We start from the raw sequence: 54,272 nt of genomic DNA on the forward strand, positions 1-54,272 counted from the left end.
GCACGTCATCTCCGTCCTCGTGCAGGATCACCCCCGGGTCTTGAACCGCATCACGAGCCTCTTCGCAAGGCGGGGCTTCAACCTGGAAAGCCTCGCCGTGGGCACCACCCACCAGCCGGGCCTTTCCCGCATCAGCCTGGTGGTCTCGGGGGACGACCGCACCCTGGAGCAGGTGGAGAAGCAGCTCAACCGGCTCATTGAGGTGCTGAAGGTCACGGACCACACCGAGCCCCACGTGGAAAGGGAGCTTGCCCTGGTCAAGGTCCACGTGGCCGGGGTGGAGGAGCGCCTGGCGGTGAAGGACATCCAGGAGGCCTTCCGGGCGAGGGTGGTGGACGTGGCCCAGAAGAGCCTGATCCTGGAGCTCACCGGGGACTCCAGGAAGGTAGACTCCTTCATTGAGGCCTTAAGGCCTTACGGGATCCTCGAGGTCATGCGCACCGGGGCGGTGGCCATGAGCCGGGGGGACCGGGTCTTGAAGGTGCGGGAGAAAAAGGAGGCGGTATGAAGATCTACTACGAGCACGACGCGGACCTTGGCTTCATCCTAGGCAAGAAGGTGGCGGTCTTGGGCTTCGGCTCCCAGGGGCACGCCCACGCCCTGAACCTCAAGGACTCGGGGGTGGACGTGCGGGTGGGCCTGCGAAAGGGCTCTAGGAGCTGGGAGAAGGCGGAGGCCGCCGGGCTTAGGGTCCTCCCCGTGGCCGAGGCGGTGCGGGAGGCGGACATCGTCATGGTCCTCCTCCCCGACGAGAAGCAGGCCCAGGTCTACCGGGAGGAGGTGGAGCCCAACCTGAAGGAGGGCGGGGCCTTGGCCTTCGCCCACGGCTTCAACATCCACTTCGGCCAGATCAAGCCCCGCAAGGACCTGGACGTCTGGATGGTGGCCCCCAAGGGCCCGGGCCACCTGGTGCGCTCGGAGTACGGGAAGGGAAGCGGGGTTCCCGCCCTGGTGGCGGTCCACCAGGACGCTTCGGGTGCCGCCTTCCCCACCGCCCTCGCCTACGCCAAGGCCATCGGGGCGGCCAGGGCCGGGGTCATCCCCACCACCTTCAAGGACGAGACGGAGACGGACCTCTTCGGGGAGCAGGCGGTCTTGTGCGGGGGCCTCACCCGGCTCATCCAGGCGGGGTTTGAGACCCTGGTGGAGGCGGGCTACCCTCCGGAGATGGCCTACTTTGAGACCGTCCACGAGGTGAAGCTCATCGTGGACCTCATCTACGAGGCGGGGCTTAGGGGCATGCGCTACTCCATCTCCAACACCGCGGAGTACGGGGACTACACCCGGGGCGAGCTTGCCGTGCCCCTGGAGGAGACCAAGCGCCGCATGCGGGAGATCCTGCGCCAGATCCAGACCGGGGAGTTCGCCCGGGAGTGGATGCTGGAGAACCAGGCGGGAACCCCCGTCCTGGAGGCCAACCGCAAGCGCTGGGCGGCCCACCCCATTGAGGAGGTGGGCTCGAGGCTTCGCGCCATGATGCCCTTCCTCAAGGCCAGGGTACTGGAGGAGGTAGGCTAAGGGACCTTGCGGGGCCCCTTCGGGGGCCCCGTGCGTTTTCGGGAGGTAAAAAATGGAAAAGGAACGGCACATCCGGATCTTTGACACCACCCTCAGGGACGGGGAGCAAAGCCCCGGGGTGGCCCTCTCCTTGGACCAGAAGCTGGAGATCGCCCAGGCCCTCGCCCGGCTCAACGTGGACATCATTGAGGCGGGCTTCCCCGTATCGGGGCCCATGGAGTTTGAGGCGGTGAGGCGCATCGCCGCCGAGGTCAAGGGCCCCGTCATCGCCGCCCTCGCCCGCACCCACACCCTGGACATAGACCAGGCGGCCAAGGCCTTGGAGCGGGCGGAGAGGCCCAGGATCCACGTCTTCACCTCCGCCTCCAAGATCCACCTCCAGTACATGCTCAAGAAGACGGAGGAGGAGGTTTTGGAGATGGCGGACGAGATGGTCCGCTACGCCCGGCGCTACGTGGACGACGTGGAGTTCTCCGCCCAGGACGTGATGCGGGCGGACTGGGACTTCGTGAAGCGCCTCTACGAGGTGGCCATTGAGGCCGGGGCCACCACCATCAACATCCCCGACACCACGGGCTACGGCACCCCGGAGGAGTACGGGGCCCTGATCCGCAGGATCCGCGACGAGGTGGTGCGGGGGCGGGACGTGGTCATCTCCACCCACACCCACGACGACCTGGGCCTGGCCACGGCCAACGCCCTGGCGGGGGTGCTGAACGGGGCGGGGCAGGTGGAGTGCACCATCAACGGCATCGGGGAGCGGGCGGGGAACACCGCCCTCGAGGAGGTGGTCATGGCCCTCTACGTCCGCCGGGACTTCTACAAGGCCTACACCCAGGTGAACACCCGGGAGATCTACCGGGTGAGCCGCCTGGTGGAGCGCTACACCGGGATGCCCGTCCCCCCCAACAAGGCCATCGTGGGGGACAACGCCTTCGCGCATGAATCCGGCATCCACCAGGACGGGGTCCTCAAGCACCGCTCCACCTACGAGATCATGGACGCCGAGCTCATCGGGAGGCGGCCCGCTGTGCTCGTCCTCGGCAAGCACTCGGGCCGGGCGGCTTTTAAGAAGGCCCTGGAGGACCTGGGCTACAAGGACCTCTCCGAGGAGGAGCTGAAGAAGCTCTTTGCCCGCTTCAAGGAGATCGCCGAGAAGAAAGGCCCCCTCTCCGCCGAGGAGCTCCAGGCCCTGGTGGAAAGCGAGCGGGAGCCCGCCTCCCACTTCTTCCAGCTGGAGCACGTCCAGTTCTTCTCGGGCTCCGGGCTTTTGCCCACGGCCACGGTCAAGGTGAGGACCCCCGAAGGGGAGAGGGTGGCCACCCACACCGGGGACGGCCCCGTGGACGCGGTGTACAAGGCCCTGGAGGAGGCCATCGGCCTGAGGCCGGAGCTTGAGCTCTACCGGGTGGAGGCCATCACCGGGAGCACCGAGGCCCTGGGCCAGGTGACGGTGCGCCTCCGGCTCGGGGAGCTCCAGGCCGTGGGGGTGGGGGTCTCCCCGGACATCATTGAGGCGAGCGCCTTGGCCTTTTTGGACGCCGCGGGGAAGCTCGCCTCGGGCCGGGCTACCCGCCACCCGCCCTCCATTGAGGAGGTCCACCGCGGGGTCTAGGGGTGGGGGCTTTTAGGAGGCGTCCGTGGTGCGGATCCGCAGGGCCGGGCTAGGGGACCTCCCTGGGGTGGCTCAGGTCCTGGTGGATACTTGGCGGGCCACCTACCGGGGCGTGGTGCCGGAGGCTTTCCTGGAGGAGCTTTCTTACGAAGGGCAAGCAGACCGGTGGGCCCGGGGGCTGAGAGACCCCACCTGGCCCGGCCGGCTTTTCGTGGCTGAGGCCGGGGAGGTGGTGGGTTTCGCTGCCTTTGGGCCGGATAGGGCTTCCGGCTTTCCCGGCTACACCGCGGAGCTTTGGGCCATCTACGTTCTTCCCACCTGGCAGCGTAAGGGCCTGGGGCGGGCCTTGTTCCACGAGGGAGCCCGGCTGCTTCAGGCAGAGGGCTATGGGCGGATGCTGGTCTGGGTCCTCAAGGAGAACTCCCAGGGACGGGGCTTCTACGAGCACCTGGGCGGGGTGCTCCTGGGGGAGCGGGAGATTGAGCTGGGTGGGGCTAAGCTCTGGGAAGTGGCCTATGGGTTTGACCTAGGGGAGCAGAAGTGGTAGAAATTCTGGACACCACCTTAAGGGACGGCACCCAAGGGGAGGGGGTAAGCCTCTCCGTGGACGACAAGGTGGCCATCGCGAGGCGCCTCGCCGCCTTCGGGGTCCACCTCATTGAGGGGGGCTGGCCCGGCTCCAACCCCAAGGACGCCGAGTTCTTCCAGCGCATGAAGGGGGTGGACCTGGGGGCGGCCAAGCTTGCGGCCTTCGGGGCTACCCGGAGAAAGGGGCTTTCCCCGGAGGAGGACCCCTCGGTCTTGGCCCTCCTCGAGGCCGAGACCCCCGTGGTGGTCCTCTTCGGCAAGAGCTGGACCTTCCACGTCCTCGAGGCCCTGGAGACCTCCTTGGAGGAGAACCTCCGCATGATTGAGGAGACGGTGGCCTTCTTCGCCCGGAAGGGCAGGCGGGTGGTCTACGACGCCGAGCACTTCTTTGACGGCTACAAGGAAGACCCCGCCTACGCCCTCGCCACCCTGGAGGCCGCCCTAAGGGGCGGGGCCGACACCCTGGTCCTTTGCGACACCAACGGGGGGAGCCTCCCCGAGGAGGTCTACGCCATCACCAAGGCGGTGGTGGAGCGGTTTCCTGGGGTGAGGATCGGCATCCACCCCCACAACGACGCCGAGCTCGCCGTGGCCAACGCCCTCGCGGCGGTGCGGGCCGGGGCCACCCATGTGCAGGGCACCATCAACGGCTATGGGGAGCGGTGCGGCAACCTCAACCTCACGAGCTTCCTCCCCACCCTGGTCTTTAAGTACGGGATCCCCGCCATCCCCCCGGAGAGGCTAAAGGCTTTGAGGGAGCTTTCCCACTTCGTGGACGAGCGGGCCAACCTCACCCCCAACCGCCGCGCCCCCTACGTGGGGGAGGCGGCCTTCGCCCACAAGGCCGGGGTGCACGTCTCCGCCGTCCTCAAGAACCCCCGCACCTACGAGCACATCCCCCCGGAGTGGGTGGGGAACCAAAGGCGCTTTCTGGTCTCGGACGTCTCGGGCCGCTCCAACCTCCTCGCCAAGCTCCAGGAGCTCGGGGTGGACCTCTCCAAGGAGGAGGCGAGGCGCCTTCTGGAGGAGGTCAAGGCCCTGGAGTACGAGGGCTACGCCTTTGAGGGGGCGGAGGCGAGCTTCTACCTCCTCGCCCACCGCCTGAAGGGGGGGGCCCTCCCCTTCAGCGTGGAGGGCTTCTCCGTCTTCGTCCACGGAAGGGGCCTGGATACCGCCTGGGCCGAGGCCACGGTGCGGGTGAGGGTGGGGGAGAGCCTCCAGCACACCGCCGCGGAAAGCCCCTTCGGGCCCGTCTCCGCCCTGGACCGGGCCTTCCGCAAGGCCGTGTTGCAGTTCTACCCGGAGCTTTCCGAGGTGGAGCTCACGGACTACAAGGTGCGGATCCTCTCCGGTCAGGAGGCGGGGACGAACTCGGGGGTGCGGGTCATGGTGGAGATGCGCCGGGGAGAGGAGCGCTTCGCCACCGTGGGGGCGAGCGAGAACATCCTCGAGGCCTCCCTCAAGGCCCTCACCGACGGGTACGCCTACGCCCTCCTCTACCCGGTGCCTACGCCCAGGGGAGCCTGACCCCGGGGAAGGCGGAAGGGCTCACCTCCTCCTCGGGGGAGAAGAGGCGGATCTCCCGGTACCGCCCGCCCCGGGGCCTTTGGTGGACCTCCAGGAGGTTCTCCTTTAGGTTCACGAGCCAGACCTCGGGGATGCCAACTTCGGCGTAGAGGGGAAGCTTCACTTCCCGGTCAAACTCCAAGGAGGTGTCGGCCACCTCCACGAGGAGGAGGACGTCCTCCGGGGTGGGGAGGCGGTCGGCGTAGCGCTCCAGGGGGGGCTTAAGCACCAGGAGGTCCGGCTCGGGCTCGGAGTCCTCGGAGAGGCGCAAGGGGGACTGGACCGCCACCACGGCCTTTGTGCCCAAAGCCTCCCTAAGCCTGTGGTCCAGGCGCATTACCGCGTAAAAGTGCTTGGGTCCGATGGGGCTCATCCGGTAGACCTCCCCCCTTAGGAGCTCCACGTGGGGCACCCCCTGGAAGGCCCGCTCAAACTCCTCTACCCGGAAGCGGTAGCGGGTGACCATGCCTCCATTATGCCCCCTGGCCCGAGTAGCGCCTGAGGCCGAGCCGCCAGAGGAGGCGGGAGAGGAGGAGAAAGCCCACGCCCCAGAGGAGCATGACCCAGAGCCCGGGGAAGAGGGCCACTTTCTGCCCGGCGAGGAGGGCCGCGGGGAGGTAGACGAGGTAGGGGAAGGGGGTGAGGAGGGCGAGGCCCCTTAGGGGTTCGGGGAAGACCTCGAGGGGGGCGATGGTCCCCGAGAGGAAGAGGTAGAGGAGGAAGAAGACCTCCTCCACGCTGGTGGCCCTTTCCGTCCAGAAGGTGAGCATGGCGGTGGCGTACTGCATGGTGTAGCGGAGGAGGAAGGCGAGGAGGGTGAGGCCTAGGCCCAAGAGGAAGGCCCCGGGCTCCGGCAGAAAGCGGGCCTCGGGGAAAAGGGCGAAGAAGAGGAGGGTGAGGAGGACGACGAAGGGAAGCCGGGCGAGCCTTTCCGCGATGTGGGCCGCCAGGTGATCAAAGAAAGGGTCCAGAGGCCTGAGGAGCCTAAAGGAGAGCCTCCCCTCCACCACGTCCCGCTCAAACTCCCACACCACCCAGACCACCGTGGCCTGGCGCACCAGGAAGACCATGAGGAAGTAGCGGGCGAACTCCCCCGGGCTTAAGGGGAACTCCCCGCCCCTTGCGGCCTCGGTCCAGACCCCCATGAGGATCAGGGGAAGCGCCCCCGCCAGGGCCCAAAGGAAAAGCTCCGCCCGGTACTCCAGCATGTAGGCCAGGTAGACGGAGAGGAGGGTCCGCGCCTTTCTCATGCCTCCTCCACCGGAAGGGGGCTTTGGAAGACCTTGGCGATGACCTCCTCTAGGGGAGGCTCCCGGACCTCGAGGTCCTCCACGGGAAGCCTCTTTAGGATCTCCGCCACCCTCTCCGTGAGCCTCTCCCGGGGCACGAGAAGCCGCGCCTCCCGCCCCTCCAAGGCCCGCACCTCGCCGAAGGGAAGGAGGGCCTCTTGGGGAAGGGGGCTTCCCAGGGTGAGGCGCACCTCCCGGTAGGGGGCGAACCGGGCCAAAAGCCCCTCGAGGGCCCCGTCGTAGAGGAGCCTCCCCTGGTGGATGACCAGGACGCGTTCAGAGAGGGCGGCGATGTCCGCCATGTAGTGGCTCGTGAGGAGGACCGTGGCCCCATAGCGGCGGTTGTACTCCCGGATGAACTCCCGGACCGCCACCTGGGCGTTCACGTCCAGGCCCAGGGTGGGCTCGTCCAGGAAGAGGACCTCCGGGCGGTGGAGGAGGGCGGCCAAGAGCTCGGCCTTCATCCTCTCCCCTAAGGAGAGCTTGCGCACGGGCTGGTGAAGCTTCTTTTCCAGGGAGAGCATCTCCGCAAGCTCCCCCACCCGCTTCCGGAACTCCCCTTCAGGGATCTCGTAGATGGCGGCGTTCAGGCGGAAGGAGTCCATGGCCGGGAGGTCCCAGATGAGCTGCTGCTTGTTCCCCATGACCAGGGTGATCTTCCTGAGGAAGGCCTTTTCCCTCCTCCAGGGCACGTGCCCCGCCACCAGGGCCTTGCCCCTCGTGGGGTGGACGAGGCCCGTGAGCATCTTGAGGGTGGTGGTCTTCCCGGCCCCGTTCGGGCCCAAAAACCCCACCACCTCCCCGGGAAGGATCCGGAAGGAAACCCCTTCCACGGCCCGGATGGTCTGGTAGCGTCGGCGGAGGAAGTGGCGGAGCGTCCCCAGGAGGGAGTCTTCCTTCAGGGCCACCCGGTAGTGCCGGGTGAGGTCTTCCGCCACCACGATGGGGCTTGCGCCCGCCATGCCTCCAAGTCTACCTTGGGAGGGTGCGCTACCTCCGGGTTTTGCGCCTCTTCCTCCTCACCTCCTTGGCGGCGGAGATGGAGTACCGGGCGAACTTCTACCTGGGCCTCCTCTCCTCCTTCCTCACCCTCCTCGGCGCCCTCTTCGGCCTCCTCCTCCTCTACCAGGGGGGGTACAGGCCCGGGGGGTGGCGGCTGGAGGAGGCCCTTTTGGTCCTTTCCGCCTTCACCCTGCTTCAGGGCCTCGCGAGCACCCTCCTCGCCCCCAACCTCAACAAGATCGTGGAGCACGTGCAGCAGGGGACCTTGGACTTCGTCCTCCTCAAGCCCATAGACCCCCAGTTCTGGCTCTCCTTCCGCGCCTTCTCTCCCTGGGGCCTGGGGGACTTCCTCCTGGGGATGGGGCTTCTCCTTTACGCGGGGGAGCGGCTTGGCCTTGGGCTTGGAGGCTACCTTCTCTTCCTCTTCTACCTGGCCTTGGGAAGCGTCATGCTCTACAGCCTCTGGTTCCTCCTCGCCACCACCAGCATCTGGTTCGTGAAGATCTACAACGTCACCGAGGTGTTGAGAGGGCTTTTGGAAGCCGGGCGCTTTCCCATCTCCAGCTACCCGGCCCTCTACCGGGTCTTCTTCACCTTCGTGGTGCCCGTGGCCTTCCTCACCACGGTGCCCGCGGAGGCGGCCTTGGGAAGGGGAGAGGCCACTTTCCTTGCCCTCCTCCTCGCCCTCTTCCTCCTAGCCCTGGCCCGGGGCTTCTTCCGCCTGGCCCTTAGGAGCTACACCTCGGCGAGCAGCTGAGCGCCTACGCGTTGATTTCGCTGCAGGTGACCCCTAAGCGGCTGCACGTTGATTTCGCAACACGGGTTGCCCGAAATAAGGCTTGGGAAGGTCCTTTTGGGGCCCCCACCGCGGCGAAAGCCGCGGTGGGGTACTTAGTTTGAGCCCAGGAGCACGTCTTTTGAGGGTCCCGCCGCGGTGAAAGCAGGAGGGTTTTAGTAAACTTGCTCCCTCTGGCCATAGCTGAAGACGCTCACGCTGGTCACCTGGTCCCTACCGGTGGTAGGGAAGAAGGGGGGAGCGAGCCCTTGGAGGAAGCGGCGGTCATAGGTGAAGGCCCGGCCATAGCCCGTTGAGTTTTGCCCGGTTTGGCTGTTGAAGGTTCCGAAGGCTCCGTAGTAGTACTCAATGATCCCCCCGATGAGGTGAACGGAGCCCTTGTTAGGGATGCTGTCGTAGTTCTCCACCCCAACGACTCCCCTGGCGCTCATGAGGGTAGCGTGCACGTGGAGATCCCTGGGAGCGTTGCGGCCGATCCACACATTCCCCCCCTGGCTGTAGACCCCGAGGACGTTCCGGGCAGCGAGGTTGTCGCAGGTGGGCGGGGCGACTGTACCGTCGGGCCTGCGGGTAGGCACGCCGGAGCAGGGCGGGGACTCGTACTTGAGGTCGTTGCCGATCTTGATATCCCCTGAGGCCGCCACGGTGATCTGGGCGAACTCTGCCAGGGCCGGGGAGGCGGTGGCGGGGTCATTGGGGTTGGCGCGGTCGGGTCCCAGCAGGTTCTGGACCTTTCCGCCCGTGAAGATGACGCCGTTGAAGCGCACGGGATTGCCGTTCCTCAAAACTTGTTGCCAAGAAGGACGGGGATTCGTTTGGTATTGGTAGAGGATCCCATTTTCACCGTAGCGGTAGGTCTCGGAGGCCGTTTGACTGCATTGGGGGTTTTGGCAGTAGGTCACCTCTATGTACTGGTACTTGGTGACTCCAACAGGCAGGGGAAGGGCGCAGGGCACCTCTTGACCAGTAGTGTTGTTAACGCACTTGCGGGAAAGCCGAAGGGTTTGGATGTCGTTCTGGTAGTAAAGGCCGCCTGCCCGTGCAGCCGCCTCTTGGTCCTGGCTGTTTTGGGGGAGGGGGATGAAGCTGGCGTTCCAGTCTACCCCCGCGGTGAACTCGGGGGCGTGGGTGCCGTACACGTTGGTATAGGAGGGCTGGCTGGCGTTGGGCTGCATGTTCCCGGCGAGCACAAAGCCTTGGCCATAGAAGTAGGCCCCCGGCCGGGTCTGGCCCTGGCAAGAGGCTGTGCCGGGGTTGGTGCACCCTGCGCTGGTCACCTCTCCTCCGAACCAAGGCTTGCGGTAGAAGCGGAAGTGCCCGTTGGTGTGGACGGGGCCGTCAAAGAGGGTGCGATCGGTAAACCAGACCTCGGTGCCGTCTCGCAGGGTATGGACGTTGGTGAAGAGGGCGTACCGGGCGAAGCTGGAGCGGCCCACGGTGAAACGGTACTCCCCTTGAAGGACGATGTTACGCCGGTACTGGCCTATGGAGGCTTCCGCCACCATGACGAAGGGCAGGGCGTAGGTTTGGCTGGTGGCGGTCCCCGCCCCTGTTCTAGGGCTTCCCTCCACGAAGCGGCCCGGGGGCAGGCGGAGGTTCTCGGGCAGGGGGGTACCGCAGGCCTGAGGGGTGAAGTAGACCCTAAGCCTCACCGAAGCGGCGGAGTTTCCGGGAGCCAGATTGACCCCGCACAGAAGTGGGTCCAGCTGCCCCTGGAGTTGCTGGGCGAGCCCCGAAAGGGCTTGGGCCACCCCTACAGGGTCAGGCGTGGGGCCCTGGGTGTTGCCCCCGTAGGCCCAGGCGTCGGTGCTGCTTGCGGTCTGGCGCACCAGGGCGTCCAGCTTCTGCCTCCCCGTGGTGCTGAGGAAGTTCCCGCCCACGTTGGCGGCGCCTCTGGCCAGCATAAGCGTCTGGACAATGGCCTGGTCCTGGCCGCTGTGGCGGATCTCCCCCAGGGTGCGCAGGAAGATCAGGGTTCCGATGCCCGAGATCACCACGAGGGTAGCCAAGGCGAGAACGATGGCGATGCCCTTGCTTTTCATGATCCCCTCCTCCTGATCCTTAGCGGCATGCCAGGATGCGCTTTGCTTGGTTTGAGCTTAGCTCCACCTGGCTCGTGTAGGTGCGGGAGAACCTCCGGCCGCGGGAGAGGAAGCTCGCTTCCAGGGTGACGGAAAGCCTCCTCAAGCTGTAAACCTTCCCCGTGGTGCCCTGGGTCACCTGGTAGGGAGGAGCGCTGGTGGGGTTGGTGAAGTCGTAGCTCGGGGTGTAATTGTCGCCAGAAGGGTCCGTTACCGTGTCGCCGAAGGCCGCTTCGTAGACGTAGTGGAGTTCAAAGCGGTCAAGGTCAAAGGCCACGGGCACCTCGTCAACCTCATCACCCCTCCCCTCCCGGTAGACCAGCTGTCGGCCTATAGGATCGTAGCGGAAGCCCAGGGTGCGTACCCGGAAGAGCAGGGTGTTCGGGGTGTAGTCAATGGTGTTGCCGCACCCGGCATGGACCACATGCCAGCGGTTGGGCTCGCCCCCCACACGGTTGACCTGGGTCACCGGGAGGATTACCCCGTCCCCGGCGTTATTAACCATGAGAACGAAGTCCCCCGGGGTGATGCCGATTTGATCGGGGTCAGAGGCTAAAACCACGATCTTGGCCTCAGCGGCCTGCTTGAAGCTGCTGTTGCTCCCGCTATCGTGGGGCAGCACCGGGTAGCCCGCCCCGCCCTCGAGGAGGGCGAAGGAAATGCTTCCCCTTCCGCTCGGATAGGGAGTGGCGGCAATGCCCCCGAGGACGGCGCTCCGGAGGTCCTGGCTGAAGACCTCCACGATGCGCCTGAGCTTCGCCTGGGCGCTCACGGTGGCGTCTAGGTCCGAACGGCTTTGCATAAACTGCACCACAGCCCCGTAGGCCAAGGCCAAAACCGTGCCTAGGATGGCCAGGGCTAGCAGGAGTTCCAGAAGCGTTAGACCCTTGCGCATGCCTAGCCTCCTTTTAGTTGATTCCGGGAAGAAGAGGGGCGCTAGGGGTCCCCGAAAGTGGTGGGGAAGCGTAGGTCCGGGCCTCCGCGCAGTGTTCCCCGCCTGTCTGGCGCCAGCAGACCTGGATTCGGTACTCGTTCACCGCAACCCCCAGGTTCCCTGTCCAAGGCGGAGACCCCAGGTTTTCAATCCTTACCCGGTAGAGGTCTGGGTTGGCGAAGCGGACTTCCCTGGGAAGGTCTGGAAAGGCCTGCCTCAGGTTCCCATAGTCATAGGTGAGGCTGTTGGCGGGGAGAAGGCTTGTTTCTCCGCCCACCATCCTGCGCCCGATATAGTTGAGGATCTGCACGGCTTGAGTGCGGGCTCCGGTGATGGAGGTCTGGCGAAGGCTGGTGACCAGCGTGGCGTTGAGGGCCGCAAGCACTATGCCCAAGATGGCCAGGGCCAACAGAACCTCTACGAGGGAGAAGCCTTTGGATGAGAAGGAAAGGCCTTTCATGGCTCCACCTTTGCTTCCCCGATGAGGGAAACCACGTAGGTGTAGGTTTTTGAACCCAGGCTCACCCGGAAGCTGAGGGGCCGGGTGAGGCTGTTACCGCTGGCGTCCTCCACCTTGCCCGGGGGGGTAAGCCGCGCGACCACGCCCCTGGGAAGGGTCAGGGACACGCCTTGAGGCACTTCTAAGGTGCGCAAGACCTGGGTTCCATTCCTGATCTCCAGCCGATTTCCTGTGAAAACCACATCCAGAAGGGCTCCTCGGCTCGCGGCCTCGGTGGCCCCCTGCCAAAAAAAGCTCTGCAAGGAACGGAGGAAAGCCGCCTGTTCCTGGCCTTTTAGGGTCCTTTGGCCGTTGAAAGCCGCTATGGCCAGGATAACCATAAGGACCCCGATCACAACCAGAAGTTCTATCAGGGTCATTCCCTTGCGCATACCACCTCCCCTGTGGGGAGAATACCCCGGACAAGCACCCCTGACATCCCCCAAATGGGGGGGATAGAATGGCCTGGCATGTGGGCGGTGCTTTGGGTGCTCCTCCTCGCCTACCTCTTCGGCTCCATCCCCGCCGGGGTGCTGGTGGCCCGCACCTACGGGGTAGACCTCCGCAAGGTGGGCTCGGGGAACATCGGGGCCACCAACGTCCTGCGTGCCCTCGGGTGGGGGCCGGCTTTGGTGGTGGCCTTCTTTGACGTCTTCAAGGGCGGGATCGCCGTCCTCGTGGCCCGGGCCTTTGGCCTTTCCGACTGGATGCTGGGCGGGGTGGCCTTGATGGCGGTTTTGGGCCACAACTACTCGGTCTTCCTCCGCTTCCGCGGGGGAAAGGGGGTGGCCACGAGCTTCGGCACCCTCCTCTTCCTGGACCCCGTCTTGGCCCTTTGGACCTTCCCCATCGGGGTGAGCGTGATGCTCCTCACCCGCTACGTCTCCGCGGGGAGCATGACCGGGGCGGTGGCGGCCTTCGTCCTCTCCCTGGCCTTGGGCAGGCCCCTTTGGGAGGTGGCCACGGTCTTCCTCATGGCCCTCCTCATCTTCTGGACCCACCGGGAAAACCTCAAGCGCCTCCGGGAGGGAACGGAGAGGCGGCTTGGAGAGCGGGTGGAGGCGCGCTAAACTGGAGGTGTGCAGAAGGAGGAGGTCCTGGCCCTGCTCCGGTCCCGTTGGCCTGAGCTATGCGCCCTGGGGGTAGCGGAGCTCTACCTCTTCGGCTCCTTGGCCCGGGGCGAGGCCCGGCCCGGGAGCGACGTGGACCTGCTGGTGGCTTTTGCCACTCCCCCGGGCTTTGAGGGCTACTGGCGGGTGAAAGAGTTTTTGGAGAGCCTCCTGGGGCAGCCCGTGGACTTGGTGATGAAGGGGGCCTTGAAGCCCTGGGCGGTATCCGAGGTGTTGGGCGAGGCCGTCCGTGTCGCGTAGTTATCGGCTTTTCCTTCGGGACATGCTGGAGGCTTGTGAAAAGGTCATGCGCTATACCGAGGGCCTTGATTTTCACGTCTTCGTCCGAAACGAGCTGGTTTACGATGCCGTGCTTCGCAACCTGGAGGTCCTCGGTGAGGCGGCGAAGAAGGTGCCCGACTCCGTGCGGGCCCGCTACCCCTCGGTGGAGTGGCGGGCGATCGCCGGTTTGAGGGACGTTTTGGCCCACGCCTACTTCGCCTTGGACGAGGCTACCCTTTGGGATATCGTGGCCCAGAAGGTGCCCGCGCTTGCCGGAGCGCTTTGGCAGATCTTGGAGAAAGAGGATGCTTGACCTCCTGGTCATCGCCCCCCACCCCGACGACGGGGAGCTGGGCTGCGGGGGAACCCTGGCCCGGGCCAAGGCGGAGGGGCTTGCCACGGGGATTCTGGACCTCACCCGGGGGGAGATGGGCTCCAAGGGCACCCCGGAGGAGCGGGAGAAGGAGGTGGCCGAGGCGAGCCGGATCCTGGGGCTGGACTTTAGGGGAAACCTGGGGCTTCCCGACGGGGGGCTCGCCGACGTCTTGGAGCAGCGGCTAAGGCTTGCCCAGGCCCTGAGGCGGCTTCGGCCCAGGGTGGTCCTCGCCCCCCTCGAGGCCGACCGCCACCCCGACCACACCGCGGCAAGCCGTTTGGCGGTGGCCGCGGTCCACCTGGCGGGGCTCAAGAAGGCCCCCCTGGAGGGGGAGCCTTTCCGGGTGGAGAGGCTTTTCTTCTATCCGGGGAACCACCCCTTCACCCCGAGCTTTCTGGTGAAGATCTCCGCCTTCATAGACCAGTGGGAGGCCGCGGTCCTGGCCTACCGGAGCCAGTTCACGGGGGAGGCGGCAAGCGAAACGGTGGGGCCCAAGGGGGTGGAGGCCCGCAAGGCCATGCGCCGCTACTTCGGCAACTACCTGGGGGTGGACTACGCCGAGCCCTTCGTAAGCCCCCTTCCCCTCCTCGCCACCCCCTGGGGGCGGGCCTAAGGGTTAGAAAAGGGGTTCCTGGCTCACCGCCTTCACCGGGCGCCTCTCCTTGGGGGGAAGGGTTTCTAAGGCCCGCTTCACCTCCTGGATGTCCAGCCAGGTGAGGTGCTTGGGGCTTCCCGGGGCCCGGCTTGGGTTCCGGAGGAGGTAGGCGGGGTGGAACATGGGGAAGACCCGGATGCCGTGCCACTCGTACCACTTCCCCCGGACCTTGGTGATGGAGACCTTTTCCCCCAAGAAGAACTCCGCCGCCACCCCGCCCAGGGGGACGATGATCTGAGGGGCGACGAGCTCAATCTGCTTCACCAGCCACTTGTCCGTGCAGATCTTGGCCTCGTCGGGAAGGGGGGCGCGGTTTTGCGGGGGGCGGCACTTGACGATGTTGGTGATGTAGACCTCCTCCCGGGGGATGCCTGCGGCCTCGAGGATCCGGTTTAAAAGCTGCCCCGCCTTGCCCACGAAGGGGCGGCCCGTCTTGTCCTCCTCCTCCCCCGGGCCTTCCCCCACGAACATGAGCCGGGCGTCGGGGTTGCCCTCCCCGAAGACCACCTGGGTGCGCCCTTCCGCCAGCCGGCAGGCGGTGCAGGCCTTGGCCTGGGCCTCGAGGAGTTCCAGGGTCATTGCAGGGGCTTGCGGGCTTTGCGGGCCTCCCGCCGGGTCTTGGGGTCCAGGCCGATCATGAGGAAGAAGTTTTCCAGGGCGTTCTCCTGGCCCTTGATCTCGGGGTACTGGTCCTCCGGGGTGCCGGTGACGAAGGGCAGGGACTTGTAGAGTTCCAGGGCGTACTGCACCACGGCCTCCGGGCCCTCGGCCTCCGCCACCTCCGCCAGCTTGGCGTAGACCTCCCGCCTCGCCTCCGCGTGGCGGCGGAAGGCCTCGGGGTTGGGCGTTTCCGGTGCCCGGAGGACGTCTTGCTTGGCGATGCGGCGGTAGTGCTTCAAGCCCCGAACGATCTCCTCCGTGGTCAAGGTGATTTTGAACTCCATCCCCGCTCCTTTCCGGCCTTAGGGCCTATCCTTGGCCGATTATAAGCCTCCTCACCGGGGCGTGAATATACTTGGGGGGATGGAGGTTTTGGGTAGCTATTGGTTGCGGCGCATTCTCGCCCGTATTGGAACCCTTACCGCTTACGAGGGCCAGGACACCCGCACGGGGATGCCCGTTTTGATTCTGAAGGGGGCCGAGGGCGAGCCTCTGAAGGGGGAGGGGCTTCTCGCCCCCCTGGAGGTCCTTGCCGAGGAAGGGGTCTGGGTTTTGGAGTGGCCCTTGGGGGCGGTCCCCATGGCCCAGTACCTGGGGGTGGCGGACCCGGAGCGCCTGGTCCACTGGGTGAGGGCCCTGGCCGGGATTCTGGGGCGCCTGAAGGAAGAAGGGGTGGAGGTGGCCCCCGTGCCCGAGCTCTGCCTGGTGAAGGGAAAGCAGGTCTGGGTCGGGGGGGCGGGCCTAAAGGCCCTCTCCGGCCCTCCCGAGAAGGCCCTTTGTGCCCTAGCCCGGGCCCTGAGCGCCGACTGGCGGGCCTTTCCCCTGCGGGAGGCCCTGGAGGCTTTGGAGGCGGGGAGGGCGCGGCTGGAAGACCTCCACCCCCAGGAGGCCCCACCGCAAGCGCCCCCCCCCCAGGAGGCCCGCAAGCGCCTTCCCGTGGAGCCCGCCGAAGAACCCCCTCCGCCTCCCCCGCCGCCTTCCGAGGAGGCCAAGGCCCCAAGCCGCCCCCGGGTCATCCGCATTGAGGAGAGGGAGGAGCCCTCTTTTCCCGTCCTGGAGCCTAAAAGCCCCTCCAGGGGCCGAAGGGGGCTTCTTTGGGGACTCCTTCTCCTCGCCCTCGCCTTGGGCTTCGGCCTTTTTTTCCTAAGGCCCCGCCCCTCCGCTTCCCAGGGGTACGTGATGGAGTTCCGCACCGACCCCCCCACGGAGAAGGCGGAGGTGGTGCTTTTGGAGGCCCCCGAGGGCTCCCGCATGGTTCCGGGGCGGGTCCTCCTCACCGCTCCGGGTCGGGTGGCCTTTGACCAGAAGGGGGTGTACCGCCTGAGGATCCGCGTGCCGGGACGGGAGCCCGTGGACTACCTCTTGGAGGTTCCGGGCCCGCCCCTCACCATCAAGGTACGCTAAGGCCATGACCGACCGCCCTGCCACGTACCTCTACCTCTACCGCTACCGCTTCGCCGGGGAGGAGGCGGGGGAGGGACGGCTCGAGGTCCGTCCCCAGGGGGAGGGGGTCAAGGCCACCCTGGTGGCCGAGGTGAACCTGCCCCTTTCCCGGACCCGCCAGCGTTGGCTTACGGAGACCGACCGGGAAGGCTTTTCCCGCTACTTCTCCGAGCGGGTGGAGGCCCGGGAGGCCCGGGTCTTCACCGTGGAGCGCCTCGAGGAGGAAGGCGTGGTGCTGGTGACCCAGGGGAAGGAGAGCCTGGCCTTGCCCTACCTGGTCCCCTACCACGACCCCCTCTCCCTCCTCCTGGCCCTGCCCCGGCTTTCCCTGGAGCCCGGGGAGGTGGCCCGCTTCCCCATGCCCGGGGGGCGGGCCTACGTGGAGCGCCTTCCCGACCTGGAGGTGGAGGGCCGCCTCCGGGCCCACTACCGCCTCCGCCCCGGCCTCACCCTGGTCCAGCTGGAGGAGGGCCTGCCCGTGCGCCTGGCCCAGCAGGTGGGGGACCACGTCTTTGAGGCGGTGCTGGAGGGGGTGGAGGAGCCCAAGAGGCGGCGCCGCTGGGTATAGTAGGGGCATGATCTACCGCGCGGAGGAGGTGCGGGAGCGCTTCGCCCGGAGGGGCCTCTCCTTTGACCCTACCGTGGAGGAGATCGTCCGGGGGATCCTCGAGGCGGTCCGGGAGGAGGGGGACGAGGCCTTGGACCGCCTGAGCCGGGACCTGGACGGCCACCCCGTGGAGGAGATCCCCAAGAGGCTCTGGCGGGAGGCCTACGAGGACCTGGACGAGGAGCTGAGGGACGCCCTGGAGACGGCCCGGGAGCGGATAGAGGCCTTCTACCGGGAGGAGGCCCGGGGCGGCTTCCTCCGGGCGGAGGCGGGCGGGGTCTTGGGCCAGCTGGTGCGCCCCTTGGGGCGGGTGGGGGTGTACGTCCCGGGGGGAAGCGCCCCCCTCCTCTCCAGCCTCCTGATGAGCGTGGTCCCCGCCAAGGTGGCGGGGGTGGGGGAGGTGATCGTGGCGAGCCCCCCGAGGGTCCACCCCGGGGTCCTGGCGGCCGCCTGGGTGGCGGGGGCGGACCGCCTCTTCGCCATGGGCGGGGCCCAGGCCATCGCCGCCTTGGCCTACGGCACCGGGCGAGTTCCCCGGGTGGACAAGATCGTGGGGCCGGGCAACGCCTATGTGGTGGCGGCCAAGCGCCTGGTCTACGGGGTGGTGGGCCTAGACGGCCTCGCCGGGCCCACGGAGACCATGATCGTCGCCGACGGCTCCGCCTCCCCCAGGCTCCTCGCCGCCGACCTCCTGGCCCAGGCGGAGCACGGGCCCGATTCCGAGCCCTGGCTCCTCTCCCCGGACCGGGCCCTGTTGGAGCGGGTGGAGGCGGAGCTTTTCCGCCAGCTCCAGGACCTCCCCCGGGCGGAGATCGCCCGGCAGGCCCTGGAGAAGGGGGGGCTCGTCCTCACCCAGGACCTGGAGGAGGCCTTCGCCCTCGCCAACCTCTACGCCCCCGAGCACCTCTGCCTGGCCCTCTCGGACCCCCTCCCCTGGCTTGGCCGCGTGGAGAACGCCGGAGGGGTCTTCCTGGGGGAGGGAAGCCCCGAGGCCTTGGGGGACTACATCGCCGGGCCCAGCCACGTGATGCCCACCTCGGGGACGGCCCGCTTCCAGGGAGGGCTTTCCCTGCGGGACTTCCTCAAGGTCATCCCGGTGATGGGCCTTGCGGAAGGGGCGGTGAGGGAGCTGGCGAGGAAGGGCGCGGTTCTGGCCCGGGCGGAGGGCCTCGAGGGCCACGCCCGCTCCCTGGACCTCAGGCGATGAGGCTCTTCCACGAGCTCTTAGGCCCCCTGGAGCTTCCCGACCGTTTTCTTCGCATCGTCTCCCTGGCCCCGAACCTCACCGACGCCCTCTTCGCCCTGGGGCTGGGGGAGAGGCTCGTGGGGCGGAGCGCCTTCTGCCACCGCCCGGCCCAGGTCCTTTCCCTCCCCGTGGTGGCCTCCTACACCAAGACCCGCCTGGAGCTCCTGAGGAGCCTAAAGCCCGACCTCGTCCTCCTCTCCACCGGGGTCCAGCGGGAGCAGGCCCTTAGGCTCAAGGAGGAGGGCTTTCCCGTCTACGCCGTGCCCCTCCCCACGAGCCCCTACGGCATCCTGGAAAACCTCTCCACCCTGGGCCACCTCCTGGACCTGGAGGAAAGGGCCACCGCCCTGGCCCAAGAGCTCGCCCTCCGCTACGCCGCCCTAAGGGGCCGCTTTGACCTCACGGTCTACTTTGAGATGGACCTGGGCGGGCCCATCACCGTGGGCCGGGGGAGCTACATCGCCCAGGCCCTCCTGCACCTGGGCCTGAGGCCCATCTTCCTGGACGTGCCCCAGGCCTACTTCACCCCGGACCTGGAGGAGGTGAGGCGGAGGGCCCCGGACCTCTTCCTCTACGAGCCCAAGCCCTGGGGCAAAAACCCCCTGGAGAAGGCGAGGGCCCTGGCTCGGGAGAGGGGCTGGGACTTTCCCGTGGCGGCCACGGACGGGGACGAGCTCGCCCACTACGGGCCCATGTTCTTTGGCTTCTTAGAGAAGCTCGCCCAGAGGGTGGAGGAAACCTTAGCCCAGGCTTAAGGCGGGGTCCCCGAGGAGGGGGTATAGTGAGGCCCATGAAGCGCGCCTTCTTTGGGGCCCTTCTCCTCTCCACGGCCCTCCTCCTCACCGCCTGCCCCCAGACCCCACCGCCGCCCGTGAACCCCGCCGAGTGCCCGGTGGGGCCTCAGGCGGCACCCCAGGCCTGGGAGCCCTTGCGCCTTCAGGGCATGGGGCGCTTTAAGGGAGCCTATGTGCCTGGGGAAGTCTTGGCGCTTCCTGCTCCCGGGCTTTCCCTCCAATCTTTAAGGTCTCAGGTGGAGGGCGTTGCGGCCTTAGAGGAGCTGCCCTTTGGCCTCGTCCGCCTCAAGGTGCCCGAGGGGCAGGAAGAGGCCAAGGCCCAAGCCCTTCTCGGGGCCGGAATGCGGTATGTGCAGCCCAACTACATTTATCGGCCTTTGGTCATGCCCAACGACCCCGATTACCTCACGAGCCAGCGCCCGTACCTAAACGGCCTCGTGGGCCTCGAGGCCGCTTGGGAGAGGAGCACGGGACGGGGTTGCCCGCCCGTGGTGGCGGTGCTGGACACGGGGGTGGACAAAAACCACCCCGACCTGAAGGGCTCTTTATGGCTACCTGACGATATCTTGGACGTTGCCGATAACGATCGTGACCCCACCGATAGGGACGGCCACGGCACGGCGGTGGCGGGGGTGCTGGCCGCGCAGACGAACAACGGCCTGGGCATCGCTGGGGTGACGTGGGGCGGGTACCTCCTTCCCATCAAGGTGTTTTCTGACCAAGGAACCAGCGCGGAACTCCTCAAAGGGGTGGACCAGGCGAGCGCTTTGGGTGCCCGCGTGATCAACCTGTCCCTTTGCTACATCACCTGGGAGAATGGAAAGGAGGTCTGCGCAAGCTCTGAAAACGGGTACGATGACTACGGCCTGACCCGAGCGATCCGGCAAGCCCGTAGCAAGGGCATAGTTTTTGTCGGGGCTTCGGGGAACTACAACCAAAGCGTGGTCGGTTACCCGGCTTCGCTTCCCGAGGTCATCGCGGTGGGCGCGGTGAAGGTGGACGGAAGCCGGGCGAGCTTCAGCAACACCGGGCAGACCCTGGACCTGGTCGCTCCGGGCGATCCCGTGCGAACCACGGACTTAGGGGAGGGCTACAGGGAGTGGAGGGGGACTTCCTTTTCCAGCCCCATCGTGGCCGGGGTGGTGGCCCTCTACATGAGCAAGTACGCCAGCGAGCGGAAGGCGTGGCCTAGCCCGGACCAGGTCTACCAGTGCCTCACCAACACCGCCGAGGACCTGGGTCCTTCGGGTTGGGACGCAGAATACGGCTTCGGCCTCGTCCGGGCCGACCGGGTGATGACGGACACCACCTCCTGCTTCCCCTAATCCGCCTCACCCGGGAAGGGGTAGACTAGGGCTTCGTGCGGCGCCTCTTCCTCGGCCTCTTTGTTCTCCTCCTCGCGGCCTTGGCCCTTTGGGCCTACCCCCTCCTGGGCCCGGTGGTGCGCCAGGGGGCCCTTCCCTCCCGGGAGGGCTTGAGGGCACCCCTCACCCTTCTCGTCTACGGCTCCAGTCCCGAGTACGCGGGCTACCACAAGAGGGCCCCGGAGCGCTTCCGGGGCCTCGCCGACACCATCCTCCTCGTGCGCTTAGACCCCGGGGCGAACCGGGTGGTGGTCCTCTCCGTGCCCCGGGACGTGTGGGTGAGCCTCCCGGGCTACGGCTGGCACAAGGTGAACGCGGCAAGCCCCTTGGGAGGCCCCGAGCTCATGGAGGAGGCCGTGGCCCAGGTCACGGGGGTGCGCCCCGACCGCTACCTGGTGGTGAGCACGGAGGCCCTCCGCCGGGGCGTGGACGCCCTAGGGGGGGTGCGGGTCTGCGTGGAGAAGCCCATGCGCTACCGGGACACCGCCGCGGGGCTTTCCATTGACCTGGAGCCCGGCTGCCGGGTGCTTAGCGGGGAAGAGACGGAAGGCTACCTCCGCTTCCGCAAGGACGCCTTGGGGGATATCGGCCGGGTGCAGCGGCAGCAGGCCTTCTTCCACGCCCTGAAGGACCAGCTCCTCTCCCCGGCGGGCCTCCTCCGCCTGCCCCGGGCGGTGGCCGCGGTGGAGCCTTACGTCCGGTCCGACCTCACCCGGGAGGAGCGGGGGGCCATCCTGGGCTTCGCCCTGAAGCGTCCGGAGCTCGTGAGCCTCCTCCTCCCGGGGCGGTTCGGGGGCGGGGGCTGGGAGGTGGACCAGGAGGCGTGGCGCGCCTTGAGGGAGGTCTACTTTGGCGGCGGGGCTTCCCGGGAGGCGGACCTGAAGGGGCGCCTCGTGGCCCTGGTCTACGGCCCGGGGCAGGAGGCCCTATTGGAGCGGGCCCGGGAAAGGCTTCGTGCCCTTGGCCTGAGGACCCTGCCTCACCCCGTGGACCTGCCTCCTTCCCGCACCGAGGTGCTGGAAAACGGCCCCGGGGATCTGGCCAGGGCCTTGGGGGAGGCCCTCGGCGTTCCCCACCGGGTGAGCGGGGAGGCGGTCTTGGGGGCGGACCTCACCTTGAGGCTTGGCGGGGATTTCCCCCTTTAGTACCATGGGAAGCGCCCGCCGGGGTGGCGGAACGGTAGACGCTGCGGACTTAAAATCCGCTGGGGGGTAACCCCCGTACGGGTTCGAGTCCCGTCCCCGGCACCAGGAGGCCCCGGGAAGAGCGGGGCCTTTTCTCCTTGGTATGCTAGGGCCCGTGGGGGTTCTTACCCGCTATCTGGAAAGCGCCATGGCCCAGGCCCGCTACGACCTCTTGGGCCCTAAGCGCTTCGTGGCCGAGCTTCCCGAGTTCGGCCTGAAGGTGGAGGCGGAGCACCTGGAGGCGGCCCGAAGGGCCCTGCGGGAGGCCCTCGAGGCCTGGCTCCTGGAGGCCTTGCGCTCGGGGCTAACCCCGCCGGGGCTGGAGGGGGAGGGGGACCCGGTCCGGGCCCGCTTCTTCGCCCTGGCCGGGGAGATGTGGCGTTTGCTGAAGGGGGCGCCCGCCGAGGCCCCTCCCAAACCCCAGGAGGCGCCCAGGCCCAAAAGGCCCGCCTCCCTGGAGGAGTGGTTGCAGGGCCTCGGCATCCAGGTGGTGCGGAAGCCCCAGGAGGAAGAGGAGAAGGAAAAGGTCCTCACCCGCCTCGCCCTCTTCCTGGGGGACCGCTACCCCAGCCTGGAGAAGCTCTACGAGCGCCTGAAGCAGAGCCTTTCCACCAAGCGCCAGTTTGAGCTTTCCTTGTCCGAGGCCTCCCAGGAGGAGATCGCCAACTCCACCCAGTTCTGCACCATGCTGAAGCAGTACGCCCTCCTCACCTCCTACCACTACAAAAGCGAGGAGCGGCGCATCCGGGCCAAGGCCAGCACCGAGGGCTGGGTGCAGAACTTCCTCACCGGGGGCTGGCTGGAGCGGTACGTGGCCGAGCGCCTGAGGAAGTACCTGCGCTCCAAAAACCTGCCCCACGAGGTGGCCGTGGGCTACCAGCTGGTCTTGCCGAACGGGGAGGCCATGGAGCTGGACGTGCTTGTGCGGGTGGGGGAGAAGGTCTACTGGTTTGAGGCCAAGACCGGGGAGTTCCAGGCCCACATCGCCAAGTACGCCGGGCTCAAGAAGGTCCTGGGCCTTTCCCAGAAGGAAAGCTTCCTCGTCCTCCTCGGCATGGACAAGGCCCGGGCCAAGGAGCTTTCCGCCCTGCACGGGCTTACGGTGGTGAACCAGGCGAACTTCCTCGAGGCCTTCCAGGAGGCCCTGGAGGGGAATGCTCCGTAAGGTGCTCCTGGTCATGGGGGGGACCCTGGCCTCGAGGGTCTTAGGCCTCGTGCGCCAGGCGGTCTTCAACGCCCTCTACCCCGACGCCCTCAAGGACGCCTTCAACGTGGCCTACCGGGTGCCAAACCTCCTCAGGGAGCTCCTGGCGGAAGGGGCGGTGCAGAACGCCCTCATCCCCCTCCTGAAGGCCCTCCCCCCGGAGGAGGCCCGGGCCTTCGCCCGCCGCTTCGCCGCCTTCCTCCTTGGGGTGAACCTCCTCGTCCTGGGCCTGGGCTACCTCCTCGCCCCTCTCGTGGCGGGGCTTTTGGTGGCGGAGGGGAGCCACCTCAGGGCCCCGGAGGCCTTCCAGGAGGTGGTCTACCTCACCCGGCTCCTCCTTCCCTTCCTCCTCGGCATCTCCATGGCCGCCCTCTTCTCCGCCCTCCTGCAGGCGGAGGAGCGCTTTTTGCCCTACGCCCTGGGCCCCGTGGCCTTCAACCTGGTGGCCATCCTCCTCATGGCCTTCTTCCCCGGGGACCCCACGGCCTTGGGGCTTTCTGTGGCCCTGGGGGGGCTTTTCCAGGCCCTGGTCCAGCTTCCCTTCCTCCGGGGCTTCCGCCTGGAGTGGCGCTGGCACCGGGCCTTCCTCCCGGCCCTCCTCCGCATGGGGCCCTTCGCCTTCACCACCTCCCTCCGGCAGTTTTTGAACCTGGTCCTCACCCACATCCTCACCCGGTACCCTCCCGCCGCCGTAACCGGTTTCTACAACGCCGAGGTGGTCTTCCAGATGGTCCTGGGCCTCTTCGCCACGAGCCTGGCCATCGCCCTCTTCCCCCGGATGAGCGCCCTTAGGGGAGAGGACCTCGGGCGCTTTCTCCGGGGCCCCTTTGAGCGCCTGGCCCTGGTCCTGGCCCTTCTCGGCGGCCTCCTCACGGGCCTCGCCCCCTTTGTGGTGGTCCTCCTCTTCGGCCTCTTCGGCCCCCTCACCCCGGAGAACCGGGCCTACAGCGCCGAGGTGCTCGCCGCCTTGGGGTTCGCCGTCCTCCCCTGGGGGGTGAACACCCTCTTCCTCCGGGGCCTTTACGCCCTGGGGAAGGTGGGGGAGGCGGTCACGGCCAGCGCCCTGGTCTTCCTCCTGAACACCCTGGGCTACTGGCTTTTGCGGGACGCCGGGCTTTTCCTCCTCAACCTCTCCACGGCCCTTGCGGGCCACTTGGGGGTTTTCCTCTACCTGGGGCGCCTTGGGCGGGAAGGGGTTAGCCTGGCCTACGCTCCCCCCTACCTGGCCCGGGCCTTCCTCGCCGGGCTTCTTGCGGCCTTCCCTGGGGTTCTTCTGGGGCGCTTCTGGGAAGCGCGGACGCCCGCCGAGGCCCTCCTACCCTTGGCCCTTGGGGCCTTGGGAGGGCTTGGCCTCTTCCTCCTGGGCGGGGTTCTCCTGGGGCTTCCCCTCAAGGGCTTTGCCAGAGGTCTTTTAGGCGGTGGTAAAGGGGTTTGAGCCGCAGGGTGAAGGCGGGGGCTTCCCAGGAGGGCCAGGTGAAGCGGAGGGGCTTTGTCCCCTCCAGGAGGAGGCTTATGCCCGCTATGGGGATGGGCTCTGGGGCGTACCAGGCGGTGGGGCGGCTCGGGTCGGTGACGAGGAGCATGCCCCAGGGGAGGCGCACCTCAAGAAGCCCCTCGGGCCCCAGGGCGTAGTCCGCCGTGGGGTCGCGGGCCCCCTCGGGGTCTTCCCCCCGTTTCAGGGCCCCCAGCTCGTAGGTTTGGCGGGGGTAGTCGGTGCCGTCCCGGCCCGTGCGGCGGCGGTTGGGCTCGAGGACGAAGGGCACGAAGGGCCCCTCCCCCGGCTTAGTGAAGCCCCGGAAGAGGAGGTACTCCGTGCCGGGAAGGCCGTGGGAGCGCTCCACGTAAGGGTAGTACCCCTTCTCCACGAGGAGCCTGCCCCCTTCTCGGCCGATCTCCAAGGAGAACTCGGCCCCAAAGCCCTCGGCCACCGGGACCCCTCCCGGAACCGTGTCCAGGTAGAGCTTTAGGGGCAGGGGGCCCCGGTAGAGGAGCCAGAGGTACTCGGGGTCGGCGTGGGCCTTGAGGAAGCGGCCTTCCTCCCGGAGGAGGAAGGGCACTCCCTCCCACTCCTCCGCCCGGCCGTCCAGGCGGAAGGCGTCCTTGGCGGTGGCGGCGAGGAGCCCGTAGTTCTCCTCGGCGTCCAGGAGGTTGTGCCAGAGGGGGTCCCGGTCGGGGGGGTATTCCAGGTCCATGAAGAGCCAGTTCTTCTTGAACCACTCGTCCAGGAAGGCGAAGACCAGAGTCCCTGCAAGGCCCGCCGCTTCCACCTCCTGGACGAGCCGGGCGTCTATGGCCGCCTGGGCCTCCTCGGAGTGGCCCCCGTGGTGGAAGCCCTGGGCCTGGAAGTGGGCGAGGCCCCGGCTGCTCGGGACTCCCGTCTCCCCGATGAGGACGGGCTGGTCCCCGTGGTGCCGTTTTAGGTCTTGGAGGTAGCCGAAGTAGTTGGAGGGGCCGAAGGGCCCCACGGCCTTGCGGTAGGTGGGGTCCAGGTTCATGAAGTCGGGGTAGTAGGGGTAGGCGTGGTAGTTGGCGAAGGTGGTGAAGGGGCTTCCCGGGGTGGGCCGGATCTGGGCCATGTCCAGGCTCACCTGGTCGTTGTTGTACTCCTTGACCGTCTCCTCGGGAACCTGCTCCCCCTTTGCCCTCCTTAGAGCCATCTCCTCTTCCCGGGTGCTTTCCGTGGGGTGGTGGAGGGGGTCCAGGGTGGGCCAGTTGGACACGGAGAGGGGCCTGGCGGCGCCGTAGGCCTCCCACTCGTAGGTGGCCAGGCGGTCCAGGACCTCGGCGAGGTAGGCCTCAAAGGGGCTTGCCCCGGGGAGAGCCTCCAGGAAGCGGCCCCGGTAGGCCCGCCCCGGGTGGCGCCCGTTGTAGGCGGCCACGGAGTAGGGCTCAAACTCCCGCCCCAAAAGGAGGCCCAGGGTCCAGGGGGAGACGTCGGCGGTGTAGTCCCCGTGGGCGTGGCCGGGGCGGGGCGGGCGGCGGAGGTTGCCGTGGAGGGCGTCCAGCACTTCCCGCCCCTCAAGGAGAAACTTCTCCAGGAAAGGCCCCTCCCAGTCCCCGTAGCCCTCCTCCTCGGGAAGCTCCGTCCAGACCCCCTGGAAGAGGTAGAGGGGCCTCTCGGGGTGGGCCAGGTTGTGGCCCAGGAGGGCCCGGTAGAAGGTGGGGGGCAGGAGGGTGTAGACCCGGACGGCGTTGGCTCCCATCCGGCTTAGGAGCTCCAGCCAGGCCCGGTAGAGCCAGACCTCCTCGGGGAACTCCGCGGGGAAGCGCCCGGGGAGGGCCACCCCCAGGTTCACCCCCCGCACCGTTAGGGGCTTTCCCTCCACCCAGAAGCGTCCCCCCTCGGCCCGGAAAGGGGGCGGGGCCTTGCGGGCCTTGGGGGTAGGCGGGGGAGGGGGCGGGAGGGTCTTCAGAAGGCCTTCCGCTTCCCCGTACCCCTGGCGGGCCGCCTCCTCCAGGGCACTTCGGGCGCTTTCCAGGTCCCCCAGGGCCCTAAGGGCCAGGCCGAAGCCGAAGAGGGCCTCGGGGCCCCCTTTTAGGGTGCCCACCAGGCGGGCGAAGGCGTAAAGGGCCTCTTCCGCCCTTCCCAGGCGGTACTGGGCGAAGCCCCAAAGGAGAAGGGCCTCCTCCGGGGGGTCGTAGCCCTGGAGGAGGGCCTCGAGGCGGGCCAGGGCCCCCGGAAGGTCCCCCCGGGCGTAGAGGGCGCGGGCCTCGTCCAGGGGAGCGGCCAGGGCGAGGCCCGAAAGGAGGAGGAGGGCGAGGGCCCTCATCCCTGGGCGGCCTCCTGGATCGCCCGGACGGCCTCGGGGTTTTCCAGGGCGGAGAGGTCCCCGGGGTCTTGGCCCAGGAAGGCGGCCCGGATCACCCGGCGCATCACCTTGGCGTTCCGGGTCTTGGGGAGGTCGGGGACGAAGAGGACCCGCTCGGGGCGAAGGGGCTTTCCCAAGGCCTCCGCCACCTTCTCCGCCACCTCCTCGGCGAGGGCCGGAGAAGGGGTGTGGCCCGGCCGGAGCACGGCGAAGAGGACGATGGCCTCCCCCTTCACCGGGTGGGGCACCCCGATGGCCGCGCACTCCCTTAGGGCGGGGTGGCCGGTGGCGGCGGTCTCCACCTCGGCGGGGCCCACCCGCTTCCCCGCCACCTTCAAGGTGTCGTCGGAGCGGCCCAGGATGAAGAAGTGCCCCTCCTCGTCCAAAAGGGCCAGGTCCCCGTGGACCCAGACCCCCGGGACCTTGCCGAAGTAGGTCTCCAGGTACCGGGCCTCGTCCTGCCAGAAGCCCTCCGTCATCCCGGGCCAGGGGGCGAGGACGGCGAGCTCCCCCACCCTCCCCACCGCGGGCCTCCCCTCCTCGTCCAGCACCGCGGCCTTCATCCCGGGCACGGCGGTGTTGAACCCCATGGGCTTGATGGGCCGGAGGAGGACGTTCCCCAGGATGCCCCCCGAGACCTCGGTGCCCCCCGAGTAGTTGACGATGGGAAGCCGCTCCTTCCCCACGGCGCGGAAGAACCAGAGGTAGGCCTCGAGGTTCCAGGGCTCCCCCGTGGAGCCGAGGACCCGAAGCGAGGAGAGGTCATGCCCCTCCAGGGGGGCCTCCCCGAAGGGGATGAGGGCCCGCACCAGGGTGGGGGAGAGGCCCAGGTGGGTGAGGCGGTGGGCCGAGGCCATGCGCCAGAGGCGGTCTGGGCCCGGGTGGTCCGGGGCCCCGTCGTAGAGGAAGACGGTGGCCCCAAGCACGAGTCCCCCCAGGATGGCCCAAGGCCCCATCATCCAGCCGAGGTCGGTGAACCAGAAGAGGCGGTCCTCCTCCCTTAGGTCAAAGAGGAGGGCGAGGTCCAAGGCGGCCTTCAGGGGAAAGCCCGCGTGGTAGTGCACCGTGCCCTTGGGGCGGCCCGTGGTGCCGGAGGTGTAGATGAGCATGAAGGGGTCCATGCTCCCCATCTCCTCGGGCGGGGAGGCCTCCCCCGAAAGGTCCGGGTAGGCCGCCTCTCCCGCCTCCAGGGGAAGCCCCAGGCGGCGCACCACGAGGAGCTTCCCCGTGCCCGCGAGGGCCTGGGCCTTCCGGGCCTCGGGAAGGAGCTCCACCCTGCGCCCCCGCCTCAGGAAGCCGTCCTGCACCGCGAGGAGCCTGGCCCCCGCGTCCTTTAGGCGCACCGCCGCCGCCTCGGCGGCGTAGCCGGAGAAGATGGGGATGGCGATGGCCCCGATCCAGGCGGTGGCGAGGAGAAGGGTGGCGGCCTCGAGGCCCATGGGCATCCAGAGGCCCACCCGGTCCCCCCGCCCCACCCCCAGGGCCTTTAGCCCCGCCGCCACCCGGGCCACCTCGGCCTTCAGCTCGCCGTAGCTTAGGGCGCGGACCTCGCCCCCTTCCGTCTCGTGGAGGAGGGCGGTCTTGGAGGGGTCGTGCCGCAGGCAGGCCTCCACCAGGTTGAGCCTCCCCCCCACGAAGAAGCGGGGGAAGGGGAAGTGGCCTTCCACCACCCGGGTATAGGGCCTGCGCCAGGGGATGGCCAGGTGGGCGAAGAACTGGTGGTAGAAGTCCTCGGCCTCCTCCACGCTGTAGCGGTAGAAGGCCTCGTAGTCGGCGAAGCCCAGGGCCTCCATGAAGCGATGGAGCCGGGTGCCCCGGGCCTCCTCGGGAGAGGGGTACCAGATGGGTTCCATGCTACTTCCTCCGGAAGAGGGGGAAGCGCCTGGGCCTTTCGGGGGTTCCCTGGGCGGGCGGGCCCTCGGGGTTTTGCAGCACGTCCAGGAATTCCCTTATGGTCATGCGCTCCTCCGGGTTTTTGGCCAAAAGCCGCCGCAGGGCCCGGTCCAGGCGCGGGGGCAGGCGGGTGGGCGGGGGAGGGAGGAGGAGGTGGGCGTTCCTGAGGTCCTCCAGGGTCTCCCCCAGGAAGGGCCGCCTGCCCGTAAGGAGCTCGTAGGCCATGACCCCAAAGCTGTAGGCCTCGCTCTTCTCGCTGGGTAGGCCTCCTAAGAAGAGCTCGGGGGCCAGGTAGGGGGGGCTTCCCGCGTACTCGGGGCTGCGGTCCTCCTTGGCCCTCAAGGTGCCCAGGTCCCCCAGCTTGTAGACGCCCTCCCCCACGAACACGTTGGAGGGTTTGACGTCCTGGTGGAGAAGCCCCTTCCCGTGGAGGAAAAGGAGGGCCTCCCCTACCTGCGAAAGGACCTTCACCGCCTCCTCTTGGGGGAAGGCCCCTTTGAGGAGGCGCTCCTCGAGGGTGCCCCCGGGCAGGTACTCCAGGGCCAAAAAGGCCTCTTCCCCGAAAGGAAGCCCCCAAAGCCCCCGCACCAGGTGGGGGTGCCGGAGGGAGAGGGAGAAGGCGACCTCCCGGGCGAAGCGCTCGGCGAGCCTCGGGTTCTCCCGCACCTCCTTCTTGGGGATCTTCAGGGCGACCTTCTCCCCCCTGGGCCCGCGGGCCAGGTAGACCTGGGCGGTCTGCCCCAGGCCCAAGAGCATCTCCAGCCGGAAGTCCCTCCTAGTCAAGGCGGAGAACCTCTCCCGGCTTGAGGGCGTGCCCCTCCACGCCCTTCTCCTTGGCCCTTTGGGCGAAGGCCTCCCCGTCTTGGCGGATGGGGGGGAAGGTGTTGTAGTGGATGGGCACCACCTTCTTGGGCTTGAGGAGCTCCAGGGCCTTCAGGGCGTCCTCCGGCCCCATGGTGAAGTGGTCGCCGATGGGGAGGAGGGCGAGGTCTAAGCCCAGCTCCCCGATGAGGCCCATGTCGGAGAAGAGGGCGGTGTCCCCGGCGTGGTAGATGCGCTTGCCCCCAAGCTCCACCACCACGCCCATGGGCATGCCGCCGTAGGTGCCGTCGGGGAAGCTACTGGAGTGCCAGGCGGGGGTCCACTTGAGCCAGCCCCCTTCAAAGCGATGGGTGCCCCCGATGTTCATGGGGAGGCTCTTCGCCCCGTGCTTTTCGGCGTAGGTGGCGATCTCAAAGGTGGAGACCACCACCCCCCCCTTCTTGGAGAGGGCCACGGCGTCCCCGAAGTGGTCCCCGTGGGCGTGGGTGACCAGGATGAGGTCGGCCTGGACCGCCTCCACCCCCAGGGCGGCCATGGGGTTTCCCGTGAGGAAGGGGTCTATGACGATCCGGGTCCTGCCGTCGGTGAGCCAAACCGCCGAGTGGCCCAGGTAGCGTACCTCCACCATACCTGCCTCCTTGGGCCCAACTATACCCCGAGGCCCGCCCTTTGGGAAAGCGCCCGTTCCATCCCCAGGGCGAAGATGGCCTCCACCAGCCGGAGGAAGGCCCGCTCCCCCCAGGTCCTTCCCTCGGGCAAGGCGAGCTCCACCTCCAAGGAGAGGAGGAAGCCCTCCCCCTGGGGCTTGGCCTCCCCAAAGACCCGGAGGGAGGGGGGAGGGAGGGGGAGGGGCGTGAGCTTTAGGCCCTCGAGGCGGCTTCGGAAGGGCAGGACCAGCTCGCCCAGGGCCGGGTTGTCCTGGCGGAGAAGCCCCCGCACCCCCCCCTCCTCCCAGGCGAGCTCCAAGGGAAGCCCCTGGGGAGGGTGGCCGTTGAGGTGAAGCTCAAGCCGCACCCTCATCCTTCCACCCACTCCACCCGTACCCGGCCCTCCCGAAGCAAACGGGCCATCTCCTGGTCGGGGAGGTTGAGGAGCCGGGGGAGCTCCCGGAACCGGGGCGTGGCCGAGGCCAGCCCCACCCGCACCACCAGCACCTCCTCCTCCTCCGCGCGGCCGATGCGCCAGACGAGGTGCTGCCCCAGGGCCTCCAAAAGGTCCTTCTCCACCCCTTTAGTCTACCGGGGCAAGGCTTTTGGGATAATGGGGAGGATGCCCCTCGAGGAGGTGCGCTTTGCCCGTCTTTCCCCCCTGGCCTTCTGGCTGGGGGTGGGCTTCCTGGGGGTTGGCCTCCTGGCGGGGGAGCTCCCTTGGGCGGCTTTGGCCCTTCTCTATCCCTGGTGGCGGTTGCGGCAGGGCTTTCGCCTCCTCCTTTTCCCCGACCATCTGCGCCTCCACCCCCCCTTGGGCCTGGGCCGCCGCCTCCTTTGGGAGGAGGTGAAGGAGGTGGAGGTGGCCTTCTGGTCCGCGGGGCCTCTGTCCCGGGGGAAGCCCTCCCTCCTCCTCACCCTGCGCCACGGGGAACGGCTCCCCCTTGCCGTGCCCGATCCAGACGGTCTTGCGGAGAGGGTCAGAGCACTTCTAGCAGGGCGAACTTCAGGTAGTGGGTCTCGGGGTGGTTGAGGAGCACGGGGTGGTCAAAGGGCTGGCCCCGCTTCTCCACCACCCTTAAGGTGCGGTGGGCGTCCTGGGCCGCCTCCAGGAGCATCTGGTAGAAGAGGGGTTCGCCCATGTGGTGGCTGCAGCTCGCCGTGGCCAGGATCCCCCCCTCCTTCAGAAGCTTGATGGCCCGGAGGTTGATCTCCTTGTAGGCGCGGTAGGCCCTCTCCAGGTCCTTTTTGCCCTTGGCGAAGGCCGGGGGGTCCAGGACCACCAGGTCAAAGCGCTCCCCCGCCTTCTCCAGGCTCCGCAGGAGGTCAAAGGCGTTGGCCTCGAGGGTCTTCAGGCGGAGGCCGTTCAGCCTGGCGTTCTCCTCCGCCCGGGCCAGGGCTTCCCGGGAGCTGTCCACCGCCAGCACCTCCTTGAACCCCAAGGCCAGGTGCAGGGCGAAGCCCCCGGCGTAGCTGAAGACGTCCAGGGCCCTCTCCCCCCGGAAGCCTTCCGTGAGGAGACGGTTTTCCCGCTGGTCCAGGAAGGCCCCCGTCTTCTGCCCCTCCCCCAGGTCCACCAGGTAGCGCACCTGCCCCTCCCGCACCGCCACCCGGGGGGGCACCTTTCCCCACAGGGGCTTCACGTAAAGGGGAAGCCCCTCCAGCTCCCGGGCCTTGGCGTCGTTCTTGGCCAGGACGCTTTGGGCGTAGGGCTTGAGCCGCTCGGCCACTTCCGGCAAGAGGGCCTCCCAGGCGTGGGCCGTGGCCTGGACCACGGCGTGGCCCGCGTAGTAGTCCACCACGAGCCCCGGGAGGAAGTCCCCCTCGGCGTGGGCCAGGCGGAAGCCCCCCTCGGGCTCCCGCTCCAGGTGGGGGAGGCGTCGCCTCAGGGCCTTATCCAGGTTTTCCAGAAGGGCCTCCCTGGGGTCTTGGCTTGGCCGGAAGCGGAAGGCCCGCACCGCGAGGTCGCTTTGCGGGTTGTAAAGGGCCAGGGCCAGGAAGCGCTTGCCCCAGTAGACGGGGAAGAGGCCAGGGGCCTCGGGCCCCGAGACCACGTCCCGGCGGAAGACCCAGAGGTGGCGGGCAAGGAGCCTCTCCGCCCCGCGTTCGTTGACGAGAACACGCACCGCCTAAGTATACTTAAGCGGGGTCGGTTGACGTCTGCCCCGGAAGCCGGTAGCCTAACCGGTGGGCGCGCTTTGCGCATCTTTTCACATAAGGAGGGGCGATGGGAGGCCTGGGACTTATCAAAAGCCTAGCGGAGAAGGAGCGGGAGCTCCTGGCCCGCCTCGAGGCCGCCAAGAAGGAGGCGGAGGAGCTCCTGGCGCGGGCCGAGGCCGAGGCCAAGGCCCTCTTGGAGGAGGCGGAGGCCAAGGCCAAGGCCCTCGAGGCCGAACACCGCGAGAAGGAGGCCCGCGAGACCGAGGCCCTCTTGGCCCGGTACCGGGCCCAGGCGGAGGCCGAGGCGAAGGCGGTGCGGGAAAAGGCCCAGGCCCGCCTGGAGGAGGCGGTGGCCCTGGTGCTCCGGGGGGTCTTGCCGTGATCGCCCCCATGGAGAAGTTGGTCCTGGCCGGGCCCAAGGGGCGGGCCAGGGAGCTTCTCCAAAGCCTCCAGCAGGCAGGGGTGGTCCACCTGGAGACCCTGCGGGTGGAGGCCCTTTCCGAGTACCGGCTATCCCCCGAGGAGCGGGAGGAGCTCAGGCGCTGGGAGGCCGTGGCCGCGGGGGCCGAGCACACCCTGGCCCTCCTCGGCCAGGAGGCGGAGCCCGGAAGGCCCTTCCCCGAGGGGCTGGAGGCGGCCGAGAAGGCCCTTTCCCCCATCCAGGCCCACGCCGAGGGCCTTACCCGGCAGAAGCAGGAGCTGGAGGAGGAGCTCGCCCTGGCCCAGGCCTACCTGGAGCCTCTGGAAAGGCTCGCGGGGATGGCCCACGGCCTGGACAAAAGCCCCATCTTCCGCGTCCTCCCCTTCCTCCTCGGCGAGAAGGAGCTTCCCCTGGTGGAGGAGGGCCTAAGGAAGGCCCTGGAGGACCGCTTCCTCTTGGCCGCGGAGCCTTACGGCAAGGGGCTTGCCGCCCTCCTTGTGGTGTACCGCAAGGACCAGGAGGCGGCCAAGGCCGCCCTCTCCCGGCTGGGCCTGGCCGAGCTCCGCTTAAGCGGCCCCTACGCCGACCTTCCCCTTTCCGAGGCGGCGAGGCGGCTCAAGGAGCGGGCCGAGGCCGCCCCCAAGGAGCTTTCCGAGGTGCGCCAGGCCCTCTACCGGCTGGCCCAGGAGGCCCGCTCCACCCTCCAGAGCCTCTGGACCCGGGCCAAGGACGAGGTGGCCCGGCTCAAGGCCCTGGAGGAGCTGGCCTCGGGGCGGTTTGGCTTCGCCCTCTTGGGCTACGTCCCCGTGAAGGCCAAGCCCAAGGTGGAAGAGGCCCTCGCCCGGCACAAGGAGGGCGTGGTCTACGCCTTTGAGCCCGTGGACGAGCACCACGAGGCGGACCGCGTCCCCGTGGCCCTGGACAACCCCCCTTGGGCCAAGCCCTTTGAGCTTTTGGTGAGCTTCCTCAACACCCCCAAGTACGGCTCCTTTGACCCCACCCCGGTGGTCCCCGTCTTCTTTCCCTTCTGGTTCGGGATGATCGTGGGGGACATCGGCTACGCCCTCCTCTTCTTGCTCCTCGGGCGCTGGCTTTCCGGGTACGTGAAGCGGAACGAGCCCCTGGTCATAGACCTCTTCGCCCTGAAGCTCAAGCCCCCGGTCATCGGCAAGCTGGTCTACATCCTGAACTGGATGGTCTTCTGGACGGTGGTCTGGGGCGTGGTCTACGGGGAGTTCTTCGGCACCTTCCTGGAGCACCTGGGCGTCTTCGGCACCCCGGAGCACCCCGGGCTCATCCCCATTCTCATCCCCAGGATTGACACCGCCAAGACCGCCAACCTCCTCATCCTCCTCTCCGTGGCCTTTGGGGTGGTCATGGTCTTCTGGGGGCTGGCTCTACGGGCCTACCTGGGGCTCAAGCACCGCCACATGGCCCACTTCTGGGAGGGGGTGGGGTATCTGGGCGGGCTTTTGGGCATCCTGGCCCTGGCCGCCTCCTACCTGGGGAACCTCCAGGCGGCCTGGCTCCAGGCCCTGATGTACCTGGGCTTTGGCGTCTTCCTGCTTGCGGTCCTCATGAGCCGCATCTGGCTCATGGTCCCGGAGATCTTCACCCAGGCGGGGCACATCCTCTCCCACATCCGTATCTACGCCGTGGGGGCGGCGGGTGGGATCCTCGCGGGCCTCCTCACGGACGTGGGCTTCGCCCTCGCCGAGCGGCTTGGGCTTGTGGGCGTGCTCCTGGGCCTGCTGGTGGCGGGGGTCTTGCACCTTCTCATCCTCCTCCTCACCACCTTGGGCCACATGCTCCAGCCCATCCGGTTGCTTTGGGTGGAGTTCTTCACCAAGTTCGGCTTCTACGAGGAGAACGGCAGGCCATACCGGCCGTTCAAAAGCGTCCGCGAGACGCAGTAGGGAGGGAAAGATGATGAAGAAGCTTTTGGCGCTCCTTTTGGTGTCGGTGTTCGGCGCGTTGGCCTTGGCGGCGGAGGAAGCGGCGGCCTCCGGAGGCCTAGACCGGGGCCTCATCGCCGTGGGCATGGGCCTGGCGGTGGGCTTGGCCGCCCTGGGCACCGGCGTGGCCCAGGCCCGGATCGGCGCGGCGGGCGTGGGGGCCATCGCCGAGGACCGGGGCAACTTCGGTACGGCCCTCATCTTCCTCCTCCTGCCCGAGACCCTGGTGATCTTCGGCCTTCTCATCGCCTTCATCCTAAACGGCAAGCTCTAAGCGCTCCCCGGGGCCAGGCCCCTTAAGGGGCTTGGCCCTTTTCCCAGGAGGGAAGATGTCCAAACTGGAAGCCATTTTGAGCCAGGAAGTGGAGGCGGAGATCCGCTCCCTCCTGGAAGAGGCCAAGGCCAAGGCGGAAAGCCTGCGCAAGGAGGCCGAGGCCAAGGCGGAGGCCCTCCTCCAGGGGCGGAAGCGGGCCCTGGAGGCCCAGTTCCAGGCCGCCCTCCGCCGGGCGGAAAGCGCCGGGGAGCTTCTTCTGGCCACCGCCCGAACCCAGGCCAAGGGGGAGGTGCTCCAGGCGGTGAAGGGCAAGGCACAGGAGGCCCTAAGGGCCCTTCCCGGCAAGCCCGAGTGGCCCGAGATCCTGCGCAAGCTCGCCGAGGAGGCCCTCGCCGCCCTGCCCGAGCCCGAGGCCCTGGTCTCCCACCCGGAGAACCTCCCCCACCTGGAGCCCCTGGCCCGGGAGCGGGGCTTGGAGCTCCGGGCGGACCCCGCCCTTCGCCTGGGGGTGCGGGCTTTGGGCAAGGGGGGAAGGACCCAGGTGGAAAACGCCCTGGAAAGCCGCCTGGAGCGGGCGTGGGACGCCCTTTCCTCCCAGGTGGCCCAGGTCCTTTGGGGCTAGGCCATGGCGGACGATTTCGGCTACCTGAACGCCCGGGTGCGGGCCCGGCGGGCCACCCTCCTCAAGGAGAGCTTTTTCCAGGAGGCCCTGGACCTCGCCTTTCCCGACTTCCTCCGCCTCCTCTCCGAGACGGTCTACGGGGGGGAGCTTTCGGGGCAGGGCCTTCCCCAGGTGGACCGGGCCATCGCCCGCACCCAGGCCAGGCTGGTGGGGGACCTGCCGGGCCTCGTCACGGGGGAGGCGCGGGAGGCGGTGCGGCTCCTCCTCCTGCGCAACGACCTCCACAACCTCCAGGCCCTCCTCCGGGCCAAGGCCACGGGCCGCCCCTTGGAGGAGGTGCCCCTTCTCCCCGGCACCCTCAAGGAAGAGCTTTGGCGCCAGGCCTACGAGGCCCAGGACGCCGCGGGCGTGGCCCAGGTCCTGGCCGTCCCCGGCCATCCCCTGGCCCGGGCCCTGAGGGAGGTGCTGCGGGAGACCCAGGACCTCGCCCGGGTGGAGGCCCTTTTGGCCAAGCGCTTCTTTGAGGGGGTGGTGAAGGGGGCCAAGGCCCTGGAGGAGCCCGCCCTACGGGACTACCTGGCCTTGGAGGTGGACGCCGAGAACCTGCGCACCGCCTTTAAGCTTCAGGGCCAGGGCGTGGCCCCCGAGGCCCTTTTCGTCCGGGGCGGGCGCTTTGTGGACCGGGTGCGCTTCTCCCGGCTTCTGGAGGGGGACTACGCCGTCTTTGACGAGTTTTCCGGGACGCCCCTGGCCTCCCTCTCCGGGGTACGGGACCTGAAGGAGCTGGAGCGCCGCCTTCGCTGCCTTCTCCTCAAGGAGGCGAGGAAGGGGGCCGCGGACCCCTTGGGGGCGGGCCTGGTCCTGGCCTACGTGAAGGAGCGGGAGTGGGAGGCCATGCGGCTCAGGCTCCTCGCCCGGCGGGCCTACTACGGCCTTCCCCGGGCCCAGGTGGAGGAGGAGGTGACCTGCGCATGAGGATCGCGGTGATCGCTGACCCCGAGGCGGCCCAGGGCTTCCGGCTTGCGGGCCTCGAGGCCTACCCCGCGGCCACCCCCGAGGAGGCCAAGGCCCGCCTGGAGGCGCTGGTGCAGGCGGGACGCTACGCCCTGGTGGCCGTGGACCAGGCCCTTCTCCCCGAGCCCGAACAGGCGGTGGAGCGCCTCATGCGGGGGAAGGACCTCCCCGTGCTCCTCCCCATCGCCGGCCTCAAGGACGCCTTCCAAAACCCCGACGTGGAAGGCTACATGCGCGAGCTGGTGAGGAAGACCATCGGCTTTGACATCAAGCTGTAGAATGGAGGGAAGATGATCCAAGGGGTGATCCAGAAGATCGCGGGCCCGGCGGTGATCGCCAAGGGCATGACCGGGGCCCGCATGTACGACATCTGCAAGGTGGGCCACGAGGGCCTCGTGGGGGAGATCATCCGCCTGGACGGGGACACGGCCTTCGTCCAGGTGTACGAGGACACCTCCGGCCTCAAGGTGGGGGAGCCCGTGGTCTCCACCGGGCTTCCCCTGGCGGTGGAGCTCGGCCCCGGGATGCTGAACGGCATCTACGACGGCATCCAGCGCCCCCTGGAGCGCATCCAGGAAAAGACCGGGATCTACATCACCCGGGGCGTGGTGGTCCACGCCCTGGACCGGGAGAAGAAGTGGGCCTGGACGCCTAGGGTCAAGCCCGGGGACGAGGTGCGGGGGGGCATGGTCTTGGGCACGGTGCCCGAGTTCAACTTCACCCACAAGGTCCTCGTGCCCCCGGACGTGAAGGGCCGGGTCAAGGAGGTGAAGCCCGCCGGGGAGTACACCGTGGAGGAGCCGGTGGTGGTCCTCGAGGACGGCACCGAGCTCAAGATGTACCACACCTGGCCCGTGCGCCGGGCGAGGCCCGTGCAGAGGAAGCTTGACCCCAACACCCCCTTCCTCACGGGGATGCGCATCCTGGACGTCCTCTTCCCCGTGGCCATGGGGGGCACCGCCGCCATCCCCGGGCCCTTCGGGAGCGGCAAGACCGTGACCCAGCAGTCCCTGGCCAAGTGGTCCAACGCCGACGTGGTGGTCTACGTGGGCTGCGGCGAGCGGGGGAACGAGATGACGGACGTGCTGGTGGAGTTCCCCGAGCTCACCGACCCCAAGACCGGGGGGCCCCTGATGCACCGCACGGTGCTCATCGCCAACACCTCCAACATGCCCGTGGCCGCCCGCGAGGCCAGCATCTACGTGGGGGTGACCATCGCCGAGTACTTCCGCGACCAAGGGTTCGCCGTGGCCCTCATGGCCGACTCCACGAGCCGCTGGGCCGAGGCGCTTCGCGAGATCTCTAGCCGCCTCGAGGAGATGCCCGCCGAGGAGGGCTACCCGCCCTACCTCGCCGCCCGGCTCGCCGCCTTCTACGAGCGCTCGGGCAAGGTCATCACCCTGGGGGGCGAGGAGGGGGCGGTGACCATCGTGGGGGCCGTCTCCCCGCCGGGCGGCGACATGTCCGAGCCCGTGACCCAGTCCACCTTGAGGATCGTGGGGGCCTTCTGGCGGCTTGACGCCTCCCTGGCCTTCCGCCGCCACTTCCCCGCCATCAACTGGAACGGCTCCTACTCCCTCTTCACCCCCGCCCTTGACCCCTGGTACCGGGAGAACGTGGCCGAGGACTACCCTGAGCTTCGCGACGCCATCTCCGAGCTTCTGCAGCGGGAAGCGGGCCTCCAGGAGATCGTGCAGCTCGTGGGGCCGGATGCCCTGCAGGACGCCGAGCGCCTCATCATTGAGGTGGGGCGGATCATTCGCGAGGACTTCCTGCAGCAGAACGCCTACCACGAGGTGGACGCCTACTGCTCCATGAAGAAGGCCTACGGGATCATGAAGATGATCCTCACCTTCTACAAGGAGGCGGAGGCGGCCATTAGGCGGGGCGTCTCCATTGACGAGATCCTCCAGCTCCCCGTGGTTGAGCGCATCGGCCGCGCCCGCTACGTGAGCGAGGAGGAGTTCCCCCGCTACTTTGAGCAGGCCATGGAGGAGATCCAGGGAGCTTTCAAGGCCCTGGCGTAGGGAGGGAAGATGGACCTCTTGAAGAAGGAGTACACGGGCATCACCTACATCTCGGGGCCCTTGCTCTTCGTGGAGAACGCCAAGGACCTGGCCTACGGGGCCATCGTGGACATCAAGGACGGCACGGGCCGGGTCCGCGGCGGCCAGGTGATTGAGGTCTCCGAGGAGTACGCCGTCATCCAGGTGTTTGAGGAGACCACGGGCCTGGACCTGGCCACCACCAGCGTGAGCCTGGTGGAGGACGTGGCGAGGCTTGGGGTCTCCAAGGAGATGCTGGGCCGCCGCTTCAACGGCATCGGCAAGCCCATAGACGGCCTGCCCCCCATCACCCCGGAGAAGCGGCTTCCCATCGTGGGCCTGCCCCTGAACCCCGTGGCCCGGAGGAAGCCCGAGGAGTTCATCCAGACCGGGATCTCCACCATTGACGTGATGAACACCCTGGTGCGGGGGCAGAAGCTCCCCATCTTCTCGGGCTCGGGCCTCCCCGCCAACGAGATCGCCGCCCAGATCGCCCGCCAGGCCACGGTGCGCCCCGACCTCTCCGGGGAGGGGGAGAAGGAGGAGCCCTTCGCCGTGGTCTTCGCCGCCATGGGGATCACCCAGCGGGAGCTCTCCTACTTCATCCAGGAGTTTGAGCGCACCGGGGCCCTGAGCCGCTCCGTCCTCTTCCTCAACAAGGCGGACGACCCCACCATTGAGCGCATCCTCACCCCCCGCATGGCCCTCACCGTGGCCGAGTACCTGGCCTTTGAGCACGACTACCATGTGCTGGTCATCCTCACGGACATGACCAACTACTGCGAGGCCCTGCGGGAGATCGGGGCGAGCCGCGAGGAGATCCCCGGGCGCCGCGGCTACCCCGGCTACATGTACACCGACCTGGCCACCATCTACGAGCGCGCCGGGGTGGTGCAGGGGAAGAAGGGGAGCGTGACCCAGATCCCCATCCTCTCCATGCCCGACGACGACCGCACCCACCCCATCCCCGACCTCACGGGCTACATCACCGAGGGGCAGATCCAGCTCTCCCGGGAGCTCCACCGCAAGGGCATCTACCCGCCCATTGACCCCTTGCCCTCCCTCTCCCGGCTCATGAACAACGGCGTGGGCAAGGGCAAGACCCGGGAGGACCACAAGCAGGTCTCCGACCAGCTCTACTCCGCCTACGCCAACGGGGTGGACATCAGGAAGCTCGTGGCCATCATCGGCGAGGACGCCCTCACGGAGAACGACCGCCGCTACCTCCAGTTCGCCGACGCCTTTGAGAAGCACTTCATCAACCAGGGGCAGCAGAACCGCTCCATTGAGGAGAGCCTGCAGATCGCCTGGGCGCTCCTTTCCATGCTGCCCCAGGGCGAGCTCAAGCGGATTTCCAAGGACCACATCGGCAAGTACTACGGGCAGAAGCTGGAGGAGATCTGGGGCGCGCCCCAGGCCCTGGACTAGGGGAGGGTAGATGAGCCAAGTCAGCCCCACCCGGATGAACCTTCTGCAAAGGCGGGGGCAGCTCCGCCTGGCGCAGAAGGGGGTGGACCTCCTCAAGAAGAAGCGGGACGCCCTGGTGGCGGAGTTCTTCGGCCTGGTGCGGGAGGCCCTGGAGGCCAGGAAGGCCCTGAACCAGGCGGCGAGGGAGGCCTACGGGGCGCTCCTTCTGGCCCAGGCCTTTGACGGGCCGGAGGTGGTGGCCGGGGCCGCCTTGGGCGTTCCCCTTCTGGAGGGGGTGGAGGCGGAGGTGGAGAACGTCTGGGGGAGCAAGGTGCCGAGGCTCAAGGCCGCCTTCCCCGACGGCGCCCTCCTTTCCCCCGTGGGCACCCCGGCCTACACCCTCGAGGCCAGCCGGGCCTTCCGCCGCTACGCCGAGGCCCTGGTCCAGGTGGCCAACACCGAGACCCGCCTGAAGAAGATCGGCGAGGAGATCAAGAAGACCACCCGCCGGGTGAACGCCCTGGAGCAGGTGGTGATCCCCGGGATCCGCTCCCAGATCCGCTTCATCCAGCAGGTCCTGGAGCAGCGGGAAAGGGAGGACACCTTCCGCCTCAAGCGCATCAAGGGCAAGATTGAGGCCCGGGAGGCCGAGGAGGAAGGGGCCCGCCCTAACCCCCAGCTGGAGATCGGCGCCGGGCTCTAAAGGGCTTGCGAACCCCCCCGGGGAAGCCCCCGGGGGGTGGGTTTTTTTAAGAAAGCGGCGCCCCGGAAATCCCCGGGGCGCGCGCCAGGTGCGATTACTGGGCCTTGGCCTCCTTTAGCATCTGCAGGAGCACGGTCTGGAGGATGCCCCCGTTTTTGTAGTAGTCCACCTCCACGGGGGTGTCCAGGCGGGCGATGGCCTGGAAGCGGACCTCGCTCCCGTCCTCCCGCCTCGCCACGACGTCCACGAGCTTCCTGGGCTTGAGGTCCTCGAGGCCCAGGATGTCGTAGACCTCGTACCCCGTGAGGCCCAGGGTCTCCCGGTTCTCTCCCGGCAGGAACTCCAGGGGCAGGACCCCCATGCCCACGAGGTTGGAGCGGTGGATCCTCTCGTAACTCTCCGCGAGCACCGCCTTCACGCCGAGGAGGTAGGTGCCCTTGGCGGCCCAGTCGCGGCTAGAGCCGGTCCCGTACTCCTTCCCGGCGATGACGAGGAGGGGCGTGCCCTCGGCCTTGTAGCGCATGGCCACGTTGTAGACGAAGTCCACGTCCCCCTCGGGGAGCTTCTTGGCGTAGCCGCCCTCAATCCCGTCCAGCATGAGGTTCTTGATGCGGATGTTGGCGAAGGTGCCCCGCATCATCACCTCGTGGTTGCCGCGCCGGGAGCCGTAGGAGTTGAAGTCCTCCGGCTTCACCCCCTTGCTCAGGAGGTACTGGCCGGCGGGGCTCTTCACGGGGATGGCCCCCGCGGGGGAGATGTGGTCCGTGGTCACGGAGTCGCCGAGGACGAGGAGGACCCGCGCCCCCCGGATGTCCTCCACCTTCCGCTCGCCCAGGTCCTCAAAGAAGGGCGGGTTCTGGATGTAGGTGCTCTCGGGGTCCCACCGGTAGAGCTCCCCGGTGGGGGCGGGGAGGGCCTGCCAGCGTTCATCCCCTTCAAAGACCTTGCTGTACTCCTTCTTGAAGAGCTCGGGGTCCAGGGTCTTCTGGATGGCCTCCTGGATCTCCTCCATGGAGGGCCAGATATCCTTGAGGTAGATGGGCTTGCCGTTGGGATCGTAGCCCAAGGGCTCCGTGGTGAAGTCCACGTCCATCCGGCCCGCCAGGGCGTAGGCCACCACCAGCATGGGGCTCGCCAGGTAGTTGGCCTTCACGTGGGGGTTGATGCGGCCCTCAAAGTTGCGGTTCCCGGAGAGGACGGCGGCCACCACCAAGTTCCCCTCCTCCACGGCCTTGGCGATGTCCTCAGGGAGGGGCCCGGAGTTGCCGATGCAGGTGGTGCACCCGTAGCCCACCACGTGGAAGCGGAGGGCCTCGAGGAAGGGCATGAGCCCGCTCATCTCCAGGTAGTCCGTCACCACCTTGGAGCCGGGGGCGAGGGAGGTCTTCACCCAGGGCTTGGTGTCCAAGCCCGCCTCCACCGCCTTCTTGGCGAGGAGCCCCGCCCCGAGCATCACCGAGGGGTTGGAGGTGTTGGTGCAGCTCGTGATGGCGGCGATGACCACGGAGCCGTGGGTGAGCTCAAACTCCTCGTCCTGGCGCTTGACCAGGACCTTCCTCTGGAGCTCCCCCTCGGAAAGCCCGAAGCCCCTTTCCTTCACCGGCTTGGTGAGGTGGGTGAGGAAGCTCTTCTTGACCTCTTTGAGGGGCACCCGGTCCTGGGGGCGCTTGGGGCCCGCCAGGGAGGGCTCCACCGCGCTTAGGTCCAGCTCCAGGTACTCGGAGTACCGGACCTTCTCCTCCGCCTCCGGGGTGCGGAAGAGGCCCACCGCCTTGGTGTAGGCCTCCACCAGTTCCACGAGCTCCTCGGGGCGGCCCGTCTGGCGGAGGTAGTTCAGGGTCTCTTCGTCCACGGGGAAGAAGCCCATGGTGGCCCCGTACTCGGGGGCCATGTTGGCGATGGTGGCCCGGTCGGCCAGGGAGAGCTTGGCCACCCCGGGGCCGTAGAACTCCACGAACTTGCCCACCACCCCGTGCTTGCGCAGGATCTCGGTGACGGTGAGGACCAGGTCCGTGGCCGTGGCCCCCTCGGGGAGCTCCCCGTAGAGCTTGAACCCCACCACCTTGGGGGCCAGCATGTAGTAGGGCTGGCCCAGCATCACTGCCTCGGCCTCAATGCCCCCCACGCCCCAGCCCAGGACGCCGAGGCCGTTCACCATGGTGGTGTGGCTGTCGGTGCCCACCAGGCTGTCGGGGAAGGCCAGGGTGAGCCCGTCCCGCTTCTCGGTCATGACCACCTGGGCCAGGTACTCCAGGTTCACCTGGTGGACGATGCCCGTGCCCGGGGGCACCACCCGGAAGTTCTCCAGGGCGTTCTGGGCCCACTTGAGGAGGAGGTAGCGCTCCCGGTTCCTCTCGTACTCCTTCTCCACGTTGTAGAAGAAGGCGTAGGCGGTGCCGAAGGCGTCCACCTGGACCGAGTGGTCAATGACCAGGTCGGCGGGCACCACGGGGTTGATGCGCCTGGGGTCGCCGCCTTTGGCCTTGATGGCGTCCCGCATGGCGGCGAGGTCCACCACCGCCGGGACCCCGGTGAAGTCCTGGAGGATGACCCGGGCGAGCTTCAGGGGCACGTTGATCTCCCCGGGGTCGGGTTGCCAGCGGGCCAGGGCCTCAATGTCTTCCCGGGTGACCTGGTAGCCGTCCTCGTTTCGCAGGAGGCTTTCCAGCATCACCCGGATGGAGAAGGGGAGGCGGCTTACCTCCGCCAGGCCCTTCCTCTCCAGTTCCAGGAGGTCGTGGTAGCCGTAGGTGCCGCCCTTTGTGGTCAGGGTCTTCAGGGTCTGAAAGCTGTCCTTCATGGTCCTCCTTTCCCTTCCCCCGCGCGGGCAAAGGGGCGATCCTGGACGCTTACTTTTGGGGGAAGATTCCAGCCCGAGGGGGGGCGCCCGCCCCGGCCACCCCCACTATAGCACTTCCAGAAGGGGCCTGGCCCAAGACGGCGTTGGCCTGGGCCTGGCGGGCGATCTTCAGGGTCTCCAGCAGGGCCTCCTTGGGAAGGCCCAGGTGGGCCGCAGGCCTCCGAGCCCGTGGCTAAGTACCCCTGCGCCAGAGCGGGGGCCCCAAAAGAGCCTTCGCAAAGCCCTACCCCCGGCGTCCCATGTGGCGAAATCAAGGTGCGGGCACTTAGGGCCAGGCCGAGGAGGATCGGGGTGCGGGTCTTCTTCCTGGCGTAGGCCCAGCTCCGCCCGGGGCAGGCCCTCCCATGCCCCTAACGCAACGCCTTTGGGGAGGGAGGCGTGTCCCAGCCCAGGCCCTCGAGGAAGAGGAGAACCTCCTCCCGCACCTCTTCCCACAAGGCCTCCCGGGGGCGCGTGGCGGGCCTATCCCCCCTTTGGGGGCCGTAGGCCCCGAAGCCCGCGTGGTTCAGCCCCTCCACGAAGACCACCCGGGCGTTTTGGGGAAGCCTTTCCGCCTTCCTTCTGGCCTCCTCCGGGGGAAGAAGGCCGTCTTCCGTGCCGTAGAGGGCGAGGGTGGGGAAGGCCTCCTGGGAGAGGTTCCCCTCGGGGTAAGCGGCGAAGAGGACGAGGGGAAGCCCCTCCCGGGCCGCCACCTCCGCCGCCACCACCCCGCCCAGGCTGTGCCCCCCCACCGCCATGGGGAGGTTGGGGTGGGCGGCCTTGGCCTCCAGGGCCCGCCCCTTCCCCAGGAGGGCGATGCCCTGGGGCACCTTGAGGAGGACCACCAGGTACCCCGCCTGGGTTAGGGGGGCGAGGAGGGGGGCGTAGGCCAGGGGGTCCACCCGGGCCCCCGGGTAGAAGGCGAGGAGGGCCTTGGGGGCTTGGGGAAGGAGGGTTAGGCCGTAGGGGGCTTCCTCCAGGGCGAGGCCCGCGCGGTCCAGGTAGGGCTGGACCCAGGCCTCCGCCTGGTAGGGCCTGAAGAGGTAGAAGGTGGCCCCCACCAGGCCCCCTCCCAGGGCGAGGGCCAAAAGGAGCAGGAGAAGGAGGATCCGCTTGGCGGGCATGCTTCACCTCAGGACGGCTTCCCTCGCCTTGGACCGCCCCCTTTCCAGGGCGTAGAAGGCGGCGGGCACCACGAAGAGGGTGAGGAGGGTGGAGGAGAGAAGCCCGCCCAGGATGATCACCCCCAGGGGCTTCCGGTACTCCGCCCCTTCCCCCGTGCCGAGGAGGAGGGGCAGGCTGATGATGAGGACCGTCAGGGTGGTCATGAGGATGGGGCGGAGGCGGAGCCTCGCCGCCTCCACCAGGGCTTCCCTTAGGGGCATCTCCCGCATCCTGCGCACGGCGAAGTCCAGGAGGAGGATGGCGTTCTTGGTGACCAGGCCGATGAGCATCACCACCCCAAGGACGCTGATCACGTCCAGCCCCGTGCCCAGGAGGTAGGTGAGCCAGAGGGCCCCCACCAGGGCCAAAGGCACGGGGAGGAGGAGGTAGAGGGGGTAGCGCCAGGCGTTGAACTGGCTGGCGATGACCAGGTAGTTGAGGACGAGGGCCAGGCCGAAGGCCAGGGGGGCGAGGCGGGCGAGCTCCCCGGTGAAGCTCCCTAGGCCCGTGGCCTCGAGGGACACCCCATCCCCCAGAAGGCCCTCGGCCTCGAGCTCCCTCTCCAGCTCCTGCTGGATCTGGAAGCTCCCCGGGGCCTCGGGGCGGAGGTTGATGTTGATCCCGGCGGCGTAGGCCTGGTTGCGGCGGGAGATGAGGGTGGGGGAGGGGCGCTCCTCAAAGCGGCCGAGGCTTCCCAGGGGCAAAAAGGCCTGGAGGGCGGGGGCGTAGACGGGGAGGGAGAGGAGGTCGGCCTCGCCCCCCAGGCGCAAGGGGTCCGCCTGGACCACCACGGGGAACTCCTCCCCGCCCCTCCGGGCGGTGGCCGCCTGGGCCCCGGAGAGGTAGAGCCTGAGGGCCTGGGCCAGGTCCTGGGGGGTGAGGCCGGTGCCGGAAAGCCTCGCCGGGTCGGGGACGAAGACCCGCTCCCGCTGGGTGGCCTCGAGGGTGCTCTTCACGCTGAGCACGTAGGGCTTCTTGGCGATGTGGTCCACGATGGCCGCGGCGCGCTTCTCCAGGAGGGCGCGGTCCGGGCTCACCAGGAAGAACTGCAAGTCGGCGTCCCCCGCCTCGGGGCCGGTCTGGGCCAGGACCCGGAGGTCCGCCCCCGGGAAGTCCTTAAGGGCCTCCTTCCCCTCCCGGTTGAAGGCCTCGGTGAGGGTGAAGATGTCCTCCCGCTCCCCCTTGGGCCTGAGGACGATCTGGAGCTGGACCCTCGAGGGGTCCCCCACCTGGGCCCCCCCGGTGGCGCTCGCCCCCACGGTGGTCACCACCCGCGCCACCGCGGGGTGGGCGAGGAAATGGGCCTCCAGGACCCTCGCCGCCCGGTCGGAGACGGCGAGGGGGGTGTCCTTGGGCAGGAGGAGGGTGGCGGTGAGGACCCCGGTGTCCGAGCGGGGGGTGAAGTTGAAGGGGATCCGGGGCAGGATGGGGAAGATGGAGAGGAAGGCCATGGCCGCCGCCCCGAGCACCAAATAAGGCCGGGCCAGGGCCCGCCCCAGGCTTCGGGCGTAGGCCTCCGTGAGGCGCCTCAGGGCCCCTTCCGCCCCCTCGTGGAGGAGGCGGGCGAGGGCCCCGGCGAGGTCCAAAAAGAGCCTCCCCAGGTAGCGCCCAAGGCCCAGGAGGGCGGGGTAGAGGGCGAGGAGGAGGAGGTGGAGGGGGCCTTGGCGAAGGAGGAGGAAGGCCACGCCGAGGCCGAGGAGGAGGCCAAAGGCCGTGCGGAAGCCCCGGCGGTAGCCCCAGGCGAGGTCCTTGGGGAGGAGGAGGGCCGCCCGCAGGGCCTCCTTCAGGGTGGGGGGCTCGGGGTCGGGGAAGTAGGCCAGGCGCACGGTGAGGAAGAGGAGGGCCTCGAGCCAGCTCACGGCGATGGCCGCCGCCATGCCCAGGCCGAACTGCTGGAAGATCTGGCCGATGAGCCCGGGGAGGAAGCTGATGGGCAAAAAGACCGCGAGGAGAGAGAGGGTCGCCGCGGCCACGGCCACGCTCACCTCGCTTGCCCCCTTGAGCACGGCCTCTTTGGGGCCAAGGCCCATGCGGCGGTAGCGGTCAATGTTCTCCGCCACCACGATGGAGTCGTCCACCACGATGCCCACGGCCACGGTGAGGGCGAGGAGGCTGATGAGGTTGTAGGTGAAGCCCAAAAGCCCGAAGAGGAGGATGGCCCCGGAGAGGGTGATGGGGATGGCCAGGATCACGGAGAAGACGGAGTTGAGCTTGCCCAGGAAGACGAGGACCACCAAGGAGACGGCCAAAGCCGCCAAGAAGGCCTCCCGCACCGTGTCCGAGACCGCCGCCCGGATGAAGCGGGTGGTGTCCAGGGCCACCTCCGCCCGGTACCCGGGGGGCAGGGCGAAGTCCTTCAGGGCGGCCTTCACCCCGTCGGCCACGGCCACGGCGTTGGCGCTCGGGGTCTTGACCACGGCGAGGAGGACCGCGGGCCTTCCGTTCAGGCGGTTCAGGGTGGTGGGGGCTTCGCCCTCCTCCGCCACCCGGGCCACGTCCCGGACCCGCAGGCCCCGGCCCGCGTCCACGAGGAGGTCCGCCACCTCCTCGGCCGTGGCGGGGGTGGAGCGCAGGGTGTAGACCAGGCGCCGCTCCTCCTCCGTGAGGGCCCCCAGGGGGAGGTTCAGGGCCGAGGCGGAGAGGGCCTGGACCACCTGGCCCGGGACGACCCCCAGGGCCTGGAGCCGGTCCGGGTCCAGGTAGACCTTGATGGCCCGCTTGGGGGCCCCGGTGAGGCGGATGTCCGCCACCCCGGGCACCAGCTGGAGCCTGGGCTTCAGGGTGCGCTCCGCGTAGCGGAGTACCCGGGAGAGGTCCTCCCCCGGGGCCTCGAGGGCCAGGTAGAGGATGGGGCTCGCCGAGGGGTCAAACTTCTGCACCACGGGGGCCGAGGCGTCCTTGGGGAGGGCTCCCCGGGCCGCCGCCACCTTCTGGCTCACCTCCACCGCCGCCTGGTCCACGTTCACCCCCTGCTGGAACTGGAGGAAGACCAGGCTGAAGCCCTCCGTGGAGCTGGAGCCCAGGGTGTCCAGGCCGCTTAGGGTGGAGAGGGCGTCCTCCAGGGGCTTGGAGACCTGCTCCGCCACCTCCTCGGGCCCCGCCCCGGGGTAGGCCGTGGAGACCGCCACCACGGGCACGCTGAACCGGGGCAAAAGCTCCACCCCAAGCCCCAGGCCCAGAAGGAGCCCCACCAGCACCAGCCCCACGAAGATGGCGGTGGCGAAGACGAAGCGCTCCACGAAGAAGGCCACCAGGGGGTTTTCCCTCACCGCACCACCTCCACGAGGTCCCCGTCCCTAAGCCCCTCGGGCAGGGGGTAGACCACCAGGGCCCCCTCGGGAAGCCCCTCCACCGCCGCTTGGCCCCCCTCCTGGGCCAGGAGCCTCACCTCCTGGCGCCTGGCCCTTTCCCCCTCCAGCCGGTAGACGAAGGCCTTGCCCTCCTCAGGCTTGACGGCCCCGGCGGGGAGGAGGAGGCCCTCGGTCAGGCGCTTCCGGTAACGCGCCTCCGCCGGGCCCGGGGTGAGGGGGAGGGCGGGCTTCAGCACCACCTCCACCAGCCGGCCCTGCCCCGGCAGGTCCGTCTTGCGCAGGAGGCGGGCCGCCACCTCCTTGCCGTTTTGCCGCAGGAGGAAGGGGGTTTCCGGGGTCAGGATGGCCGCCTCCTCGGGGGGCAGGTAGACCTTGGCCAGGAGGCGGTCCGTGGTGGCCAGGCGGAAGGCCCGGCTTCCCGTGCCCAGGAACTCCCCTTCCTTGGCGTAGACCTCCACCACCTCCCCGGGGAAGGGGGCCCGCACCACGCTCTCCCTTAGGTTCCGCTCCGCTTGGCGCACCTGCAGGCGCGCGGCCTCCACCTGGAGCTCCAGAAGCCGCACGTCCTCCGCCCGTTCCAGGCGGGCCAGGGCCTCCTTGGCGCTCTCGTAGGCGCTTTGGGCCTGGAGGTACTGGGCCTCCAGGGCCTTGAGGTCTAGAGGGGCCAAAGCCCCCGCCTCCAGGAGGGCCTTGCCCTCTTGGTAGCGCCTCTCGGCCGCCTGGAGCTGGGTCTTCGCCGCCTGGAGCTGGGCCTCCAGGGCGGCCCGGTTCCCCGAAAGCTGGGCCTTCGCCCGCTCCAGGTTGGCCTCCGCCTGGGCCAGGGCCAGGCGGGCCTGGCCCAAGGCCTCTTGGAAGGGGGCGGGGTCCAAGAACACCACCCCTTCCCCCGCCTGGACCCGGCTTCCCGGGTTCAGGACGCGCACCACCCGCCCCGCCGCCCCTGCGGCCACGAGGCTTTCCTTTTCCGCCTGCAAGGTGGCGGAGGCCCGCACCTCACGCTCCAGCAGGCCCCTTTTGGCCTCCACCACCCGCACCTGGACCCTCGGGGGGCCTTCGGGGGCGGGAGGGGGGGTTTCGGCCTTTTGGGGGGCGCAGGCCGGGAGGAGGAGAAGAAGGAGCAAGGGGAAGCGCCTCATGGTTCACCTCGAGGCCAGAAGGCCGTAGTAGGCCTTGAGGTAGGCGTGCTTGGCCTGCTCCCGGGAAAGCTCCGCCTGCAGGAGGGCGAGCTCCTGCTGGAGGAGGCCGAGGCGGCTTGTGAGCCCCGCCCGGAAGCGCTTCTCCTCGGCGGCGTAGCGCTCCTTGGCCGCCCGGTAGGCCTCCTCCGCCGCCTTCACCCCCTGGAGGAGGGGGCCAAGCTGGGCGTGGCGGGCCTTCAGGCCCACCCTGAGGGAGCGCTCCAGGTTGTCCAGGTTGGCGCTGAGGGAGGCCATCTGGTCCTCCAGGGCCTCGAGGTCCTTTTTGGCGGCGAAGCTTTCGTCCAGAAGCCCCCGCTGGAAGCGGAGAAGCTCTAGGGACTGCCGGAGCTGGAGGAGGTCGGCGTGCTGGGCGAGGAGGTTGGCGACGAGCCCTTCTTCGGGCAGGGGCGGGAGGTCCGCCACGGGCTCGGGCTCCCAGGGGCCCACCAGGTTCTCCAGGGCCGCCTGGGCGCTTTCCAGGCCCCTTTGGGCGAGCTCCAGGTTCTTCCGGGCCTCCAGGACCCGGTTCTGGGCCTCGAGGAGGTCCAAGGCGGTGGCCCCGCCCCCCTTGACCCGCACCTCCGTGGCCTTGAGGGAGAGCTCCGCCACCTCCAGGGCCTTTTCCGCCAGGGCGCGCTGAAGCCTGGCCTCCAGGGCCTGGGCGTAGGCGGAGACCACCTCGCTTTCCGCCTGGGCCAGGGCGCGCCCCAGGCGGGCCTCCGCCAGGGCCAGGGCTTGCCGGGCCTGGAGGGCGGAGAGGGGGGTGAGGAGGGGGTCTTGGAGGAGGCGGTCCAGGTCCTTGGCCTTGGCCTCCACCTCCAGGCGGGCCAGGGCCACCCCCGCCGCCTCCTGGGCCTTCTTCAGGGCCTCGGGGAGGGGCTGGGCCAAAGCGGGGGCCAACAGGAAAAGGGCGATCAGGGTCTTCCTCACGGGTTCACCTCCAAGAGTTCGCCGTAAAGCTGGTACAGCTCCATTCGCTTGCTCAAAAGGTCGTTTTCCGCTTGCAGAAGGCCAAGCTCCGCCTGCAGGAGGCTGAGCTCCGCCTGGAGCAGGGCCAGGGGGCTTTCCAGGCCGAGCTCCAGGCGCCTTCGCGTCTCCTCCAGGGCCTTGGCCTGGGCCTCCTTGCGGAGCCGGGCCAGGGCCAGGCCGGCCTCGGCGCTTTGCAGGGCGTTTTTCAGGCTCGCTTCCCTGAGCCTGGCCTCTTCCTCCGCCGCCTTCAGGGCCGCCTCCGCCCCCTGGAGCTGGGCCCGGGCGGCCTCGAGGCCCGCGAAAAGCCCTGGGGAGAGGGTGAGGGAGAGGGAAAGCCTAAGCTCCTCCTGGGTGCGGTAGCTGCCCACCCCCGGCACCTGGGTGGGGGGGCGGCTGGGGTCGTTCCGGGTGTAGGAGAGGGTGGGCTGGAGGGTGCGGCTTCCCAGGCTTAGGGCCAGGGTGTCGTTTCCTGAAGGGTAGAGGAGGTAGCTCGCCTGGAGCTGGGGGAGGAGGTTCCTCAGGGCGCTTTCGTAGGCGATCCGGGCCTCCAGGACCGCAAGCCGCGCCTCCTCCACCCCCAGGTAGACCCCTCCCTTGGGCGGGGGGATTTCCGGCAGGGGCTGGGCGAGGTCCACCAGGCCCTCCGCCGCCTTCCTGGCGAGCTCCACCCCCCGCCTGGCCTCCTCGAGGCGGTTTTCCGCCTCCTTGAGGTTAAGCTCGGCCTCCCGGAGCTCCTTGGGGTTCGCCTGGCGCTTTCTGGCGGCCTCCAGGGCCTTTTGCGCGAGTTCCAGGGCCTTTTGCGCAAGGGCCTCCCCCAAGAGGGCCTGCCGGTAGCGGCCGTGGGCGGCCACCGCCTGGGCCTGGAGGGCGGCGAGGGCCCGGCGGTAGCCCAGCTCGGCCCGCCTCAAGGCGATGCGGGCCCGCTCCCTCCCGTCCGCCACCTCCCCGAAGGGGAAGGGGGTGAGGACCAGGGAGAGGGTGAGGCTTCCCGTGGTTTCGGGGAGGCTTCCGCAGAGGGCCTCCGGGGTGCATTCGTACCCCAGGCGGGCGTAGTTGCCCTGGAGGTTCAGGGCCAGGGGGGCTTCCTGGGCCTCGAGGGCCTTCCTGGCCGCCTCCAACAGGGCCTGGGCCTGCCGGGCCAGGGGGTGGTCTAGGAGGGGGGCCAGGGCGCTTTGGGCCAGGGCGGGGGCCAGGAGGAGGCCTAGGGCCAAGAGCCTAACCACGCTCCACCCCCGTGAGCTTCCGGAGGAGGTCGCGGAAGAGGAGAAGTTCCCCGGCCTCCAGCCGGGCCAGGTGCTGGCCGTAGGCCCGGAGCCAGGCCTCCTGTAGGCGCCGCTCTACCGCCTCTCCCTTCTCCGTGAGCCGGAGGAGGACCCTCCGGCGGTCTTCCGGGTCGGGGTGGCGCCCTAGGAGCCCCGCCTCCTCTAGGGAGACCAGGAGGTGGGAGACCTGGGAGGGCTGGACCTCCAGGTGCTCCGCTAGGCGGGAAGGGGCGCTCACCCCTTCCTTCACCAGGCGAAGCACCTCGGCCTGCAGGAGGGAGAGGCCCTCCTGGGCGAAGACCTCCTTGGCCCGGGCCAGGAGGAGGCGCATGAGGGCGTAACCCAGCCGGGACAGCTCTTCCACCAAGGGGAGGGGAGGACCCTTCATACCCTTCAACTATACAGGGGCATAAAACAAATTGTGGGGGCTAGGCCACAGGCCGCATGGTGTAGAATGGCCGAAGGTGATATGGACAGACCCCCAAGTCGGTGGCTCTTCCTCCTGCCCTTCGGCTCCCTAGCCCTGGCCCAGTCCCAAGCCCCAAGCCCTGGGGACGTTTTGGTTTTGGTCCTCCTCCTCGCCCTCTCGGCCTTCTTCTCCGCCAGCGAGACTGCCTTCACCACCCTTTACCCCTGGAAGGTGCGGGAGCTGGCCGAGGCGCAAGGGGGGCCTTTCCGCCTCCTCGCCCGGGACATCACCCGCTTCCTCACCACCATCCTGGTGGGCAACAACCTGGTGAACATCGCCGCCACCGCCTTGGTCACGGAGCTCGCCACCCGGGCCTTCGGCTCCGCGGGGGTGGGGGTGGCCACGGGGGTGATGACCTTCCTCATCCTCTTCTTCGGCGAGATCACCCCCAAGTCCCTCGCCGTCCACCACGCGGAGGCCATCGCCCGGGTGGCGGCCTGGCCCATCTACGTCCTCTCCGTCCTCTTCTACCCCCTCGGGCGCTTCTTCAGCCTCGTCTCCGGAGGGCTTCTCCGCCTCCTTAGCCTGGAGCCCCGGAACACCCCCTTGGTCTCCGAAGAGGAGCTTAAGCTCATCCTGGCGGGGGCCGAGGAGTCGGGGACCATTGAGGCCCAGGAGGAGGAGATGATCCACTCCATCCTGGAGCTGGAGGAGACCCCGGTGCGGGAGATCATGACCCCGAGGGTGGAGATGGTGGCCATAGAGGCCGAGGCCACCTTGGAGGACTTCCTCCACCTCTTCCGGGAGCACCGCTACAGCCGGGTGCCCGTCTACCGGGAGAGCGTGGACCACATCGTGGGGGTGGCCTACGCTCAGGACCTCTTGGACTTCTACTGCGAGGAGGACCTGAAGGGGCGCACCGTGGCCTCCATCGCCCACCCCCCCTACTTCGTGCCCGAGAACATGGACGCCTGGACCCTCCTCCGGGAGCTTCGGCGCCGGAAGGTCCACATGGCCATCGTGGTGGACGAGTTCGGGGGCACGGCAGGCCTCGTGACCCTGGAGGACGTCATGGAGGAGATCGTGGGGGAGATCTACGACGAGACGGACGAGCCGGAGGACACGGCCATCCGGCGCCTCCCCGACGGCTCCCTCTCCATCCAGGCCCAGACCCCCATAGACGAGGTCTCCGAGGCCCTGGGGGTGGAGCTTCCCGAGGGGGAGTACGACACCCTCTCGGGGTTTCTCTACGAGCAGTTCGGGCGCATTCCCGGCGTGGGGGAGAGCACGGAGTGGCAGGGCTTCCGCTTCGTGGTGGAAAGCGCCGACCAGAGGCGCATAGAGCGGGTGCGGGTGGAGCGGCTGGTGGAGCATGGGGATTAAGGAGATCCTGAAAGCCCACCTGGAGCGGGCCTACGCCCCTACTCGGGGTTTCCCGTGGTGGCCCTGGTGGAGGCGGAAGGGGAGGTGTTCCTCGGGGTCAACGTGGAAAACGCCTCCTTCCCCCTCTCCCAGTGCGCGGAGAGGAACGCCGTGGCGGCCATGGTCCTTTCGGGGAAGCGCCGCCTGGAGCGGGTGCACATCTATAGCCCCAAGGGGCCCATCCCCCCTTGCGGGGGGTGTCGGCAGGTCCTCATGGAGTTCGGGGGGCCGGAGGTGGAGGTGGTCCTCCACGGGCCCGAGGAGGAGGTGCGCACCACCTTGGGGGCCCTCCTCCCCCTGGCCTTCCGCCTCTAGAGGTCCAGGACCAGGGTCTGGCTGAGGAAGCCGGGGACCTCGAGGCGAAGCTCAAGCCGCCTGCTTCCCCGCTCAAGCCCGGGCCTGAAGCCCACCACCTGGACCCTCGCCTCCCCCTTCGCCGGGAGGTCCGCCCGCACGGAAAGGCGCTGGCCCAAAAGGACCAGGGCGCCTTCCACGCGAAGGGGGAGGGGGTTCGAGTTTTCCAGGAAGAGGTTGACCCCGGCCCGGCGCACCCTTACGGGCTCCAAGGGGAAGGCGAGGCGGGTCTGGAAGAAGGTGAGCCGCCCGCCCAGGGTCTCCCCCTCCAGGGCCACCTCCGCCCCTTCCCGGGAGAGGAGGGCCCGGGCGGTGGCCAGGGCCTCCCTGGGGGTGAGGCGCACGGGGAGGGAGGCCTCCTTCTCCCCGGGGGGGAGGGTGAGGTCTAAGGGCACCCTCACCTCCCCCACCCGAAGCCGCGCCCCGAAGGCGGCGAGGGGGAGGGGGAAGGGGTTCGGGTTCTGGAAGGCCACCCGCACGGAAAGGAGCAGGGCGGGCTCGGGGGAAAGCTCCAGGCCCCGGATTTCCGCCCCGAGGAAGCGGGCCTCGGGGGGAAGGGGCCTTGGGGCGCAGGCGGCGAGGACCAGGAGGCCCAAAAGCAGGGAAAACCTCAACGGGCGGGCTACAGGACCCATCCTTCCTCCTTTAGGCTTTCCAGGACGGGGAGGAACCTCCCCCAAAGGGGGCTTTCCGCCGGGTAGGGGGGCCTGGGGTAGCCCGCGGGGAGGCCCAGGTGCCGGAGGGCCTGCTTCAGGAGGGGCACCCCGCCCTTGGCGAGGAGGT

At 68.6% G+C, this 54,272-nt stretch carries 54 protein-coding genes, 1 tRNA gene and 2 pseudogenes (2 of these 57 running past the window's edge); 31 read left to right on the forward strand and 26 right to left on the reverse strand.

Annotated features, from left to right (window positions below):
• The 5 genes in view from ilvN to cimA are tightly spaced (at most 52 nt apart) and all read left to right on the forward strand, a layout consistent with a single transcriptional unit that may run on beyond the window.
• Window positions 1-508: the 3' portion of an acetolactate synthase small subunit gene (gene ilvN / locus BLP62_RS02595; protein WP_093005566.1), read on the forward strand. 5 nt of this gene lie to the left of the window's left edge; 508 of the gene's 513 nt are visible here — the last part of the coding sequence; the start codon falls outside the window, past its left edge; it ends in the stop codon at window positions 506-508.
• Window positions 505-1,518, forward strand: coding sequence for a ketol-acid reductoisomerase (gene ilvC / locus BLP62_RS02600; protein WP_093005568.1), 1,014 nt, complete (start codon window positions 505-507; stop codon window positions 1,516-1,518). Before ilvN ends, ilvC begins: the two co-directional genes overlap by 4 nt.
• Before the next feature lie 52 nt (window positions 1,519-1,570).
• The gene (locus BLP62_RS02605) at window positions 1,571-3,133 is read left to right on the forward strand and encodes a 2-isopropylmalate synthase (RefSeq protein ID WP_093005570.1); all 1,563 of its coding nucleotides are present in this window, start codon (window positions 1,571-1,573) and stop codon (window positions 3,131-3,133) included.
• A gap of 28 nt (window positions 3,134-3,161) precedes the next feature.
• Window positions 3,162-3,680: a GNAT family N-acetyltransferase gene (locus tag BLP62_RS02610; protein WP_244880374.1), complete on the forward strand. Its 519-nt coding sequence runs from the start codon at window positions 3,162-3,164 to the stop codon at window positions 3,678-3,680.
• Window positions 3,674-5,248: a citramalate synthase gene (gene cimA, locus BLP62_RS02615; protein WP_093005574.1), complete on the forward strand. Its 1,575-nt coding sequence runs from the start codon at window positions 3,674-3,676 to the stop codon at window positions 5,246-5,248. Before BLP62_RS02610 ends, cimA begins: the two co-directional genes overlap by 7 nt.
• Here cimA and BLP62_RS02620 read toward each other — a convergent pair.
• From BLP62_RS02620 to BLP62_RS02630, 3 genes are read right to left on the reverse strand one after another with little or no spacing between them, the layout of a single operon-like run.
• The gene (locus BLP62_RS02620; protein ID WP_093005576.1) at window positions 5,229-5,753 is read right to left on the reverse strand and encodes a Uma2 family endonuclease; all 525 of its coding nucleotides are present in this window, start codon (window positions 5,751-5,753) and stop codon (window positions 5,229-5,231) included. The genes cimA and BLP62_RS02620 overlap by 20 nt on opposite strands.
• A gap of 7 nt (window positions 5,754-5,760) precedes the next feature.
• Window positions 5,761-6,537, reverse strand: coding sequence for an ABC transporter permease (locus tag BLP62_RS02625; RefSeq protein ID WP_093005578.1), 777 nt, complete (start codon window positions 6,535-6,537; stop codon window positions 5,761-5,763).
• A complete protein-coding gene (locus BLP62_RS02630; RefSeq protein WP_093005580.1) occupies window positions 6,534-7,538 on the reverse strand; it encodes an ABC transporter ATP-binding protein in 1,005 nt (334 codons plus the stop codon). The genes BLP62_RS02625 and BLP62_RS02630 overlap by 4 nt, the downstream gene beginning before the upstream one ends.
• A 23-nt stretch (window positions 7,539-7,561) precedes the next feature.
• Between BLP62_RS02630 and BLP62_RS02635 the strand changes: the two genes are divergently transcribed.
• Window positions 7,562-8,335 carry an ABC transporter permease gene (locus BLP62_RS02635; RefSeq protein WP_093005582.1) on the forward strand — a complete coding sequence of 258 codons (774 nt, stop codon included), beginning with the start codon at window positions 7,562-7,564 and terminating at the stop codon, window positions 8,333-8,335.
• Window positions 8,336-8,529: 194 nt separating this feature from the next.
• Here BLP62_RS02635 and BLP62_RS02640 read toward each other — a convergent pair whose 3' ends face one another.
• The 5 genes and pseudogenes from BLP62_RS02640 to BLP62_RS14530 form a co-directional block, all read right to left on the reverse strand.
• Window positions 8,530-10,416, reverse strand: a complete 1,887-nt coding sequence (locus BLP62_RS02640; RefSeq protein WP_093005584.1) for a DUF4900 domain-containing protein — start codon at window positions 10,414-10,416, stop codon at window positions 8,530-8,532.
• Between the two features lie 19 nt (window positions 10,417-10,435).
• Window positions 10,436-11,350 carry a prepilin-type N-terminal cleavage/methylation domain-containing protein gene (locus BLP62_RS02645; RefSeq protein WP_093005586.1) on the reverse strand — a complete coding sequence of 305 codons (915 nt, stop codon included), beginning with the start codon at window positions 11,348-11,350 and terminating at the stop codon, window positions 10,436-10,438.
• 13 nt (window positions 11,351-11,363) lie between these two features.
• Window positions 11,364-11,849: a prepilin-type N-terminal cleavage/methylation domain-containing protein gene (locus tag BLP62_RS02650; RefSeq protein ID WP_093005589.1), complete on the reverse strand. Its 486-nt coding sequence runs from the start codon at window positions 11,847-11,849 to the stop codon at window positions 11,364-11,366.
• On the reverse strand, window positions 11,846-11,992 hold the full coding sequence (locus BLP62_RS13950) for a hypothetical protein (protein WP_241374128.1): 147 nt from the start codon (window positions 11,990-11,992) through the stop codon (window positions 11,846-11,848). The genes BLP62_RS02650 and BLP62_RS13950 overlap by 4 nt, the downstream gene beginning before the upstream one ends.
• 222 nt (window positions 11,993-12,214) lie before the next feature.
• Window positions 12,215-12,280 (reverse strand): annotated as a pseudogene (locus BLP62_RS14530) (prepilin-type N-terminal cleavage/methylation domain-containing protein); the annotation flags it as partial.
• Window positions 12,281-12,358: 78 nt separating this feature from the next.
• Here BLP62_RS14530 and plsY point away from each other — a divergent pair.
• The 4 genes from plsY to bshB1 are packed head-to-tail and all read left to right on the forward strand — an operon-like array spanning window position 12,359 to window position 14,268.
• Window positions 12,359-12,958 (forward strand): glycerol-3-phosphate 1-O-acyltransferase PlsY, encoded by a 600-nt coding sequence (gene plsY, locus BLP62_RS02660; protein WP_093005591.1) that lies wholly within the window; start codon window positions 12,359-12,361, stop codon window positions 12,956-12,958.
• A gap of 9 nt (window positions 12,959-12,967) precedes the next feature.
• Entirely contained in the window at window positions 12,968-13,258 is a 291-nt protein-coding gene (locus BLP62_RS02665; protein WP_093005593.1) for a nucleotidyltransferase family protein, read from the forward strand.
• Window positions 13,259-13,304: 46 nt separating this feature from the next.
• A complete protein-coding gene (locus BLP62_RS02670) occupies window positions 13,305-13,592 on the forward strand; it encodes a HepT-like ribonuclease domain-containing protein (RefSeq protein WP_241374129.1) in 288 nt (95 codons plus the stop codon).
• Window positions 13,585-14,268, forward strand: coding sequence for a bacillithiol biosynthesis deacetylase BshB1 (bshB1, locus tag BLP62_RS02675; protein ID WP_093005597.1), 684 nt, complete (start codon window positions 13,585-13,587; stop codon window positions 14,266-14,268). The genes BLP62_RS02670 and bshB1 overlap by 8 nt, the downstream gene beginning before the upstream one ends.
• Window positions 14,269-14,271: 3 nt before the next feature.
• Here bshB1 and BLP62_RS02680 read toward each other — a convergent pair whose 3' ends face one another.
• Entirely contained in the window at window positions 14,272-14,889 is a 618-nt protein-coding gene (locus BLP62_RS02680) for a uracil-DNA glycosylase (protein WP_093005599.1), read from the reverse strand.
• The gene (locus BLP62_RS02685) at window positions 14,886-15,254 is read right to left on the reverse strand and encodes a hypothetical protein (protein WP_054647819.1); all 369 of its coding nucleotides are present in this window, start codon (window positions 15,252-15,254) and stop codon (window positions 14,886-14,888) included. The genes BLP62_RS02680 and BLP62_RS02685 overlap by 4 nt, the downstream gene beginning before the upstream one ends.
• 79 nt (window positions 15,255-15,333) lie before the next feature.
• Between BLP62_RS02685 and BLP62_RS02690 the strand changes: the two genes are divergently transcribed.
• The 9 genes from BLP62_RS02690 (at window position 15,334) to murJ (ending at window position 24,247) form a co-directional block, all read left to right on the forward strand.
• Window positions 15,334-16,374, forward strand: coding sequence for a hypothetical protein (locus tag BLP62_RS02690; protein ID WP_093005601.1), 1,041 nt, complete (start codon window positions 15,334-15,336; stop codon window positions 16,372-16,374).
• A gap of 4 nt (window positions 16,375-16,378) precedes the next feature.
• The gene (locus tag BLP62_RS02695) at window positions 16,379-16,981 is read left to right on the forward strand and encodes a hypothetical protein (protein WP_093005603.1); all 603 of its coding nucleotides are present in this window, start codon (window positions 16,379-16,381) and stop codon (window positions 16,979-16,981) included.
• Window positions 16,982-16,988: 7 nt separating this feature from the next.
• Window positions 16,989-18,227 carry a histidinol dehydrogenase gene (hisD, locus tag BLP62_RS02700; protein ID WP_093005605.1) on the forward strand — a complete coding sequence of 413 codons (1,239 nt, stop codon included), beginning with the start codon at window positions 16,989-16,991 and terminating at the stop codon, window positions 18,225-18,227.
• Window positions 18,224-19,021, forward strand: a complete 798-nt coding sequence (locus tag BLP62_RS02705; RefSeq protein ID WP_093005607.1) for an ABC transporter substrate-binding protein — start codon at window positions 18,224-18,226, stop codon at window positions 19,019-19,021. Before hisD ends, BLP62_RS02705 begins: the two co-directional genes overlap by 4 nt.
• Window positions 19,022-19,056: 35 nt before the next feature.
• Complete coding sequence (locus tag BLP62_RS02710) at window positions 19,057-20,385, forward strand: S8 family peptidase (RefSeq protein ID WP_093005609.1); 1,329 nt, start codon at window positions 19,057-19,059, stop codon at window positions 20,383-20,385.
• 35 nt (window positions 20,386-20,420) lie between these two features.
• Complete coding sequence (locus tag BLP62_RS02715; protein WP_093005611.1) at window positions 20,421-21,569, forward strand: LCP family protein; 1,149 nt, start codon at window positions 20,421-20,423, stop codon at window positions 21,567-21,569.
• Window positions 21,570-21,586: 17 nt separating this feature from the next.
• Window positions 21,587-21,674 (forward strand) — tRNA-Leu (locus tag BLP62_RS02720).
• Between the two features lie 37 nt (window positions 21,675-21,711).
• Window positions 21,712-22,773, forward strand: coding sequence for a PDDEXK family nuclease (locus BLP62_RS02725; RefSeq protein ID WP_176758125.1), 1,062 nt, complete (start codon window positions 21,712-21,714; stop codon window positions 22,771-22,773).
• Window positions 22,763-24,247 (forward strand): murein biosynthesis integral membrane protein MurJ, encoded by a 1,485-nt coding sequence (murJ, locus tag BLP62_RS02730; protein WP_093005613.1) that lies wholly within the window; start codon window positions 22,763-22,765, stop codon window positions 24,245-24,247. Before BLP62_RS02725 ends, murJ begins: the two co-directional genes overlap by 11 nt.
• On the opposite strand, the gene BLP62_RS02735 is transcribed toward murJ, so the two are convergent.
• Genes BLP62_RS02735 through BLP62_RS02760 form a run of 6 tightly spaced genes read right to left on the reverse strand, consistent with a single transcriptional unit; the run spans window position 24,201 to window position 30,562 of the window.
• A complete protein-coding gene (locus BLP62_RS02735; RefSeq protein WP_093005615.1) occupies window positions 24,201-26,582 on the reverse strand; it encodes a tol-pal system YbgF family protein in 2,382 nt (793 codons plus the stop codon). The genes murJ and BLP62_RS02735 overlap by 47 nt on opposite strands.
• Window positions 26,579-28,474: an AMP-binding protein gene (locus tag BLP62_RS02740; RefSeq protein ID WP_093005617.1), complete on the reverse strand. Its 1,896-nt coding sequence runs from the start codon at window positions 28,472-28,474 to the stop codon at window positions 26,579-26,581. The genes BLP62_RS02735 and BLP62_RS02740 overlap by 4 nt, the downstream gene beginning before the upstream one ends.
• A gap of 1 nt (window position 28,475) precedes the next feature.
• Window positions 28,476-29,270 (reverse strand): serine/threonine-protein kinase, encoded by a 795-nt coding sequence (locus BLP62_RS02745; RefSeq protein WP_093005619.1) that lies wholly within the window; start codon window positions 29,268-29,270, stop codon window positions 28,476-28,478.
• A 19-nt stretch (window positions 29,271-29,289) separates the two neighbouring features.
• The gene (locus BLP62_RS02750; protein WP_093005621.1) at window positions 29,290-29,964 is read right to left on the reverse strand and encodes a metal-dependent hydrolase; all 675 of its coding nucleotides are present in this window, start codon (window positions 29,962-29,964) and stop codon (window positions 29,290-29,292) included.
• Between the two features lie 20 nt (window positions 29,965-29,984).
• The gene (locus BLP62_RS02755) at window positions 29,985-30,356 is read right to left on the reverse strand and encodes a DUF3809 family protein (RefSeq protein ID WP_093005623.1); all 372 of its coding nucleotides are present in this window, start codon (window positions 30,354-30,356) and stop codon (window positions 29,985-29,987) included.
• Window positions 30,353-30,562, reverse strand: a complete 210-nt coding sequence (locus tag BLP62_RS02760) for a DUF3248 domain-containing protein (protein ID WP_093005625.1) — start codon at window positions 30,560-30,562, stop codon at window positions 30,353-30,355. The genes BLP62_RS02755 and BLP62_RS02760 overlap by 4 nt, the downstream gene beginning before the upstream one ends.
• A gap of 43 nt (window positions 30,563-30,605) precedes the next feature.
• On the opposite strand from BLP62_RS02760, the gene BLP62_RS02765 reads away from it, so the two are divergent.
• Window positions 30,606-31,016: a hypothetical protein gene (locus BLP62_RS02765; RefSeq protein ID WP_093005627.1), complete on the forward strand. Its 411-nt coding sequence runs from the start codon at window positions 30,606-30,608 to the stop codon at window positions 31,014-31,016.
• Here the strand turns inward: BLP62_RS02765 and BLP62_RS02770 are convergent.
• Window positions 30,964-32,109 (reverse strand): 23S rRNA (cytosine(1962)-C(5))-methyltransferase, encoded by a 1,146-nt coding sequence (locus BLP62_RS02770; RefSeq protein WP_093005629.1) that lies wholly within the window; start codon window positions 32,107-32,109, stop codon window positions 30,964-30,966. The genes BLP62_RS02765 and BLP62_RS02770 overlap by 53 nt on opposite strands.
• A gap of 101 nt (window positions 32,110-32,210) precedes the next feature.
• Between BLP62_RS02770 and BLP62_RS02775 the strand changes: the two genes are divergently transcribed.
• From BLP62_RS02775 to atpD, 9 genes are read left to right on the forward strand one after another with little or no spacing between them, the layout of a single operon-like run.
• Window positions 32,211-32,525 (forward strand): V-type ATPase subunit subunit G family protein, encoded by a 315-nt coding sequence (locus BLP62_RS02775; protein ID WP_093005630.1) that lies wholly within the window; start codon window positions 32,211-32,213, stop codon window positions 32,523-32,525.
• Complete coding sequence (locus BLP62_RS02780) at window positions 32,522-34,480, forward strand: V-type ATP synthase subunit I (RefSeq protein ID WP_093005632.1); 1,959 nt, start codon at window positions 32,522-32,524, stop codon at window positions 34,478-34,480. The genes BLP62_RS02775 and BLP62_RS02780 overlap by 4 nt, the downstream gene beginning before the upstream one ends.
• A gap of 13 nt (window positions 34,481-34,493) precedes the next feature.
• Complete coding sequence (locus BLP62_RS02785) at window positions 34,494-34,793, forward strand: F0F1 ATP synthase subunit C (protein ID WP_093005682.1); 300 nt, start codon at window positions 34,494-34,496, stop codon at window positions 34,791-34,793.
• Between the two features lie 55 nt (window positions 34,794-34,848).
• On the forward strand, window positions 34,849-35,415 hold the full coding sequence (locus tag BLP62_RS02790; RefSeq protein WP_093005634.1) for a V-type ATP synthase subunit E: 567 nt from the start codon (window positions 34,849-34,851) through the stop codon (window positions 35,413-35,415).
• 3 nt (window positions 35,416-35,418) lie between these two features.
• On the forward strand, window positions 35,419-36,390 hold the full coding sequence (locus BLP62_RS02795) for a V-type ATPase subunit (RefSeq protein WP_093005636.1): 972 nt from the start codon (window positions 35,419-35,421) through the stop codon (window positions 36,388-36,390).
• A 2-nt stretch (window positions 36,391-36,392) separates the two neighbouring features.
• A complete protein-coding gene (atpF, locus tag BLP62_RS02800) occupies window positions 36,393-36,707 on the forward strand; it encodes a V-type ATP synthase subunit F (protein ID WP_176758126.1) in 315 nt (104 codons plus the stop codon).
• A gap of 12 nt (window positions 36,708-36,719) precedes the next feature.
• Window positions 36,720-38,456, forward strand: a complete 1,737-nt coding sequence (locus BLP62_RS02805; RefSeq protein ID WP_093005639.1) for a V-type ATP synthase subunit A — start codon at window positions 36,720-36,722, stop codon at window positions 38,454-38,456.
• Between the two features lie 9 nt (window positions 38,457-38,465).
• Complete coding sequence (locus BLP62_RS02810; protein WP_093005641.1) at window positions 38,466-39,902, forward strand: V-type ATP synthase subunit B; 1,437 nt, start codon at window positions 38,466-38,468, stop codon at window positions 39,900-39,902.
• A gap of 10 nt (window positions 39,903-39,912) precedes the next feature.
• Entirely contained in the window at window positions 39,913-40,584 is a 672-nt protein-coding gene (atpD, locus tag BLP62_RS02815; protein WP_093005643.1) for a V-type ATP synthase subunit D, read from the forward strand.
• Window positions 40,585-40,678: 94 nt separating this feature from the next.
• Here the strand turns inward: atpD and acnA are convergent, their stop codons facing one another.
• The 7 genes from acnA to BLP62_RS02850 form a co-directional block, all read right to left on the reverse strand.
• Window positions 40,679-43,384, reverse strand: a complete 2,706-nt coding sequence (gene acnA, locus BLP62_RS02820) for an aconitate hydratase AcnA (protein WP_093005646.1) — start codon at window positions 43,382-43,384, stop codon at window positions 40,679-40,681.
• A gap of 410 nt (window positions 43,385-43,794) precedes the next feature.
• Window positions 43,795-44,547, reverse strand: a complete 753-nt coding sequence (locus BLP62_RS02825; RefSeq protein ID WP_093005648.1) for an alpha/beta hydrolase — start codon at window positions 44,545-44,547, stop codon at window positions 43,795-43,797.
• A 3-nt stretch (window positions 44,548-44,550) separates the two neighbouring features.
• Entirely contained in the window at window positions 44,551-47,856 is a 3,306-nt protein-coding gene (locus BLP62_RS02830) for an efflux RND transporter permease subunit (RefSeq protein ID WP_093005650.1), read from the reverse strand.
• Window positions 47,853-49,034, reverse strand: coding sequence for an efflux RND transporter periplasmic adaptor subunit (locus tag BLP62_RS02835; RefSeq protein ID WP_093005652.1), 1,182 nt, complete (start codon window positions 49,032-49,034; stop codon window positions 47,853-47,855). Before BLP62_RS02835 ends, BLP62_RS02830 begins: the two co-directional genes overlap by 4 nt.
• Window positions 49,035-49,037: 3 nt before the next feature.
• Window positions 49,038-50,003, reverse strand: coding sequence for a TolC family protein (locus BLP62_RS02840; RefSeq protein ID WP_093005654.1), 966 nt, complete (start codon window positions 50,001-50,003; stop codon window positions 49,038-49,040).
• Window positions 50,000-51,265, reverse strand: coding sequence for a TolC family protein (locus BLP62_RS02845; protein WP_093005656.1), 1,266 nt, complete (start codon window positions 51,263-51,265; stop codon window positions 50,000-50,002). The genes BLP62_RS02840 and BLP62_RS02845 overlap by 4 nt, the downstream gene beginning before the upstream one ends.
• On the reverse strand, window positions 51,258-51,692 hold the full coding sequence (locus BLP62_RS02850; protein ID WP_093005658.1) for a MarR family winged helix-turn-helix transcriptional regulator: 435 nt from the start codon (window positions 51,690-51,692) through the stop codon (window positions 51,258-51,260). Before BLP62_RS02850 ends, BLP62_RS02845 begins: the two co-directional genes overlap by 8 nt.
• An 81-nt stretch (window positions 51,693-51,773) precedes the next feature.
• Between BLP62_RS02850 and BLP62_RS02855 the strand changes: the two genes are divergently transcribed.
• Both BLP62_RS02855 and BLP62_RS02860 read left to right on the forward strand, forming a co-directional pair.
• Window positions 51,774-53,096 (forward strand): hemolysin family protein, encoded by a 1,323-nt coding sequence (locus BLP62_RS02855; protein ID WP_093005660.1) that lies wholly within the window; start codon window positions 51,774-51,776, stop codon window positions 53,094-53,096.
• Window positions 53,086-53,450, forward strand: a pseudogene (locus BLP62_RS02860) (cytidine deaminase). The gene BLP62_RS02855 and the pseudogene BLP62_RS02860 overlap by 11 nt, the downstream one beginning before the upstream one ends.
• Here the strand turns inward: BLP62_RS02860 and BLP62_RS02865 are convergent.
• Together BLP62_RS02865 and BLP62_RS02870 are read right to left on the reverse strand one after the other, a co-directional pair.
• Window positions 53,447-54,124: an LEA/WHy family protein gene (locus tag BLP62_RS02865; RefSeq protein ID WP_093005662.1), complete on the reverse strand. Its 678-nt coding sequence runs from the start codon at window positions 54,122-54,124 to the stop codon at window positions 53,447-53,449. The pseudogene BLP62_RS02860 and the gene BLP62_RS02865 sit on opposite strands and share 4 nt — an antisense overlap.
• Window positions 54,112-54,272, reverse strand: partial view of a dihydrodipicolinate synthase family protein gene (locus BLP62_RS02870; protein ID WP_093005684.1) — the 3' end only. The gene runs 691 nt beyond the window's last position; only the last 161 of its 852 coding nucleotides appear in the window; its start codon lies off the right edge, out of view; the stop codon is at window positions 54,112-54,114. Before BLP62_RS02870 ends, BLP62_RS02865 begins: the two co-directional genes overlap by 13 nt.

The sequence above is a fragment of the Thermus arciformis genome (assembly GCF_900102145.1).
In the GTDB taxonomy this organism is placed as follows: domain Bacteria; phylum Deinococcota; class Deinococci; order Deinococcales; family Thermaceae; genus Thermus; species Thermus arciformis.

Coding starts and splice junctions, on each gene's coding strand:
- BLP62_RS02630 (WP_093005580.1), bottom strand. CDS start 7,538: ATGGCGGGCGCAAGCCCCATCGTGGTGGCGGAAGACCTCACCCGGCAC.
- hisD (WP_093005605.1), top strand. CDS start 16,989: ATGATCTACCGCGCGGAGGAGGTGCGGGAGCGCTTCGCCCGGAGGGGC.
- atpD (WP_093005643.1), top strand. CDS start 39,913: ATGAGCCAAGTCAGCCCCACCCGGATGAACCTTCTGCAAAGGCGGGGG.
- BLP62_RS02850 (WP_093005658.1), bottom strand. CDS start 51,692: ATGAAGGGTCCTCCCCTCCCCTTGGTGGAAGAGCTGTCCCGGCTGGGT.
- plsY (WP_093005591.1), top strand. CDS start 12,359: ATGTGGGCGGTGCTTTGGGTGCTCCTCCTCGCCTACCTCTTCGGCTCC.
- murJ (WP_093005613.1), top strand. CDS start 22,763: ATGCTCCGTAAGGTGCTCCTGGTCATGGGGGGGACCCTGGCCTCGAGG.
- BLP62_RS02785 (WP_093005682.1), top strand. CDS start 34,494: ATGAAGAAGCTTTTGGCGCTCCTTTTGGTGTCGGTGTTCGGCGCGTTG.
- BLP62_RS02855 (WP_093005660.1), top strand. CDS start 51,774: ATGGACAGACCCCCAAGTCGGTGGCTCTTCCTCCTGCCCTTCGGCTCC.
- BLP62_RS02690 (WP_093005601.1), top strand. CDS start 15,334: ATGGAGGTTTTGGGTAGCTATTGGTTGCGGCGCATTCTCGCCCGTATT.
- BLP62_RS02645 (WP_093005586.1), bottom strand. CDS start 11,350: ATGCGCAAGGGTCTAACGCTTCTGGAACTCCTGCTAGCCCTGGCCATC.
- BLP62_RS02865 (WP_093005662.1), bottom strand. CDS start 54,124: ATGGGTCCTGTAGCCCGCCCGTTGAGGTTTTCCCTGCTTTTGGGCCTC.
- BLP62_RS02680 (WP_093005599.1), bottom strand. CDS start 14,889: ATGACCCTGGAACTCCTCGAGGCCCAGGCCAAGGCCTGCACCGCCTGC.
- BLP62_RS02795 (WP_093005636.1), top strand. CDS start 35,419: ATGGCGGACGATTTCGGCTACCTGAACGCCCGGGTGCGGGCCCGGCGG.
- BLP62_RS02790 (WP_093005634.1), top strand. CDS start 34,849: ATGTCCAAACTGGAAGCCATTTTGAGCCAGGAAGTGGAGGCGGAGATC.
- BLP62_RS02695 (WP_093005603.1), top strand. CDS start 16,379: ATGACCGACCGCCCTGCCACGTACCTCTACCTCTACCGCTACCGCTTC.
- BLP62_RS02740 (WP_093005617.1), bottom strand. CDS start 28,474: ATGGAACCCATCTGGTACCCCTCTCCCGAGGAGGCCCGGGGCACCCGG.
- BLP62_RS02605 (WP_093005570.1), top strand. CDS start 1,571: ATGGAAAAGGAACGGCACATCCGGATCTTTGACACCACCCTCAGGGAC.
- BLP62_RS02625 (WP_093005578.1), bottom strand. CDS start 6,537: ATGAGAAAGGCGCGGACCCTCCTCTCCGTCTACCTGGCCTACATGCTG.
- BLP62_RS02735 (WP_093005615.1), bottom strand. CDS start 26,582: ATGAGGGCCCTCGCCCTCCTCCTCCTTTCGGGCCTCGCCCTGGCCGCT.
- BLP62_RS02745 (WP_093005619.1), bottom strand. CDS start 29,270: ATGCTCTTGGGCCTGGGGCAGACCGCCCAGGTCTACCTGGCCCGCGGG.
- BLP62_RS02710 (WP_093005609.1), top strand. CDS start 19,057: ATGAAGCGCGCCTTCTTTGGGGCCCTTCTCCTCTCCACGGCCCTCCTC.
- BLP62_RS02750 (WP_093005621.1), bottom strand. CDS start 29,964: ATGGTGGAGGTACGCTACCTGGGCCACTCGGCGGTTTGGCTCACCGAC.
- BLP62_RS02835 (WP_093005652.1), bottom strand. CDS start 49,034: ATGAGGCGCTTCCCCTTGCTCCTTCTTCTCCTCCTCCCGGCCTGCGCC.
- BLP62_RS02725 (WP_176758125.1), top strand. CDS start 21,712: ATGCTAGGGCCCGTGGGGGTTCTTACCCGCTATCTGGAAAGCGCCATG.
- BLP62_RS02825 (WP_093005648.1), bottom strand. CDS start 44,547: ATGCCCGCCAAGCGGATCCTCCTTCTCCTGCTCCTTTTGGCCCTCGCC.
- ilvC (WP_093005568.1), top strand. CDS start 505: ATGAAGATCTACTACGAGCACGACGCGGACCTTGGCTTCATCCTAGGC.
- BLP62_RS02640 (WP_093005584.1), bottom strand. CDS start 10,416: ATGAAAAGCAAGGGCATCGCCATCGTTCTCGCCTTGGCTACCCTCGTG.
- BLP62_RS02810 (WP_093005641.1), top strand. CDS start 38,466: ATGGACCTCTTGAAGAAGGAGTACACGGGCATCACCTACATCTCGGGG.
- acnA (WP_093005646.1), bottom strand. CDS start 43,384: ATGAAGGACAGCTTTCAGACCCTGAAGACCCTGACCACAAAGGGCGGC.
- BLP62_RS02805 (WP_093005639.1), top strand. CDS start 36,720: ATGATCCAAGGGGTGATCCAGAAGATCGCGGGCCCGGCGGTGATCGCC.
- BLP62_RS02620 (WP_093005576.1), bottom strand. CDS start 5,753: ATGGTCACCCGCTACCGCTTCCGGGTAGAGGAGTTTGAGCGGGCCTTC.
- BLP62_RS02670 (WP_241374129.1), top strand. CDS start 13,305: ATGCGCTATACCGAGGGCCTTGATTTTCACGTCTTCGTCCGAAACGAG.
- BLP62_RS02685 (WP_054647819.1), bottom strand. CDS start 15,254: ATGGAGTTCAAAATCACCTTGACCACGGAGGAGATCGTTCGGGGCTTG.
- BLP62_RS02775 (WP_093005630.1), top strand. CDS start 32,211: ATGGGAGGCCTGGGACTTATCAAAAGCCTAGCGGAGAAGGAGCGGGAG.
- BLP62_RS02705 (WP_093005607.1), top strand. CDS start 18,224: ATGAGGCTCTTCCACGAGCTCTTAGGCCCCCTGGAGCTTCCCGACCGT.
- BLP62_RS02765 (WP_093005627.1), top strand. CDS start 30,606: ATGCCCCTCGAGGAGGTGCGCTTTGCCCGTCTTTCCCCCCTGGCCTTC.
- BLP62_RS02755 (WP_093005623.1), bottom strand. CDS start 30,356: ATGAGGGTGCGGCTTGAGCTTCACCTCAACGGCCACCCTCCCCAGGGG.
- BLP62_RS02650 (WP_093005589.1), bottom strand. CDS start 11,849: ATGAAAGGCCTTTCCTTCTCATCCAAAGGCTTCTCCCTCGTAGAGGTT.
- bshB1 (WP_093005597.1), top strand. CDS start 13,585: ATGCTTGACCTCCTGGTCATCGCCCCCCACCCCGACGACGGGGAGCTG.